57 protein-coding genes and 1 tRNA gene (1 of these 58 only partly in view) are annotated in these 55,493 nt (G+C 70.6%); 39 read left to right on the forward strand and 19 right to left on the reverse strand.

Going from position 1 to position 55,493, the window contains the following annotated elements; genetic code table 11:
• Positions 1–16: 16 nt before the first annotated feature.
• The 3 genes from glpK to ACTJJZ_RS05465 form a co-directional block, all read right to left on the reverse strand.
• Positions 17–1,531 (reverse strand): glycerol kinase GlpK, encoded by a 1,515-nt coding sequence (gene glpK / locus ACTJJZ_RS05455; RefSeq protein WP_440720167.1) that lies wholly within the window; start codon positions 1,529–1,531, stop codon positions 17–19.
• A gap of 30 nt (positions 1,532–1,561) precedes the next feature.
• A complete protein-coding gene (locus tag ACTJJZ_RS05460; RefSeq protein WP_440720168.1) occupies positions 1,562–2,317 on the reverse strand; it encodes an MIP/aquaporin family protein in 756 nt (251 codons plus the stop codon).
• A gap of 85 nt (positions 2,318–2,402) precedes the next feature.
• On the reverse strand, positions 2,403–4,112 hold the full coding sequence (locus tag ACTJJZ_RS05465; protein WP_440720169.1) for an FAD-dependent oxidoreductase: 1,710 nt from the start codon (positions 4,110–4,112) through the stop codon (positions 2,403–2,405).
• 109 nt (positions 4,113–4,221) lie between these two features.
• On the opposite strand from ACTJJZ_RS05465, the gene ACTJJZ_RS05470 reads away from it, so the two are divergent.
• Complete coding sequence (locus ACTJJZ_RS05470) at positions 4,222–5,184, forward strand: sugar-binding transcriptional regulator (protein WP_440720170.1); 963 nt, start codon at positions 4,222–4,224, stop codon at positions 5,182–5,184.
• A gap of 9 nt (positions 5,185–5,193) precedes the next feature.
• Here the strand turns inward: ACTJJZ_RS05470 and ACTJJZ_RS05475 are convergent, their stop codons facing one another.
• Positions 5,194–6,333: a glutamate--cysteine ligase gene (locus ACTJJZ_RS05475; protein ID WP_440720171.1), complete on the reverse strand. Its 1,140-nt coding sequence runs from the start codon at positions 6,331–6,333 to the stop codon at positions 5,194–5,196.
• A 288-nt stretch (positions 6,334–6,621) separates the two neighbouring features.
• On the opposite strand from ACTJJZ_RS05475, the gene rpsP reads away from it, so the two are divergent.
• The 4 genes from rpsP to trmD are packed head-to-tail and all read left to right on the forward strand — an operon-like array spanning position 6,622 to position 8,637.
• On the forward strand, positions 6,622–7,050 hold the full coding sequence (gene rpsP / locus ACTJJZ_RS05480; RefSeq protein WP_440720172.1) for a 30S ribosomal protein S16: 429 nt from the start codon (positions 6,622–6,624) through the stop codon (positions 7,048–7,050).
• A gap of 6 nt (positions 7,051–7,056) precedes the next feature.
• Positions 7,057–7,287 (forward strand): RNA-binding protein, encoded by a 231-nt coding sequence (locus ACTJJZ_RS05485; RefSeq protein ID WP_440720173.1) that lies wholly within the window; start codon positions 7,057–7,059, stop codon positions 7,285–7,287.
• Between the two features lie 2 nt (positions 7,288–7,289).
• On the forward strand, positions 7,290–7,928 hold the full coding sequence (gene rimM / locus ACTJJZ_RS05490) for a ribosome maturation factor RimM (RefSeq protein ID WP_440720174.1): 639 nt from the start codon (positions 7,290–7,292) through the stop codon (positions 7,926–7,928).
• A complete protein-coding gene (trmD, locus tag ACTJJZ_RS05495) occupies positions 7,918–8,637 on the forward strand; it encodes a tRNA (guanosine(37)-N1)-methyltransferase TrmD (RefSeq protein WP_440720175.1) in 720 nt (239 codons plus the stop codon). Before rimM ends, trmD begins: the two co-directional genes overlap by 11 nt.
• 35 nt (positions 8,638–8,672) lie before the next feature.
• Here the strand turns inward: trmD and map are convergent, their stop codons facing one another.
• Positions 8,673–9,455: a type I methionyl aminopeptidase gene (gene map / locus ACTJJZ_RS05500; RefSeq protein WP_440720176.1), complete on the reverse strand. Its 783-nt coding sequence runs from the start codon at positions 9,453–9,455 to the stop codon at positions 8,673–8,675.
• 102 nt (positions 9,456–9,557) lie between these two features.
• Here map and ACTJJZ_RS05505 point away from each other — a divergent pair, with 102 nt between their 5' ends.
• The 9 genes from ACTJJZ_RS05505 to ACTJJZ_RS05545 all read left to right on the forward strand — a co-directional run bounded on the left by ACTJJZ_RS05505 (position 9,558) and on the right by ACTJJZ_RS05545 (position 16,877).
• Positions 9,558–10,085, forward strand: coding sequence for an MFS transporter permease (locus tag ACTJJZ_RS05505; protein WP_440720177.1), 528 nt, complete (start codon positions 9,558–9,560; stop codon positions 10,083–10,085).
• A 187-nt stretch (positions 10,086–10,272) separates the two neighbouring features.
• Positions 10,273–10,623 (forward strand): 50S ribosomal protein L19, encoded by a 351-nt coding sequence (gene rplS, locus ACTJJZ_RS05510; protein ID WP_440720178.1) that lies wholly within the window; start codon positions 10,273–10,275, stop codon positions 10,621–10,623.
• A 119-nt stretch (positions 10,624–10,742) separates the two neighbouring features.
• On the forward strand, positions 10,743–11,528 hold the full coding sequence (gene lepB / locus ACTJJZ_RS05515) for a signal peptidase I (protein WP_440720179.1): 786 nt from the start codon (positions 10,743–10,745) through the stop codon (positions 11,526–11,528).
• Positions 11,509–12,168 (forward strand): ribonuclease HII, encoded by a 660-nt coding sequence (locus ACTJJZ_RS05520; RefSeq protein ID WP_440720180.1) that lies wholly within the window; start codon positions 11,509–11,511, stop codon positions 12,166–12,168. Before lepB ends, ACTJJZ_RS05520 begins: the two co-directional genes overlap by 20 nt.
• A 66-nt stretch (positions 12,169–12,234) precedes the next feature.
• The gene (locus ACTJJZ_RS05525; RefSeq protein WP_440720181.1) at positions 12,235–12,561 is read left to right on the forward strand and encodes a DUF2469 family protein; all 327 of its coding nucleotides are present in this window, start codon (positions 12,235–12,237) and stop codon (positions 12,559–12,561) included.
• Between the two features lie 172 nt (positions 12,562–12,733).
• Positions 12,734–13,096: a YraN family protein gene (locus ACTJJZ_RS05530; RefSeq protein WP_440720182.1), complete on the forward strand. Its 363-nt coding sequence runs from the start codon at positions 12,734–12,736 to the stop codon at positions 13,094–13,096.
• The gene (locus ACTJJZ_RS05535) at positions 13,093–14,622 is read left to right on the forward strand and encodes a YifB family Mg chelatase-like AAA ATPase (protein ID WP_440720183.1); all 1,530 of its coding nucleotides are present in this window, start codon (positions 13,093–13,095) and stop codon (positions 14,620–14,622) included. Before ACTJJZ_RS05530 ends, ACTJJZ_RS05535 begins: the two co-directional genes overlap by 4 nt.
• The gene (gene dprA / locus ACTJJZ_RS05540; protein ID WP_440720184.1) at positions 14,619–15,854 is read left to right on the forward strand and encodes a DNA-processing protein DprA; all 1,236 of its coding nucleotides are present in this window, start codon (positions 14,619–14,621) and stop codon (positions 15,852–15,854) included. The genes ACTJJZ_RS05535 and dprA overlap by 4 nt, the downstream gene beginning before the upstream one ends.
• 120 nt (positions 15,855–15,974) lie before the next feature.
• On the forward strand, positions 15,975–16,877 hold the full coding sequence (locus ACTJJZ_RS05545; protein ID WP_440720185.1) for a tyrosine recombinase XerC: 903 nt from the start codon (positions 15,975–15,977) through the stop codon (positions 16,875–16,877).
• Positions 16,878–17,015: 138 nt separating this feature from the next.
• On the opposite strand, the gene ACTJJZ_RS05550 is transcribed toward ACTJJZ_RS05545, so the two are convergent.
• On the reverse strand, positions 17,016–17,591 hold the full coding sequence (locus ACTJJZ_RS05550; RefSeq protein ID WP_440720186.1) for a murein hydrolase activator EnvC family protein: 576 nt from the start codon (positions 17,589–17,591) through the stop codon (positions 17,016–17,018).
• Positions 17,592–17,871: 280 nt separating this feature from the next.
• On the opposite strand from ACTJJZ_RS05550, the gene rpsB reads away from it, so the two are divergent.
• From rpsB to ACTJJZ_RS05595, 9 genes are all read left to right on the forward strand, one after another.
• Positions 17,872–18,792, forward strand: a complete 921-nt coding sequence (gene rpsB, locus ACTJJZ_RS05555; RefSeq protein ID WP_440720187.1) for a 30S ribosomal protein S2 — start codon at positions 17,872–17,874, stop codon at positions 18,790–18,792.
• A 39-nt stretch (positions 18,793–18,831) separates the two neighbouring features.
• Positions 18,832–19,659, forward strand: a complete 828-nt coding sequence (gene tsf / locus ACTJJZ_RS05560; RefSeq protein ID WP_440720188.1) for a translation elongation factor Ts — start codon at positions 18,832–18,834, stop codon at positions 19,657–19,659.
• A 109-nt stretch (positions 19,660–19,768) separates the two neighbouring features.
• The gene (pyrH, locus tag ACTJJZ_RS05565) at positions 19,769–20,485 is read left to right on the forward strand and encodes a UMP kinase (RefSeq protein ID WP_440720189.1); all 717 of its coding nucleotides are present in this window, start codon (positions 19,769–19,771) and stop codon (positions 20,483–20,485) included.
• An 87-nt stretch (positions 20,486–20,572) separates the two neighbouring features.
• Positions 20,573–21,127, forward strand: a complete 555-nt coding sequence (frr, locus tag ACTJJZ_RS05570) for a ribosome recycling factor (RefSeq protein ID WP_440720190.1) — start codon at positions 20,573–20,575, stop codon at positions 21,125–21,127.
• A gap of 8 nt (positions 21,128–21,135) precedes the next feature.
• Positions 21,136–22,203, forward strand: coding sequence for a phosphatidate cytidylyltransferase (locus tag ACTJJZ_RS05575; RefSeq protein WP_440720191.1), 1,068 nt, complete (start codon positions 21,136–21,138; stop codon positions 22,201–22,203).
• The gene (locus tag ACTJJZ_RS05580) at positions 22,200–22,775 is read left to right on the forward strand and encodes a DivIVA domain-containing protein (RefSeq protein WP_440720192.1); all 576 of its coding nucleotides are present in this window, start codon (positions 22,200–22,202) and stop codon (positions 22,773–22,775) included. The genes ACTJJZ_RS05575 and ACTJJZ_RS05580 overlap by 4 nt, the downstream gene beginning before the upstream one ends.
• A gap of 70 nt (positions 22,776–22,845) precedes the next feature.
• On the forward strand, positions 22,846–23,529 hold the full coding sequence (locus tag ACTJJZ_RS05585; RefSeq protein WP_440720193.1) for a transglycosylase SLT domain-containing protein: 684 nt from the start codon (positions 22,846–22,848) through the stop codon (positions 23,527–23,529).
• Positions 23,530–23,543: 14 nt separating this feature from the next.
• Positions 23,544–23,828: a hypothetical protein gene (locus tag ACTJJZ_RS05590; protein WP_440720194.1), complete on the forward strand. Its 285-nt coding sequence runs from the start codon at positions 23,544–23,546 to the stop codon at positions 23,826–23,828.
• Position 23,829: 1 nt separating this feature from the next.
• Positions 23,830–24,543 carry an alpha/beta hydrolase gene (locus ACTJJZ_RS05595; protein ID WP_440720195.1) on the forward strand — a complete coding sequence of 238 codons (714 nt, stop codon included), beginning with the start codon at positions 23,830–23,832 and terminating at the stop codon, positions 24,541–24,543.
• Between the two features lie 18 nt (positions 24,544–24,561).
• On the opposite strand, the gene ACTJJZ_RS05600 is transcribed toward ACTJJZ_RS05595, so the two are convergent.
• Positions 24,562–25,626: an AI-2E family transporter gene (locus ACTJJZ_RS05600; RefSeq protein WP_440720196.1), complete on the reverse strand. Its 1,065-nt coding sequence runs from the start codon at positions 25,624–25,626 to the stop codon at positions 24,562–24,564.
• A 186-nt stretch (positions 25,627–25,812) separates the two neighbouring features.
• Here ACTJJZ_RS05600 and ACTJJZ_RS05605 point away from each other — a divergent pair, with 186 nt between their 5' ends.
• Genes ACTJJZ_RS05605 through ACTJJZ_RS05615 form a run of 3 tightly spaced genes read left to right on the forward strand, consistent with a single transcriptional unit; the run spans position 25,813 to position 29,348 of the window.
• Positions 25,813–27,693, forward strand: coding sequence for a glycosyl transferase (locus tag ACTJJZ_RS05605; protein ID WP_440720197.1), 1,881 nt, complete (start codon positions 25,813–25,815; stop codon positions 27,691–27,693).
• Positions 27,694–27,698: 5 nt separating this feature from the next.
• Complete coding sequence (locus ACTJJZ_RS05610; RefSeq protein ID WP_440720384.1) at positions 27,699–28,619, forward strand: tetratricopeptide repeat protein; 921 nt, start codon at positions 27,699–27,701, stop codon at positions 28,617–28,619.
• Between the two features lie 45 nt (positions 28,620–28,664).
• Positions 28,665–29,348 carry a DsbA family oxidoreductase gene (locus tag ACTJJZ_RS05615; RefSeq protein ID WP_440720198.1) on the forward strand — a complete coding sequence of 228 codons (684 nt, stop codon included), beginning with the start codon at positions 28,665–28,667 and terminating at the stop codon, positions 29,346–29,348.
• A gap of 27 nt (positions 29,349–29,375) precedes the next feature.
• Here ACTJJZ_RS05615 and ACTJJZ_RS05620 read toward each other — a convergent pair whose 3' ends face one another.
• On the reverse strand, positions 29,376–29,867 hold the full coding sequence (locus ACTJJZ_RS05620; RefSeq protein WP_440720199.1) for a glutathione peroxidase: 492 nt from the start codon (positions 29,865–29,867) through the stop codon (positions 29,376–29,378).
• Between the two features lie 58 nt (positions 29,868–29,925).
• Here ACTJJZ_RS05620 and dusB point away from each other — a divergent pair, with 58 nt between their 5' ends.
• Genes dusB through ACTJJZ_RS05640 form a run of 4 tightly spaced genes read left to right on the forward strand, consistent with a single transcriptional unit; the run spans position 29,926 to position 35,159 of the window.
• Positions 29,926–31,080, forward strand: a complete 1,155-nt coding sequence (gene dusB / locus ACTJJZ_RS05625) for a tRNA dihydrouridine synthase DusB (protein WP_440720200.1) — start codon at positions 29,926–29,928, stop codon at positions 31,078–31,080.
• A gap of 25 nt (positions 31,081–31,105) precedes the next feature.
• On the forward strand, positions 31,106–32,482 hold the full coding sequence (locus ACTJJZ_RS05630; RefSeq protein WP_440720385.1) for a deoxyguanosinetriphosphate triphosphohydrolase: 1,377 nt from the start codon (positions 31,106–31,108) through the stop codon (positions 32,480–32,482).
• On the forward strand, positions 32,482–34,353 hold the full coding sequence (gene dnaG, locus ACTJJZ_RS05635; RefSeq protein ID WP_440720201.1) for a DNA primase: 1,872 nt from the start codon (positions 32,482–32,484) through the stop codon (positions 34,351–34,353). The genes ACTJJZ_RS05630 and dnaG overlap by 1 nt, the downstream gene beginning before the upstream one ends.
• A gap of 35 nt (positions 34,354–34,388) precedes the next feature.
• On the forward strand, positions 34,389–35,159 hold the full coding sequence (locus tag ACTJJZ_RS05640; protein ID WP_440720202.1) for an ATP-binding cassette domain-containing protein: 771 nt from the start codon (positions 34,389–34,391) through the stop codon (positions 35,157–35,159).
• 79 nt (positions 35,160–35,238) lie between these two features.
• Here the strand turns inward: ACTJJZ_RS05640 and ACTJJZ_RS05645 are convergent.
• The 3 genes from ACTJJZ_RS05645 to def form a co-directional block, all read right to left on the reverse strand.
• Positions 35,239–35,311: transfer RNA gene (locus ACTJJZ_RS05645), tRNA-Asn, on the reverse strand.
• 145 nt (positions 35,312–35,456) lie between these two features.
• On the reverse strand, positions 35,457–35,969 hold the full coding sequence (locus ACTJJZ_RS05650) for a septum formation family protein (RefSeq protein ID WP_440720203.1): 513 nt from the start codon (positions 35,967–35,969) through the stop codon (positions 35,457–35,459).
• A 142-nt stretch (positions 35,970–36,111) separates the two neighbouring features.
• The gene (def, locus tag ACTJJZ_RS05655) at positions 36,112–36,678 is read right to left on the reverse strand and encodes a peptide deformylase (RefSeq protein WP_440720204.1); all 567 of its coding nucleotides are present in this window, start codon (positions 36,676–36,678) and stop codon (positions 36,112–36,114) included.
• Between the two features lie 67 nt (positions 36,679–36,745).
• On the opposite strand from def, the gene ACTJJZ_RS05660 reads away from it, so the two are divergent.
• A complete protein-coding gene (locus ACTJJZ_RS05660) occupies positions 36,746–37,936 on the forward strand; it encodes a DMT family transporter (protein WP_440720205.1) in 1,191 nt (396 codons plus the stop codon).
• Positions 37,937–37,979: 43 nt separating this feature from the next.
• Here ACTJJZ_RS05660 and pgl read toward each other — a convergent pair whose 3' ends face one another.
• The 6 genes from pgl to tkt are packed head-to-tail and all read right to left on the reverse strand — an operon-like array spanning position 37,980 to position 46,099.
• Positions 37,980–38,756 carry a 6-phosphogluconolactonase gene (gene pgl / locus ACTJJZ_RS05665; RefSeq protein ID WP_440720206.1) on the reverse strand — a complete coding sequence of 259 codons (777 nt, stop codon included), beginning with the start codon at positions 38,754–38,756 and terminating at the stop codon, positions 37,980–37,982.
• 1 nt (position 38,757) lies between these two features.
• Positions 38,758–39,693 (reverse strand): glucose-6-phosphate dehydrogenase assembly protein OpcA, encoded by a 936-nt coding sequence (locus ACTJJZ_RS05670; RefSeq protein WP_440720207.1) that lies wholly within the window; start codon positions 39,691–39,693, stop codon positions 38,758–38,760.
• On the reverse strand, positions 39,690–41,237 hold the full coding sequence (gene zwf / locus ACTJJZ_RS05675; RefSeq protein ID WP_440720208.1) for a glucose-6-phosphate dehydrogenase: 1,548 nt from the start codon (positions 41,235–41,237) through the stop codon (positions 39,690–39,692). Before zwf ends, ACTJJZ_RS05670 begins: the two co-directional genes overlap by 4 nt.
• A 40-nt stretch (positions 41,238–41,277) precedes the next feature.
• Positions 41,278–42,897 (reverse strand): glucose-6-phosphate isomerase, encoded by a 1,620-nt coding sequence (locus tag ACTJJZ_RS05680; RefSeq protein WP_440720209.1) that lies wholly within the window; start codon positions 42,895–42,897, stop codon positions 41,278–41,280.
• Positions 42,894–44,006, reverse strand: a complete 1,113-nt coding sequence (tal, locus tag ACTJJZ_RS05685) for a transaldolase (protein WP_440720210.1) — start codon at positions 44,004–44,006, stop codon at positions 42,894–42,896. Before tal ends, ACTJJZ_RS05680 begins: the two co-directional genes overlap by 4 nt.
• On the reverse strand, positions 44,003–46,099 hold the full coding sequence (gene tkt / locus ACTJJZ_RS05690) for a transketolase (protein ID WP_440720211.1): 2,097 nt from the start codon (positions 46,097–46,099) through the stop codon (positions 44,003–44,005). Before tkt ends, tal begins: the two co-directional genes overlap by 4 nt.
• 244 nt (positions 46,100–46,343) lie before the next feature.
• On the opposite strand from tkt, the gene ACTJJZ_RS05695 reads away from it, so the two are divergent.
• Positions 46,344–47,276, forward strand: a complete 933-nt coding sequence (locus ACTJJZ_RS05695; RefSeq protein ID WP_440720212.1) for a heme o synthase — start codon at positions 46,344–46,346, stop codon at positions 47,274–47,276.
• 63 nt (positions 47,277–47,339) lie between these two features.
• On the opposite strand, the gene ACTJJZ_RS05700 is transcribed toward ACTJJZ_RS05695, so the two are convergent.
• A complete protein-coding gene (locus ACTJJZ_RS05700; protein WP_440720213.1) occupies positions 47,340–47,801 on the reverse strand; it encodes a hypothetical protein in 462 nt (153 codons plus the stop codon).
• Positions 47,802–47,930: 129 nt separating this feature from the next.
• Positions 47,931–48,827, reverse strand: a complete 897-nt coding sequence (locus tag ACTJJZ_RS05705; RefSeq protein ID WP_440720214.1) for a COX15/CtaA family protein — start codon at positions 48,825–48,827, stop codon at positions 47,931–47,933.
• 325 nt (positions 48,828–49,152) lie between these two features.
• Between ACTJJZ_RS05705 and sufB the strand changes: the two genes are divergently transcribed.
• From sufB to ACTJJZ_RS05740, 7 genes are all read left to right on the forward strand, one after another.
• The gene (gene sufB / locus ACTJJZ_RS05710; RefSeq protein WP_440720215.1) at positions 49,153–50,571 is read left to right on the forward strand and encodes a Fe-S cluster assembly protein SufB; all 1,419 of its coding nucleotides are present in this window, start codon (positions 49,153–49,155) and stop codon (positions 50,569–50,571) included.
• Position 50,572: 1 nt separating this feature from the next.
• On the forward strand, positions 50,573–51,772 hold the full coding sequence (gene sufD / locus ACTJJZ_RS05715; RefSeq protein WP_440720216.1) for a Fe-S cluster assembly protein SufD: 1,200 nt from the start codon (positions 50,573–50,575) through the stop codon (positions 51,770–51,772).
• Positions 51,769–52,104 (forward strand): non-heme iron oxygenase ferredoxin subunit, encoded by a 336-nt coding sequence (locus ACTJJZ_RS05720; RefSeq protein WP_440720217.1) that lies wholly within the window; start codon positions 51,769–51,771, stop codon positions 52,102–52,104. The genes sufD and ACTJJZ_RS05720 overlap by 4 nt, the downstream gene beginning before the upstream one ends.
• Positions 52,105–52,151: 47 nt before the next feature.
• The gene (sufC, locus tag ACTJJZ_RS05725) at positions 52,152–52,922 is read left to right on the forward strand and encodes a Fe-S cluster assembly ATPase SufC (RefSeq protein WP_440720218.1); all 771 of its coding nucleotides are present in this window, start codon (positions 52,152–52,154) and stop codon (positions 52,920–52,922) included.
• A gap of 9 nt (positions 52,923–52,931) precedes the next feature.
• The gene (locus tag ACTJJZ_RS05730) at positions 52,932–53,261 is read left to right on the forward strand and encodes a metal-sulfur cluster assembly factor (RefSeq protein WP_159575921.1); all 330 of its coding nucleotides are present in this window, start codon (positions 52,932–52,934) and stop codon (positions 53,259–53,261) included.
• Between the two features lie 109 nt (positions 53,262–53,370).
• Entirely contained in the window at positions 53,371–54,531 is a 1,161-nt protein-coding gene (locus tag ACTJJZ_RS05735) for a MalY/PatB family protein (protein ID WP_440720219.1), read from the forward strand.
• Positions 54,528–55,493 carry the 5' portion of an MFS transporter gene (locus tag ACTJJZ_RS05740; protein WP_440720220.1) on the forward strand. The gene runs 468 nt beyond the window's last position, so only the first 966 of its 1,434 coding nucleotides appear in the window; the start codon lies at positions 54,528–54,530; its stop codon lies beyond the right edge, outside the window. Before ACTJJZ_RS05735 ends, ACTJJZ_RS05740 begins: the two co-directional genes overlap by 4 nt.

The raw sequence follows: 55,493 nt of genomic DNA on the forward strand, positions 1-55,493 counted from the left end.
CCTCTTCCGCATCAGGTCACTTCACGTCGTCGTCGACCCAGTCCATCGACTTGGTCACGGCCTTGCGCCACAGCCGCAGCTGGCGGTCGCGCTCGGCGTCGTCCATCGACGGCTCCCAGCGGCGATCCTCCTGCCAGTTGGCGGAGAGGTCGTCCAGGCCCGACCAGAAGCCGACCGCGAGACCGGCCGCGTAGGCCGCGCCGAGGGCGGTCGTCTCGGCCACGACGGGACGCACCACCGGCACGCCCAGCACGTCTGCCTGGAACTGCATGAGCGCGTCGTTCGCGACCATGCCGCCGTCCACCTTGAGTTCGGTGAGGTCGACGCCGGCGTCGGCGTTGACCGCGTCGAGCACGTCGCGGGTCTGGAACGCCACCGCCTCGAGCGCCGCACGGGCGATGTGGTTCTTGTTCGCGTACCGGGTGAGGCCGACGATCGCGCCGCGCGCATCCGGGCGCCAGTACGGGGCGAACAGCCCGGAGAACGCCGGGACGATGTACACGCCGCCGTTGTCCTCGACCTGACGGGCCAGCTCCTCGACCTGCGGGGCCGAGTCGATGATCCCGAGCTGGTCGCGCAGCCACTGGATGAGGGATCCGGTGACCGCGATCGAGCCCTCCAGTGCGTAGTGGGTCGGTCCGTCGCCGAGCTTGTAGCCGACGGTGGTGAGCAGCCCGTTCTTCGAGTGGACGATCTCCTCGCCGGTGTTGAAGATCAGGAAGCATCCGGTGCCGTAGGTGTTCTTGCTCTCGCCGGTGTTGAATGCCGCCTGGCCGAACGTCGCGGCCTGCTGGTCGCCCAGGATGCCCGCGATGGGCGTCTCGCGCAGCAGGGACGAGTCCTCCGCGGCGCCGTAGACCTCGGAGGAGGAGCGGATCGACGGCATCATCGACTTCGGCACGCCGAAGGCGTCGAGGATGTCATCGCGCCACTGCAGCGTCTCCAGGTCCATGAACATGGTCCGGGACGCGTTGGTGACGTCGGTCGCGTGCACGCCGCCGTCGACGCCGCCGGTGAGGTTCCAGAGCACCCAGCTGTCGGTGGTGCCGAAGAGCAGGTCCCCGGCCTCCGCCTTGGCCCGCGCGCCCTCGACGTTCTCCAGGATCCAGGCGATCTTGGTGCCGGAGAAGTAGGTCGCCAGCGGGAGGCCGACGATCTGCTTGAAGCGCTCGACCCCGCCGTCCGCCGCGAGACGGTCGACGATGGCCTGGGTGCGGGTGTCCTGCCACACGATCGCGTTGTAGACGGGCTTGCCGGTGGTCTTGTCCCAGACCACGGCGGTCTCGCGCTGGTTGGTGATGCCGACCGCGGCGATGTCGTGACGGGTCAGGTCGGCGCGGCTCAGCGCCAGCCCGATCACCTCCTGGACGTTGGCCCAGATCTCCGAGGCGTCGTGCTCGACCCAGCCGGCTTGCGGCAGGATCTGCTCGTGCTCCTTCTGACCGGTGGCGATGATGCTGCCCTTGCGGTCGAAGATGATGGCGCGGCTCGAGGTCGTGCCCTGGTCGATGGCGATGACGTAATCAGCCATGTGCTGTTCTCCTTTGAATCGCGGTTCGGGTCAGTGGCCGAGGTGCAGCAGCACGTTGGCGGCGAGGGCGGCGATGGCGCCGCCGAGGAGGGGGCCGAGGACCGGCACCCAGGAGTAGGACCAGTCGCTGGATCCCTTGCCCTTGATCGGAAGGATGGCGTGCGCGATGCGCGGTCCGAGGTCGCGGGCCGGGTTGATCGCGTAGCCGGTCGGTCCACCGAGCGACGCGCCGATCGCGACGACCAGCAGGGCGACGGGGAGCGCGGTCAGCGCGCCGAGGCCCCCTGGCGTGCCGATCTTGGCGACGCCCGAGTCGGCGAACGCGAGGACCACGAACACCAGGACGAACGTGCCGACGATCTCCGTCACCAGGTTCCAGCCGTAGGACCGGATCGCGGGACCGGTGGAGAAGACGCCGAGCTTGTTGGCCGGGTCGGGCTCCTCGTCGAAGTGCTGCTTGTAGGCGAGCCAGCACAGCACCGCGCCGATGATGGCGCCGAGCAGCTCGGCCCCCGTGGCGACCAGGTACTGGGTGAAGCTGATCTTGTCGGCGATCAGCAGCCCGAGTCCCACGGCCGGGTTGAGGATGGCGCCGGAGTACGCCGAGACGAGGACACCGGCGAAGACCGCCAGACCCCATCCCCAGTTCACCATCAGGAAGCCGCCGTTGAAGCCTTTGTTCTTCGCCAGGGCGACGTTGGCGACCACACCGCAGCCGAGCAGGAGCAGCATCGCGGTGCCGACCAGTTCGGAGAGGAAGTAGAGCCCGAGGTTGACCTCAGTCATGTCTCCATTGACCTTTCGCAGGGCATCGGCCCCTCTGCCGATGCGATGTTGGGGTGAACGCCGATGAGGGCGGCGGGGGAGCTCGTCAGCCGCGGGTGCGGGCGACGAGGGAAAGTCCGTGCCGGAAGTTCAGCAGCTCGCGCGTCCGATCGATCTCGGCGGTGACGCGGGCGCGGTCCCAGCCCAGCAGCGGGGCCAGGGCCTCGGCGAGCTCTTCGAGGATCTCCTCGGTGACGTCGCCGGTGAAGGCCAGGCTGGTGCGGCGCAGCACGACATCCTCGAGGCGCACGATCAGCTCGTGCGCGACCATCCACTCCAGCTCGCGGGTCGACAGCGCGCCGGCGGCGAGGGGCGCGTCGGCGCCCTGCTCGACATGCCGCCAGACGTCGGCGGCGCGGGTGCCGTAGCGGACGAGCAGCGTCTCGGCGCGGTCTCCTGCGCCCGGCAGGTTCTGCGAGATCCACGCCGCGCGCGCGGCGTCCCCCTGCGGGTAGCCCTTGCCGCCGCCGATCGCACGGCCGAGCGTCGACACGACGCGGGTGCGGCCGAGGAGCTCCAGGATCCGGTCGGAGAGCGACTCCCCGAGGGCGCGGAACGTCGTCCACTTGCCGCCGACCAGGCTGAGGTGCGGCACGCCGCGGCTGTCGTCGACCTCGACGCGGTAGTCGCGGGAGACGAAGCCCGGCGCGGTGTCCTCGTGCCGGGGGAGCGGCCGGATCCCGCTGAAGCGGTACACGATCTGGTCGCGGTTCACGTCGATCGCCGGGAAGACGTGGTGCACGAGATCGAAGAAGTAGTCGACCTCGTCCTCGGTGCACAGCGGCACCTCGCGGGGATCGGCGTCGATGTCGGTGGTGCCGACCATGACCTTCCCCTTGAGCGGGTAGATCAGCACTATGCGGCCGTCGGAGTGCTCGAAGAAGATCTCGCGCCCCTGGGTCGCGGCCTCGAGCTCCGGGTTGTCCAGGACGATGTGCGAGCCCTTGGTGCCGCCCATGAAACGGGTCAGCTCGCCCAGGGCCTCGTTCGTGAGGTCGGTCCACGGGCCGGACGTGTTCACCACGACGTCGGCGGCGATCGCGAACTCGGTGCCGGTCTCGCGGTCGCGCACCAGCACGGCGTCGCCCTCGTGGCCGATCGCCTCGACGTAGTTGAGCGCGCGTGCACCCGGGTGCGCGGCACGCCCGTCCTGCAGCACGTCGAGGGCGAGCCGCTCCGGATCGTGCATCGACGCGTCGTAATAGGTGGCCGTGTACTTGATCTTCGGATCCATCGCCGGCAGCTCCGCGAGCGACTTCTTGCGCCCGAGGAACTTGTGGCGCGGCACCATCCCGCCGTCGCGCGAGAAGGTGTCGTAGATGGTCAGTCCCATCTTGATCAGGAACGCGCCGCGCTCCTGCGGCTTGCCGGACTTGTGCGTGAGGAAGCGCAGCGGGGCGGACAGGATCCCGGAGAACGTGGAGTAGATCGGGATCGTGGTCTCGAGAGGCTTGACGTAGTGCGGCGCGATCCGGATGAGGCCGTTGCGCTCGGTGACGGACTCCCGCACGAGGCGGAACTCGCCGTTCTCGAGGTAGCGGATGCCGCCGTGGATCATGTGGCTGGAGGCGGAGGAGGCGCCGGAGGCGAAGTCGCCGCGTTCCACGAGGACGACGTCGACGCCCTGCAGCGCCAGTTCGCGGAAGGTGGAGATGCCGTTGATCCCGCCGCCGATCACGAGAACCGTGGTGCGGCCCGCTTCGCGGACCTCGGTCACCTCGGGGCGTTCTGCGGCCTTCTGGGGCTGGTCTGTCATCGTCGTCTCCTTCCCGGATTTCTCACAGCATTCCCCCAGGCGCCCTTATGCGCAAGCAAGCTGCACGGATGTGCAAGAATCGGCGGGATCGATCCGGGGAGGCCGCGAAATGGATGAACGGAAGCGCCAGAGCAAGGTCGTGGCCGCGCTGACGGCCGCTCGGCTGTACTACCTGCAGGACAAGACGATGGACGTCATCGCCGAGGAGTTCGGCACGTCCCGCTCCTCGGTGTCGCGGCTGCTGACCTACGCGCGGGAGGTCGGCCTCGTCGACATCCGCATCAACTCGCCCATCGAGCACGCGGGCGCGCTCGAGCAGGAGCTGCACGACCGGCTGCACGTGTCGGCGCACGTGGTCCCGATGCCGGAGAGCGTCACCGAGGTGGAACGGCTGGAGCGGGTGGCGCTCACCGCGGGGAGGCTGCTCACGCAGATCATCGACTCCAACATGGTGGTCGGCCTCGCCTGGGGTTCGACCATCAGCGCCGTGAGCCGGGAACTGGGACAGAAGGAGACCCGCGGCACCACGATCGTGCAGCTGAACGGCGCCGGCAACACGCTCACCAGCGGCGTGGAGTACTCCAGCGACATCCTGCAGCGGTTCGGCACGGCCTTCGGCGCACAGGTGCAGCAGTTCCCCGTCCCCGCGTTCTTCGACGACCCGCGCACCCGCGAGGCCATGTGGCGCGAGCGCAGCACGCTGCGCGTGCTCGATCTGCAGGCGAAGATGGACCTCGCCGTGTTCAGCGTGGGCTCGCCCAGCGCGGAGGTCCCCAGCCGGGTGTACGTCGGCGGGTACCTGGGCCGCGACGACTACCGCAGCCTGCGCGAGGACCGCGCGATCGGCGACGTGGCCACGGTCTTCTTCCGTGCCGACGGCACCTGGAAGGACATCGCCCTGAACGCGCGAGCGACCGGGCCAGGCCTGGATCGCCTGCGCCGCGTGGCGCGGCGGTTCTGCATCGTGGCGGGGGCGCAGAAGCTGCCCTCGCTGCGGGCGGCGATCGGGGCCCGTCTGGTCACGGACGTGGTGCTCGACGAGGGGCTCGCGCGTCAGCTCGTGGAGGGATGACCGGGACTCTCAGAGCGTCTCGGGACCCGAACGGAACTCCCGGATCAGATGATCCACGACCTCGTGCAGGTCGCCGCCGTGCGCGTCGGCCACGGCCACCTGCCGCTCGTAGCTCGCCCCGCTGCGGAGGATGTCCGTGATCCCGCCGAACTCGGCCGCGCAGCGCAGATCCGCCGCCACCGGCGCGAGCGTCTCCTGCAGCTCTGCGAGATGGTCGCGGATGGAGCGCTGCGCGCCGTCCGCACCGACGATCGCCTCCGCGTCGAGTCCGTAGCGCGCCGCACGCCACTTGTTCTCGCGGTGGAACCAGGGCGGGAGCACCTGCAGCGGCCGGCCCTCGTCGAGATCACGGGAGAACGACTCGACCAGCACCTGCGCGAGCGCGGCGACGGCCGCGAGCTCGGGCAGGCTGGACATGCCGTCGCACGCGCGCACCTCGATCGTGCCCCAGCGGGGCGCCGGCCGGATGTCCCAGCGCACCTCGGTGGCGTCCGCCATGACCCCGGTGCGCACCATGTCGTCGAGGTACGACTCGTACGCCGCCCAGTCCGGCAGCGCCCAGGGCAGCCCCGCGGTGGGGAGCTGCTGGAACACGAGCGCGCGGTTGGACGCGTAGCCCGTGCGCTCCCCGGCCCAGAACGGGCTGGACGCGGCGAGGGCCTGCAGATGGGGCAGATAGGAGGTGAGCGCGCCGATGATCGGCAGCACCTTGTCGCGATCCTCCACGCCGACGTGCACGTGGATCCCCCAGATCATCATGTTCCGACCCCACCACTGCGTCTTCTCGATCAGCGAGTGGTAGCGCGTCTTGTCCGTCACCCGCTGGTCGTACCACTGCGCGAAAGGGTGGCTGCCGGCGGAGAGCAGTTCGATTCCCGCGGGGTCGGTGGCGCGGCGGACCGCGGCGATCGCCGTCGCGATGTCTTCCACGGCGTCGGCGACGGACGATCCGATGCCGCTCGTGACCTCGATCGTGTTCGTGAGGAGCTCGCCCGTGACGGTGTGCCGTTCGTGGGCGCTCGCCTGCTCCAGCTCCTGCAGCAGGTCGGGGGCGCGACCGACGAGATCCCCGGTCTGCGGGTCGGCGAGCATCAGCTCCCACTCCAGTCCCACGGTGGAACGGGGCGACGTCGCGAACTCGATCGGCATGGGACCTCGATTCGGTGCGGAAACCGGATGGCCAATGATGGCACGCACCGGCGGATCCGCCCATGCCCGGTGACGTCGCGAGTCGACCCCTGGCTGCCCCGGGGACGGCTCGGCCGGACGCGCCGGTCGTGCCGTTTCGCGGCGGCGCTCCTGATCTGGCAGAATGGAGAGCTGGATCGCCGCTCGACCCTCTATCCGGCCGCGGTCCGCCCTCAGAGCTTCCACCGGGTGTGCACCCCACGCTTCTGGTGATCAGTTCGTCTTCCTTCCACACCATTCAGGAGAATCGTGGCTGTCAAGATCCGTCTCAAGCGCCTGGGCAAGATCCGTGCGCCCTACTACCGCATCGTCGTCGCCGACTCGCGCACCAAGCGCGATGGTCGCGTGATCGAGGAGATCGGCAAGTACCACCCCACCGAGGAGCCCTCGTTCATCGAGGTCGACTCCGAGCGGGCGCAGTACTGGCTCTCCGTCGGCGCTCAGCCGACCGAGCAGGTCACCGCCATCCTCAAGATCACGGGCGACTGGGGTCGCTTCAAGGGCGACAAGGACGCGAAGTCCACCCTCAAGGTCGCCGAGCCGAAGGCCGCGTTCGAGATCGACGCCGCCAAGAAGTCGGTCGTCAAGCCCAAGGCCGAGAAGAAGGCCGAGTCGGTTGCTGAGCCTGTCGAAGCACCCGCCGCCGACGCAGCGGACGCTGCGACCGACGCGGAGTAATCCGTCGTGCTGGCTGCCGCGCTCGAGCACATCGTCTCGGGGATCGTCGATCACCCGGACGATGTCACCGTCACCGCTTCCTCGTCACCCCGTGGCGACGTGCTCGAGGTGCGCGTGCACCCCGATGACCGGGGACGCGTGATCGGGCGCGGCGGCCGCACCGCCAAGGCCCTGCGCACGCTGATCACGGCGCTCGCGGACGGACGTCGCGTGCGCGTCGACGTCGCGGACGACTGAGCGTGGCAGCCAGCGAACGCGCAGGAGGCCGCAACCAGCTCCGCGTGGGGCGCCTCGTCAAGGCGCACGGACTCAAGGGCGGGCTGAAGGTCGAGCTGTACACCGACGACCCGGCCGGCCGGTTCTTCGTCGGCGCCGAGTTCACGTTGCAGGTGCCGGAGGCATCTCCGTGGCACGGCAAGACCATCACCGTCCGCGAGTACCGGGTGATGAACGGCAGCTCCGTCGTCTTCTTCGACGACGTCGAGGACCGCACCGCCGCCGAGGGTCTCGTCAAGGCGATCCTGTGGATCGACCAGGACGACGACATCGACGAACCCGAGGACGACGCCTGGTACGACCACCAGCTCACCGGCCTGGACGTGGTGCGCGACGGCGTCGTGGTGGGCCGCGTGATCCGCGTCGAGCACCTTCCCGCTCAGGATCTGCTGATCGTGCGCCCGACGAGCGGATCCGGCGAGGTCATGGTGCCGTTCGTCTCGGCGATCGTCCCCACCGTCGAGGTCGCCGCCGGCCGCATCGTGGTGACCCCGCCCGCCGGGCTCTTCGAGGACCTCGAGGAGGAAGCCCCGGAGGCCGCGGCCGAGGCGAGCGAGACGGCGCCAGAGGCCGCCGATCAGGACGCGCCCGGTGCGGATTGACGTCGTCTCGATCTTCCCGTCGTACTTCGACGGTCTGACGCTCTCGCTGCTCGGCAAAGCCAGGGACAGCGGCATCCTGGACGTGAACGTCCACGACCTGCGCGACTGGACCAGCGACCGGCACCGCACGGTCGACGACACGCCGTACGGCGGCGGCGCCGGCATGGTCATGAAGCCCGAGCCCTGGGGGCTCGCGCTCGACGCGCTCGCCTCACGCGTCGCGGCGCCGGCGGATGAGCCGGGCCGTGCCGAGCAGCGCCCCACCATCGTCTTCCCGTCCCCTGCGGGCGAGGTGTTCCGCCAGGCGACCGCGCGTGAGCTGGCCACCAGGGACCACCTGATCTTCGGCTGCGGCCGGTACGAGGGCATCGACGAGCGCGTGTTCGAGGAGGCCGCGGGCCTCGGCGAGGTGCGCCTGATCAGCCTCGGTGACTACGTGCTGAACGGGGGAGAGGTCGCCGTCATGGCGATGATCGAGGCGATCGGCCGCCTGATCCCCGGCGTCGTCGGCAATCCGGACAGTCTCGTCGAGGAGTCCCACGAGGACGGCCTGCTCGAGTACCCGTCGTACACCAAGCCGTCGCTCTGGCGCGGCCGCGAGGTGCCGCCGATCCTGCTCAGCGGCAACCACGGCGCGATCGCGGCCTGGCGCAGGGAGCAGCAGCTCGAGCGCACCCGTCGCCGACGCCCCGACCTGCTCGCGGACTGACCGCCCTCGAGAGCGGGCAGGGACCGGCGCGGGGCTCAGTCGACGCCGAGGAACGAGCGATCGGTGAGCACGATGGGGCCCTCGTCCGTGATCGCGACGGTGTGCTCGGAGTGGGAGCCGCGGGATCCGTCGGCGCTGCGCAGCGTCCACCCGTCAGGGTCGGTGACGAGCTCGTCGGTGGTGGCCAGGAACCACGGCTCGAGCGCCATCACCAGGCCGGCGCGCAGCGGGAAGCCGCGTCCGGCGCGGCCGTCGTTCGGGACATGGGGGTCGCCGTGCATGACCCGGCCGACGCCGTGCCCGCCGAAGTCCGTGTTGATCGAGTAGCCCTCGCCGTGCGCGACCGCGGCGATCGCGGCCGAGATGTCGCCGATGCGATTGCCCACGACGGCGGCGGCGATCGCCGCGTCCAGGGCGCGTTCGGTCGTGTCGATGAGGCGCAGATCCTCATCCCGGGGGGTGCCGACGACGAACGAGACCGCCGAGTCCGCGACCCAGCCGTTCACCGAGACCGCGAAGTCGAGCGACACGAGGTCCCCGTCGCGCAGCGCGTAGTCGTGCGGCAGACCGTGCAGCACCGCGTCGTTGACCGAGGTGCAGATGACCTTGCCGAACGGGCTCGCGCCGAAGGACGGGTGATAGTCGATGTAGCAGGACTCCGCTCCCGCCTTGCGGATCAGGTCGTGCGCGCGTCGGTCGATCGAGAGCAGGTTCGTGCCGACCTTGGTGTCCTCCCGCAGGGTCGCCAGCGTCTCGGCCACGAACCGGCCGGCCGCGCGCATCTCGTCGATCTCGGCAGGGGTGCGCAGTTCGATCATCGGAAGTCCTCTCGTCGGATCCATTCTCCCGTACGGCGCACGCCCCGGATGCTCACAGCGAACGCCGGGGCGGACGGCGCGATGCGGACGTAGCATCGCGGTATGTGGATCCGGCGCGCGTTCTTCTCCTGGCTGTTCCCGGCGGCACTGGTGCTGCCGCTGTGGCTGTTCGTGGGGTGGGCGGTGTTCCAGGGCGGGTGGGCGATCCTCTGGGTGCTGTTCATCGCGATGCCGTCCGTGCTGGTCGGCGAGCTGCTGATCGCGTTCCTGGTGCGGGCGCGGGCGAGCGTGCGGGCGGCGAGGGCGGTGTCATGGCAGGACGTCGCAGGGGTAGCGCTCTGGCACGCGCTGACGATCGCCGTGGGCGTCTTCCCGAGCGCATTCGGCTGGGTCCTGACCGCAGCGGTCGTCGGTTTCCTCGCCGTGTTCTGGTCGACGCTGTGGCAGCTCTGGCGGGAATCCGCGTCCGCGCTGCAGCGCGCCATGGATCCCGGCCTCCTCGGCGGAGAGCCGGCGGCACCCCCGAGGAAGGCCGCGCCGTCGGCCCCGGCGGCCTCCGGCTCGTCGATGCGCGGCCGGGTCATCGTCGTGTCGGAGAGCCCGGGTGCCGCAGAGGGCTCGCAGCGCTGACAGCCGAGCGGGGCGCCGATCCCTGTTTTGGTGCGGGTCCGGATCCGTGGCAGAATGGTTCTTTGTGCCGTGACCCCGGTTCTGCCTCAGGGGAACCCGCGGACGCCTCGCGCGCCGTTCGGCACACACCACACTTCCATCCTTCCCACGTGCATGCGACCTGAGGCGAGTGCAGAGAGAGACGATCATGCAGATCCTCGACGCCGTCGATGCGGCTTCGCTCCGTTCCGACATCCCCGACTTCTTCCCCGGCGACACCGTCAAGGTGCACGTCAACATCGTCGAGGGCAGCCGCTCCCGTATCCAGGTCTTCCAGGGCGTCGTCCTCGGCCGTTCGGGTGATGGCGTGCGCGAGACCTTCACCGTCCGCAAGATCAGCTTCCAGGTGGGCGTCGAGCGGACCTTCCCGGTGCACTCCCCGGTGATCGACCACATCGAGGTCGTCACCCGCGGTGACGTGCGTCGCGCGAAGCTCTACTACCTCCGCAACCTGCGCGGCAAGAAGGCCAAGATCAAGGAGAAGCGCGAAGCGCGCTGACCCGCGGTTTCCAAGAAGCGCCCCGAGACACGTGGTCCCGGGGCGCATTTTCCTGCCCGGGACGTGAGAACCTAGATGGTGCCGTCGCTCCGACGGCGATCGGCTGTGAAGGATGGCGCATGACGGACGAGATCGCGGCCGAGCAGGTCGGCGCGCGCCGGGAACGGCCGGAAGAGCCGAGACGTCGCGGCTGGGTGGTCTTCCTCCGCGACGTGCTGGTGATCCTGCTCATCGCGGTGCTGGTCTCCTTCCTCGTGAAGACGTTCGTGGTGCGCAGCTTCTTCATCCCGTCCGGGTCGATGGAGAACACGCTCCTGATCAAGGACAGGATCCTCGTCGACGAGCTGACCCCGCACTGGAACGGCTATCACCACGGGGACGTGATCGTGTTCAAGGATCCGGGCGGCTGGCTGCCCCCCGCGGCGCCGCAGCCGCAGCGGTCCCCGCTGCTGGACGCCGGGGAGTGGTTCCTCACCCTGATCGGGATCGCGGCCCCCGACTCGGACGACCACCTCGTGAAGCGGCTGATCGGCCTTCCGGGCGACCACGTGGTGTGCTGCAACTCCCTCGGCCAGATCACCGTCAACGGCGCGCCGATCGACGAGTCGGCGTACCTGAAGCCGAATGTCGGCGACAGCCGCGCCTCGAGCATTCCGTTCGACGTGACCGTGCCGAAGCGGACCGTCTGGGTGCTCGGCGACAACCGCACCCGCTCCGAGGACTCTCGCTACCACCAGAACCAGCCCGGTCAGGGATTCGTGCCGATGGACAACATCGTCGGCCGCGCGTTCCTGATCACCTGGCCGTTCAACCGGTTCGGCATGATCGACGGGCACTACGCCGTGTTCAACGGCGTCCCCGAACCCCAGCCCCGAGGGCGTCGTCGTGACGGTCGTCGAGCCTAGCCTCACGCTCGAGCGTCGGCTGCTGCGTGAGCATCCGATCCTGATCTGCCTCGACGAGGTCGGTCGCGGCGCGCTGGCGGGACCGGTGGCCGTGGGCGCCACGGTCGTCGACGCGGCGGCCGCGCGCCGTCGCGTGCCCCAGGGGCTCCGCGACTCCAAGCTGGTGCCGGAGAAGCGCCGCCCGGAGGTCGCCGAACGCGCAGCCGCGTGGGCCCCGGCCAGCGCGATCGGGTGGGCGGAGAGCACCGAGATCGACGAGGTCGGGATCATCCGCGCCCTCGGGCTCGCGGCCTCCCGCGCGATCGCGGCGGCGTGCGGCGACCGATTCGATGCGAGCGCGGCGCTCGTGATCCTCGACGGCAACCACGATTACGTCTCCGCGGTGCACCCGGCGCCGCTGACCGTGCGCTCGATCATCAAGGCCGACCGGGACTGCGCCTCCGTCGCGGCCGCCTCCGTGCTCGCCAAGGTCGCCCGGGACGCGCTCATGGTCGACCTCGCGCCCTCGTTCCCGATGTACCAGTGGGAACGGAACAAGGGCTATGCGAGCCTCGAGCACCGTGACGCCATCCGTGCGCGGGGTCTGACGCGGCATCACCGCTCGTCCTGGGCGATCGCCGGCGCGCCCACGCTGTTCTGACGACCGGGCGCGCCCGCCGGCTCCGGTGCGACAGCGCGGATCCCGTCCTCGTAGGATGGAGGGACCATGGATGACGACGCCTTCGACGACTACGACCGCGAACTCGAGCTCGCCCTGTACCGCGAGTACCGCGACGTGGTCTCCCAGTTCCAGTTCGTGGTGGAGACCGAGCGCCGCTTCTACCTCGCCAATGAGGTGAACGTGGTGCGCCGCGACACCGAGCACGACTTCTACTTCGAGGTGTCGATGAACGACGTCTGGGTGTGGGACATCTACCGCGCCGACCGCTTCGTGAAGGCGGTCCGCGTGCTCACCTTCAAGGACGTCAACGTCGAGGAGCTCTCCCGGCGGGAGTTCGAGCTGCCGCAGGAGCTGTCGCTCGACGGCGAGTGAGGCGGGGGAGTCCGTTCGCCTCGACGGCCCGGCTCTCCGGGGCATTCTCATCGTCGCGCCTTCTGCGTCCTCGCTGATCGCTCCGTCCTCCCCAATTGCGCGGCGGGGGTGATTCCGCACCGGTTGCGTCCGCCGGGCGATGCGGGCCGGGTGAGCCCGTCAGGCTGTCCGCATGGCAGCGAAGGACGACCTCGGACGCGCAGGTGAGGACCGTGCGGCGGCGCATCTGACCCGACTCGGATACCGGGTGATCGACCGCAACTGGCGATGCGACCAGGGCGAGCTCGACATCGTCGCGGTGGGCGGCGGGGTCCTGGCCTTCGTCGAGGTGAAGACCCGGCGGAGCCTGGACTTCGGGCACCCCTTCGAGGCGATCGACGAGCGCAAGCGTCAGCGGCTGTGGCGGCTCGTGCATGCCTGGGTTCGTGCGCATCCGCAGTCCAGCCGAGGCCTGCCGCTGCGTCTCGAGGCGATCGGGATCGTCGGCGAGGACCCGGCGGTCGGGTCGCTGGAGCATCTGCAGGATCTGCGATGACCGCCCGCACCTGGGCCGTGGCCCTCACCGGCCTGAACGGACACATGGTCGACGTGGAAGCGGACCTGTCCCAGCAGACGCCGGGGTTCGATCTCATCGGGCTGGCGGACCGCGCTCTCGGCGAGGCTGTGCGCCGCGTGCACAACGCCTGCAAGAACAGCGGCCTCGACCTGCCGCGGCGCAAGCTCACCGTGAACCTGTCGCCGGCGAGCCTGCCCAAGCACGGCTCCGCCTTCGACCTGGCCATCGCGATCGCCGCGCTCGGCACGGAAGGGGCGCTCGACCCGGCGTCGCTCGCACGCACCGTGCACCTCGGCGAGCTCGGCCTCGACGGCCGTCTGCGTCCGATCCCGGGCGTGCTTCCCGCCCTGCACGCTGCGAGAGCGGCCGGGTTCGAGCGTGCGGTGGTGCCGGTGGCGAACGAGGCCGAGGCGCGGCTCGTGCCCGGAATGGAGGTGCACGCCGCGGCCAGCCTCGCGCAGGTCGCGATCCGGCACGGCGCCGAGCTCGAGGATCCGGGCGATCCGGATCCGATCCTCATGCCGGACGTCGTGGAGCAGACGCCGTCGAGCGATGACCTGGCCGACGTCATCGGCCAGGAGGAGGCGGTCGAGGCGCTCATCGTCGCGGCCGCCGGCGGGCATCATCTGCTGCTGACCGGGCCGCCGGGCGCGGGCAAGACCATGCTGGCGCGCCGGCTGGCCGGTATTCTGCCGGACCTGGACGAGGGCGCCGCGCTGGAGGCGGCGTCGATCCGCTCGCTGATGGGCGAACCGCTCACCCGGCTGGAGCGGCGTCCGCCGTTCGTCGCCCCGCATCACAGCGCGTCGATCGCGGCCCTCATCGGCGGCGGGTCGCGTGCGGTGCGACCGGGTGCGATCGCGCGGGCGCACGGCGGGCTGCTCTTCCTGGACGAGGCGGCGGAGGCGCCGCGCACCGTGCTCGACTCGCTGCGGCAGCCGCTCGAGGCCGGCACGATCGAGATCCACCGGGCCGAGTTCACCGCGCGGTTCCCCGCCCGGTTCCAGCTGGTGCTCGCGACGAACCCGTGCCCGTGCGGGGCGTTCGGCGTCGTCGGCGAGGAGTGCGTCTGCCCGCCGTCCGCGATCCGCCGGTACGCCTCACGGCTGTCCGGTCCGATCCGCGATCGCCTCGACATCGAGGTGAAGGTCGCGCGAGTGTCAGCGGTGCAGGCGACCGCGCAGGAGCGGGGGTCGGTGAGCACGGAACAGGCGAGGGCGCGCGTCGCCCTGGCGCGCGAACGGGCCGCGCGTCGCTGGCAGGGGATGCCATGGCGGGTCAACGCGCACGTCCCGGGCACCTGGCTGCGCCAGGGGGAGCATCGGCTTCCCGCTGCGGCGAGGGCGCCGTTGGACCGGGCCCTGCAACGCGGCGCGCTGACCCTGCGCGGCTATGACCGGGTCCTGCGGATCGCGTGGTCGGTCGCGGATCTCGCCGGGGCCGAGACTCCCGCGCTCGAGCATGTCGGGCGCGCTCTGTACTTGAAGAAGGGGATGACGCTATGAGCACGACCACGGACCGGGGCCGAGCCGCGAGCCCCGCGGAACGGCGGCGACGGCTGGATCTGCTGCGCGCAGACGCACGGATCCTGGCTGACGCCCTGCGCATCCGGGAGGACGCCGACGAACCGGGGATCCTCGCAGGCCTGCTCTGGAACCTCGTCACCGAACCCGGCGACGGGGTCGCGGGTGCACTGGTGCGGGCGATGGGGCCAGAAGACGCACTGGAGTGCGCCTTCGGCGGCGGAGCGGCCGCCGAATCAGGGCTCGGTTCCGTGGAGGACCGGCCCGCAGCGCGAGCCCTCCGTGACGGGCGCGCCCGCTGGGCCTCCCGGCTCGATCCGGAGTTCGTGCGCGGTGCGCTGCAATCCGCCGTGCGCGCCGGGATCCGGCTGCTGCTGCCCGGGGATCCCGAGTGGCCCTCGCTGCTCGGTGACCTGGGAGACCATGCGCCGCTCGCGCTGTGGCTGCGCGGCGACGCGGCCGCGCTCTCGAACGCAGGTGTGGCGATCGTCGGCGCCCGGGCCTCGTCCAGCTATGGCGAGCACGTCGCCGGGGAGCTGGCCGGTGAGCTCGCCGGAGCGGGCTGGACCGTCTTCTCCGGTGGTGCGTACGGGATCGACGGCACCGCGCATCGGGCGGCGCTGCGCGCCGGCGGGATCACCGTCGCCGTGCTCGCCGGTGGCCTCGACCGGGCGTATCCCGCCGGGCACGCGCAGCTCTTCGAGCGGATCGCGGGGGCCGGGGCGGTCGTGAGCGAGGTCCCCTGCGGAGGTGCGCCCACCCGATGGCGGTTCCTGGAGCGGAACAGGGTGATCGGCGCGCTGGCCGGTGCGACCGTGGTCGTCGAGGCCGGCTGGCGCAGCGGATCCCTGAACACGGCGGGACATGCTGCGGCGATCGGCAGGCCGCTCGGGGCGGTCCCCGGACCGGTCACCTCCGCCGCCTCCGCGGGATGCCATCGGCTGCTGCAGGAGTACGACGCGCGATGCGTGACATCCGCGGCCGACGTGCGCGAGCTGCTCGGTGTGGCGGTCCCACCGGTCGAGATGGCGGGGGAGGAGCCGGACATGATCCGTCTCGCCGACGCGCTGACCACGCGTGCCGCCCGCACCGGCGAGGAGCTCGCGCGACGCAGCGGGCTCTGTCTCGACCGGGTGGAAGCGCTCCTCGGCATCCTGGAACTGGACGGCAGCGCGGTCCGGACCGACGCGGGCTGGCGGAGCGTCGAGCGGTGAGGACGTCTGCACGCGCGCGCTCCCGTCGACCCCGCGCGTGCTCCCGTCGACCCCGCGCGTGCTCCCGTCGACCCCGCGCGTGCTCCCGTCGAAGGGGAGTCGGGAGCGCATGCTGAAGATATGCGCGTATCCGAGGCCGCTGCGGCGTTCACGGCGCACCTGTCCCAGGTGCGCCGCCTGTCGCCCGCCACCGTCCGCGCCTACCGGTCGGATCTGGCCGATCTCGCCGCCGCGAGCGGCGATCCGGAGATTGCCGAGATCGATCTCGAGGCGCTCCGCGACTGGCTCTGGCGGGCCACGCAACGCGGTGACGAGCGTTCCACGCTCGCGCGGAGAACGGCCGCCGTACGGTCGTTCTTCGCATGGGCGACCGAGACGGCGGCCGTGGCGGCCGATCCCAGCCTGCGCCTCATCGCGCCGAAGCGGGGCAGGACCCTTCCGGCGGTGGCGTCGGCGGACGCCATGCGCGTGCTGCTGGACGAGGCGCGCGACGCCGCGCTCGACGGCGATCCGGTGCGGCTGCGCGACAGCGCGATCCTCGAACTGCTGTACGGATCCGGCATGCGCGTCTCCGAGCTGTGCGGACTCGCCGTCGACGACGTCGACCTGGAACGAGGCACGGCGCGCGTGCTCGGCAAGGGCGGCAAGGAGCGCGTCGTGCCGTTCGGCGCCCCGGCCAGGGACGCGATCGCCGCATATCTGAGAAAGGCCCGCCCCGTCCTCCTTGCCCGCGCGGACCGCCCCGGGCCCGCTCTGTTCCGCGGCGCGCGGGGCGGAGCGCTGGGTCCTCGAACGGTCTACGAACTCGTCGCGCGGGTGCTCGCGCCGGTGATCGGCGCGGAGACCGTCGGCCCGCACGCTCTGCGGCACTCTGCCGCCACCCACCTCCTCGACGGCGGGGCCGACCTGCGCGCCGTGCAGGAGATCCTCGGTCACGCGAGCCTCGGCACGACCCAGATCTACACGCACGTCTCCGCCGAGAGGCTCACCGCCACGTACCGTCTCGCGCACCCGCGAGCGTGACTCCGCGCCTGGTGGGCGCTCGCACGACCCGCGTCCCGCCGCGCGCCCTGGCGGAGGGTGAAGAACCCGACCGCATCCGTCGCACCCCCGCCGCGCCACGCCCGGCCCGAAAGCGCCCACCCCGTCTGCAGCGGACGGTCAGCACCCGCCCGATCCGCACGGGAGCAGCACGGCCCGCGGCGCTCCGCCGAACAGCAGCATGGGGTTGATGTAGACGCCGTTCCAGCGCACGCCGACGTGCATGGTTCCGGCCGGGGCGTGGCCTCCGGAGGCGGATGCGCCGACCACCTCGCCGCGACGAACCACGGTCCCCGGTGCGAGGCTCGTCTGCACGGGCTCCAGCGTCGTGACCAGGCCGTTGCCGTGGTCGATGGTCAGCAGCGGGCGGTCCACGACTGTCCCGGCGAACGCGATGGCGCCGTCGGCGGGGGCGCGCACCTCGCCGGACGCGGCGATGTCGATCCCGCGGTGCCCTGGACCGTACTCGTGCGCGGGTGCGCGGAACGGCACGATCACCGAGCGGGCTCCCGCCACGGGCCACAGCCACCCGGCGTCCGGGAGCGCCGGCGATTCCGCGGCAGCGTGCGGGCTGCCGCCCAGGATCGCCGAGGAGCCGAGGAACAGGACGAGCCAGAGGCACAGCAGACGGCCGGGAAGAGCGAGCCCTGCCCCTTGCGCACGGCGAGCGGGTGCGCGGGATCCGATCGAGGTCATCGTCCGAGCCTTGCGGAGCATGCCCGCTGCGCGGCGGTCTTCCACGCAGTCGGTGCAGGATCAGGCCCGGCACGGGACTGTGCGGGAGGAAGACGGATCAGGTCCCCCGCCCTGATATGCTTGCAGGGCATCCCGTATGACGGGGTGACTACGCGTGCCCACAGCGTTCAACGTGGCGAACACTCCACAGGTCCCTCGGAAGAGGGCGGAGTGCGCGCCGGGCACCAGGATCGCCGGTCGACCGACCGGGAGAACAACCTCAACAACAAGGAGTACGACCATGGCCGTCGTCACCATCCGCCAGCTGCTCGACAGCGGCGTTCACTTCGGACACCAGACCCGCCGGTGGAACCCGAAGGTGAAGCGCTTCATCCTCACGGAGCGCAGCGGGATCCACATCATCGACCTGCAGCAGTCGCTCGGCTACATCGACAAGGCCTACGACTTCGTCAAGGAGACCGTCGCGCACGGCGGCACCATCCTCTTCGTGGGCACCAAGAAGCAGGCGCAGGAGATCCTCGCCGAGCAGGCCACCCGCGTCGGCCAGCCCTACGTCAACCAGCGCTGGCTCGGCGGCCTCCTCACCAACTTCTCCACCATCGCGAAGCGCCTCGCCCGCATGAAGGAGCTCGAGGAGCTCGACTACGAGACCCCGTCCGTCTCGGGCTTCACCAAGAAGGAGCTGCTGCTCAAGAAGCGCGAGCTCGACAAGCTGCACAAGTCGCTGGGCGGCATCCGCAACCTCACCAAGACCCCGTCGGCCCTGTGGGTCGTCGACGCCAAGCGTGAGCACCTCGCCATCGACGAGGCCAAGAAGCTCGGCATCCCGGTGATCGGCATCCTCGACACCAACGCCGACCCGGACGACTTCCAGTACCCGATCCCCGGCAACGACGACGCGATCCGCTCGGTCTCCCTGCTGACCCGCATCATCGCGGACGCCGCGGCCGAGGGCCTGCAGCTCAAGCACAACCCCGACGCCGGCGACGCCGAGCCGCTCGCGGAGTGGGAGCAGGAGCTGCTCGAGGCTCCTGCCGCGGACGAGGCGCCCGCTGCGGCCGCCGAGGAGACCGCTGAGGTCGTCGCGACCGAGTCGGCCGATGACGCCGCCGCGGCCGTCGCGCACGACGAGGCGATCGCCGCCGAGTCCGGCGAGGAGACCGCCGAGGTCGCCGCCACCGAGACTGCCGACTCCAAGTAAGCAACCACGCACACACACGAAGCAAGGAGCCACCACAACATGGCCAACTTCACCATCGCCGACATCAAGGCGCTGCGTGAGCAGCTCGGCACGGGAATGGTCGACACCAAGAAGGCGCTCGAGGAGGCTGACGGCAACGTCGAGAAGGCCGTCGAGATCCTGCGCCTGAAGGGTGCCAAGGGCAACGCCAAGCGCGCGGACCGTTCCACCAGCGAGGGCCTGGTCGTCGCCCGCGAGCAGGACGGCGGCGTGACGCTCGTCGAGCTCGCCTGCGAGACCGACTTCGTCGCGAAGAACGAGCGCTTCATCGCGCTGGCCGACAAGGTCGCCGACGCGGCCGCCGCGGCCAAGGCGAACTCGGTCGAGGAGGCCCTCGCGGCCGATGCCGGCGGCCAGACCGTCGAGCAGCTGATCTCGGACGAGGCGGCCATCATCGGCGAGAAGGTCGAGCTGCGTCGCGTGGCCACCATCGCGGGCGACAGCACCGAGGTGTACCTGCACCGCACCAGCAAGGACCTGCCGCCGCAGATCGGCGTGGTCGTCGCCTACACGGGCGGCGACGCGGAGACCGCGCGCAGCATCGCCCAGCACATCTCGTTCGCGAACCCGTCGTACCTGTCCCGCGAGGACGTGCCGGCGGCGGACGTCGAGAAGGAGCGCGAGATCGTCACCGAGATCTCTCGCAACGAGGGCAAGCCGGAGGCGGCGCTGCCGAAGATCGTCGAGGGGCGCGTGACCGCGTTCTTCAAGCAGGTCGCCCTGCTCGAGCAGGACTACGCCAAGGACAACAAGCTGTCCGTGGGCCAGGTCGCGAAGGACGCCGGTCTCACCGTGACCGGCTTCGCGCGCTTCAAGGTCGGCGCGTAACAGCATTGAAGGGGTTCGGATCCGTCAGGGTCCGGACCCCTTCGTCATGCCCCGAAGGATCTGACGTGCCTGGCACGGTAACTTGTTCACGGATGAGAGGAAGCACTCCATGACCGAACGACAGGGTCGACGTCGCGTCGTCCTCAAGCTCTCCGGAGAGGCCTTCGGCGGCGGCCAGCTCGGGGTCAACCCCGACATCGTCAGTCAGATCGCCCGGGAGATCGCCGCAGCGACCGACCGGGTGGAGATCGCCGTCGTCGTCGGCGGCGGCAACTTCTTCCGCGGCGCGGAGCTCAGCCAGCGCGGTATGGACCGCGCCCGCGCGGACTACATGGGCATGCTCGGCACGGTCATGAACGCCCTCGCCCTGCAGGACTTCCTGGAGCAGGCGGGCGCGTCGCCGCGGGTGCAGTCCGCGATCGCGATGACCCAGGTAGCCGAGCCGTACCTGCCGCTGCGCGCGGAGCGGCACATGGAGAAGAGCCGGGTCGTGATCTTCGGCGCCGGCGCCGGTCTGCCGTACTTCTCCACCGACACGGTCGCGGCGCAGCGCGCGCTGGAGATCGGCGCCGACGAGGTGCTGGTCGCGAAGAACGGCGTCGACGCGATCTACACGGCCGACCCGAAGAAGGACTCCTCGGCCGAGCGGATCGAGGAGATCACCTTCCAGGACGCCCTGGTGCGCGGACTGAAGGTCGTCGACTCGACCGCGTTCAGCCTCTGCATGGACAACGGCATGGACATGCGGGTGTTCGGCATGGAGCCGGCGGGCAACATCACGCGCGCGCTGCTCGGCGAGCCGATCGGCACCCGCGTCATCGCCTGATGCCGCACGGATCATCCGGTTCCGCGCGGATCCTCGGCCNCGCACCCCCGATAGACTGAGTCGAACCCCCTGACGATAGGAGTCACCGTGATCGCGGATGTCCTCGCCGACACCACCTCCCGCATGCAGCGCGCCGTCGAGGCCGCCAAGGAGGACTTCAGCACGGTGCGCACCGGCCGTGCCAACCCGCAGATGTTCCAGAAGGTGCTGGTCGAGTACTACGGCACGCCCACTCCGCTCGCGCAGCTCGCCTCCCTGGCGAACCCCGAGGCGCGCACCCTCAACGTCACGCCCTACGACAAGTCCGCGCTGAAGGCCATCGAGCAGGCCATCCGCGACATGCCGAACCTCGGTGCGAACCCCACCAACGACGGCAACCTGATCCGCGTCACCATGCCTGAGCTCACTGCCGACCGCCGCAAGGAGTACGTCAAGCTGGTGAAGTCGAAGGGCGAGGACGCCAAGGTGCACGTCCGCGGGATCCGTCGCAAGGCGAAGGACGAGCTGGACGCTCTGAAGAGCGAACTCGGCGAGGACGAGATCGCCCGCGCCGAGAAGGAACTGGATTCCCTCACGCGCCAGCACGTCGATCTGATCGACGAGGCTGTCAAGCGCAAAGAGGCCGAGCTCCTCGAGGTCTGAGGCCCGGCATGAGCACGCCATCCGGGGACGACGACGCCTCGCGGATCCCCCCGCGCCCGCCCCTGCCGCCGCGCACGGGGGATGACCTGCCCCCGCGCAGCGGCGAGAACGCGCCGCCGCGGACCGGTGACAACCTGCACGCACAGTGGCAGGCGAAGAAGGCGGAGATCGAGACGCATGTCTCGCACGCCCGTGGACAGATCGACCAGGCGAACGAGCGGATCAAGGAGCGCACGGGTCGCGACCTCGTGCTCGCGACCCTCGTGGGGGTGCTGATCGGCGCGGTGATGCTTGCGTCGCTGCTGCTCGCGAAGTGGTCCTTCGTGATCGTCGGTCTCGCAATCGTGCTGCTGGCGATCTGGGAGCTCGTCCTGGCGCTGCGCGCCGGAGGGCGCAAGGTCGATCTCTGGCCGCACCTCGTCGTGGGCGCAGCCCTGGCCGCGGCCGGCTACTTCGCCGAGCCGTGGCTGTGCTGGGTGATGCTGTTCGTCGCCGTCTTCGCGGTCGTCGTGTGGCGGCTGGTCGGACAGATGGTCGCGCGCGACGGCCGCACCTACGGCGACGTCCTGACGGACGTGCTCGCGGCCGGCTTCATCCAGGTCTACGTGCCGTTCCTCGGCGCGATCACCCTCATGCTGCTGCACCAGCCGCGCGGCGAGTGGTGGGTCCTCGCCTTCATCATCGTGGTCGTGGTGGCCGACACCGCCGCCTACGCGTCCGGTCTCCTCTTCGGGCGCGGCGGACGCCACCCGATGGCCCCGCGGGTGAGCCCGAAGAAGACCTGGGAGGGCTTCGCCGGGGCGGTGCTGGGGTCGCTCGTGGCCGGCGCGCTGATCGGCTACTTCATGCTCGGCATCCCGTGGTGGGCCGGCGTCGTGTTCGGCGCGGCCCTGGTCGCCTCGGCGACGCTCGGCGACCTGGGGGAATCGCTCCTGAAGCGCGACCTCGGCATCAAGGACATGAGCTCCTGGCTGCCCGGCCACGGCGGACTGCTGGACCGGCTGGACAGCATCCTGCCCTCGGCCGTCGTCGCCCTCGCCCTGTTCCACCTCCTCACACCCTTGGCGGCCGCATGACGAATTCCGCAGACGAGCCGAGCACCGGCTCGTCGTCCAGCTTCCCCGTGGTCGGCCGGCGCGAGAAGGGCTACCAGCGCGCCGCGGTGGACGCCTTCCTGGGGCGCGCGCGTCGCGCGTTCGAGGAGGAGGCGGAGGGGATCAGCGCCGCCGACATCCGGGCGGCCTCGTTCCCGCTGGTGCGCGGCGGCTATCAGATCGTCGCGGTCGACGCCGCCCTCGCCCGCGTCGAGGAGGCGTTCGCGCAGCGCGAGCGGGCGATGGCGGTCGCGGCGCGCGGCGCGTCCGCCTGGGTGGGGCAGGCGCGCTCGGAGGCTCAGGTGATCCTCGAGCATCTCAGCCGGCCGCAGGGGCACCGCTTCGCCCGTACCGGGCTGCTCACCTTCGGATACCGGATCGACGAGGTCGATCACGTCGCGAAGCGGATCGTGCGCTTCCTCCGCGACGGCGACGAGCTCTCCGCCGAGCAGGTGCGCCAGACGGCGTTCCGGATGCAGCGCCGCGGATACCGGGAAGAGCAGGTCGACGCCCTCCTGGACGCGACGATCGACGTGCTGCTTGCGATCCGCTGAGCGATTCCCATCGCGAATTCAGGTTCGGCTGGCTAAACTCGGAGCCATTGTGACTCCCGATAACGATTTGATGTCGGCGCCCGCCCGAAACGCCGCGCAGAAGGACTCCGTATCCCGTGCTGCCCGCGGCACCGCCGCGTCCCCGCGTCGCCGCACGACGTCGGCGATTCTCGCGGGCCTCGCGGTCGTCGGGTTCTCGGTCGCGATCGTGGCGCCAGCCGGCTTCGCGATGTCCAGCGCCGTGCCTTCCGCAGCCGCCGCGACGACGGCGTACTCGCTCGCCGCGCACGACGCGCAGAACATCACGGTGTCCGTGCACGGCGCCGCACCGACCGCACAGGCCAGGGACGTCTTCGGGGTGTACGTGAAGCCCAAGCCGACCCCCACGCCGACTCCCACCCCGGAGGTCGCGTCGTCGGATTCGTCTTCCGACTCGAGCAGCGACTCGGGTCCTGCGCCGCTGTTCTACAGCGGCGGCGGTGCGCCGGCGGAGTGGATGGCGGCCGCCGGCATCGCCTCGAGCGACTGGGGCTACGTCGACTACATCGTCAGCCGCGAGAGCGGCTGGAACCCGAACGCCACGAACAGCAGCTCGGGCGCGTGCGGGCTGGCCCAGGCCTACCCTTGCGACAAGGTGCCGGGCAACGGCTACAACCCCGTCGACAATCTCCGCTGGGCCAACGGCTACGCGGTGGGACGCTACGGCAGCTGGGCGGCAGCGCAGTCGTTCTGGGCCGCCAACAACTGGTGGTGAGAGTCCGCTAGCCCATGCCACGCTCGCATCGACGACGTCCGGAGCGCCCGCGCGAGGACTCCCTGGACCGTCTCATCGCGGGATGGAAGCGCACCGAGGTGAGGGGCGCCGCGGAGTGGTACGTGCAGCCGCTGACGGCCGCGCAGGCGCAGAAGGAGTACCTGTGCCCCGGCTGCTCGGGCATGATCACGGCCGGCACGGCGCACCTGGTGGTGTGGCGTGCGGACGGCGTCCTCGGTGACGCCGCGGACCTGGCCGCACGCCGGCACTGGCACGGCGGCTGCTGGACGAGGAGCTGACGTGGAGATCCGCGGACCCCGCGCCCTGCCGGCGCGGCGCGAGGACATCGAGCTGCGCACCGGCGACGGGCTGCGCCTGGTGGGCGAGCTCGCCCTGCCTGCGGATGCGGATCCGGTCGCCACGCTGGTCACCCTGCATCCGCTTCCCACGGCGGGCGGCTTCATGGATTCGCACATCCTGCGCAAGGCAGCCGCCAGGCTCCCCGCCTTGGCGGACCTGGCCGTGCTGCGGTTCAACACGCGCGGCACGAGCTCGCCCCGCGGCACCAGCGACGGCGAGTTCGACGGTGGCGGCGCGGAGCGGCTCGACGTGGCCGCGGCGATGGACCTCGTGCGCGAACGAGGGCTGCCGCGCCCCTGGCTGGTCGGCTGGTCCTTCGGGACCGAGCTCGCGCTCAAGTACGGACGCGAGCACGACATCGAGGGCGTGATCCTGCTCTCTCCTCCGCTGCACCGCGCGACGCCGGAGGAGGTGGCCGCCTGGGCGCACGACCACCGTCACGTGGTCGTGCTCGTGCCCGAACTCGACGACTACCTGCGCCCGCCCGAGGCGGCCGCCCGGTTCGCGGCGATCCCGGACGCGAAAGTCATCGCGGTCGCCGGCGGCAGGCACCTGTGGGTGGGGGAGAGCCAGACCCGGCGGGTGCTCGACGAGATCGTCGCCGCGGTCAACCCCGCCGCGCTCCCGCTGGCGCGGGAGTGGCCGGCGGGCTGAGGCCGGCAGGTCCCCGCGTCAGCGCTCGTTCATGCGGGGGATCAGCACCTGACGGTAGATGATCAGGATGCTGGCGGCGACCGGGATCGCGATGAGCGCCCCGAGCAGGCCCAGCAGCGCGCCCCCGGAGAGGGCCGCGATGACGACGACGGCGCCGGGAACGGACACGGCGCGGTTCATCACCCGCGGCGAGATCACGTATGCCTCGATCTGCATGTAGATGAGGTAGTAGATCGCGGCGATCAGCCACGCCAGCGGCGGCGATCCCAGCCCCGGGATCAGGCACAGCAGCACGATGATCGTGGATCCGGTGAGGGTGCCGACGAGCGGGATCAGGGAGAAGAAGAACGCGATCACCGCGAGCACGATCGGGAACGGCGCCTGGATGATCGAGAGGAAGATGAAGCTCAGCAGCCCGTTGATCACGCCCATCGTGACCTGGCCCATGACGTAGTGGCCGACCGAGGCCGTGATCTGCTCGGCGAGGTCGATGAAGCGGTCGCGCTTGGACGCCGGCACGACCTGGTAGACGGCGCCCTTCAGCGACGGGATCGCCGCGGTGAAGTAGATCGTCAGGATCAGGACGATGAAGGTGCCGCTGATGCCGGCGAAGAGCGCCCCGCCCAGGACGATCACACCCTGCCCGATCGAGTTGCTGATGTCGCCCAGGTTCTTGGTCAGCCAGCCGTTGATGTACGTGAACACGGTGTCCACGTCGAGGTTGGGGAAGAGCTCGGTGAGCCGCTGCCGGAAGTCCGCGAGCGCCGTGCCGCGGGTCACCAGCGCCGAGATCTGGGTGACCAGCTGGGAGATCTGGTTCACCAGGATCGGGATCACCATGAGCACGATGCCGGCGAAGACCCCGAGCACCACGAGGATCGTGACGAGCACGGCCGCCCAGCGCGGCAGCCGGTGCCTCGTCAGCCAGCTCACCATGGGATCGAGGCCGAGACTCAGGAACAGGGCCGTGCCGACGTAGAGCAGGATCGTGGAGAGCGACTGCAGGCTCTCGATGAGCATGATGCCGAGACCCACGCCGAGCGTCGCCACCAGGGCGGTGCGGAACGGGTTGTGCAGCTTCATGGAACCTCCGTGTCGGTCCCTCAGCGTAACCGGGAGAGCACGGCCCTGCCTCCGCGCATCGCCGCGCGGCGGCCAGTGCAGACGGGACACCGGTCCCTCGTGGCATCCTTACAGGTCGTTTCGCTAGTCTGAAACGTCGAGCGGAGATCGCGGGCGCCGGCCCGAGGATCGCGGAGGAGACATTTCGTGCGTTTTGTATGGGCCGTCGTGGCCTTCGTGCTTGCGGCCGTGCTGATCGGGGCGGGCATCGCGCAGCGAACCGTCTTCCTCGGCCCGAAGGACGTCTCCGCAGAACTGACGGTCAAGGCGCCGCAGCACTACACCGTGATCGACTCTGCGGTGCTGCGTGCCCACCCCGGCGAGCAGAAGCTGGTCGCGCACGGCGACGGCACGATCTTCGTGGCACAGGCCCGCGACGCGGACCTGGACGCCTGGCTCTCCGACACCAGCTACAACCGCATCACGCTCGCGAAGGACGGGTCGACCCGGTCCGAGGTCGTCGAGCCGAAGACCACGGCGGACGGCGCGAAGGCGCAGAACCGGAACCCGGCGGGATCCGACCTGTGGCTGGACAGCGTCACCGACAAGAACACCCTGATCGACCAGATGCAGGTTCCGGAGGGCGTCAGCGTGCTGGTCGCCTCGGACGGCAAGACGGACGCGCCGAGCGACGTGGTCGTCTCCTGGCCGCTGGACAACGCCACGCCGTGGGCGGGCCCGCTCATGGTCGCCGGCGGCGTGTTCCTGCTGCTCGGACTGGTCCTGTACGTGCTCGCGATCCGGCACTCCCGTCGCGGACGCGGTCCGCGCCGCAAGGCGCCGCCGCCCCTGCCGGAGACCTCGCCGATCGACGTGCCCGAGCACGCCGAGATCGAGGGCACCAGGACGGAGGCGTCGCGGGGCGCCGCACCGGCGAGCGGCCCGAAGCGCACCTACGGCAACCGGCCAGGGGACGCCGCGGCCGAGCGCCGCGCAGTCCCGACACAGAGGCGCCGCGCCCTCCTGATCGTGCCGGCGGTGGGCGTCGCAGCGGCCCTGCTGAGCGGCTGCACCCCTGACGCCTGGCCGCATCCGGCCGTCACGGCCACGCCGACGCCGACGACCACCGAGGCGGCGGAGCACGGGCAGCAGGCGCCTGCCGTCACGCAGGCGCAGGCCTCCCGGATCCTGGAGAGCATCTCCGGCACGCTCGCCGACGCGGACAAGAAGCTCGACGTGGATCTCGCCGCCAGCCGACTGGACGGACCGGCCCTCGAAGCGCGCAAGACGGCGTACAAGGTGCGCGCCAGCGTCACCGATTTCGCGCTGCCCCCCGCGATCCCCGCCGACAAGATCCGGATCCTCGTGCCGCAGGCGTACGACTCCTGGCCGCGCACGGTCCTGATGCTCGTCGAGCACGGCACCGACCAGAAGGTGGCGCCGCTGATCATGACGATGACGCAGTCGGATCCGTGGTCGAACTACAAGATCTCCTACGTCGCCGAGATGCAGGCGGCCGCGAAGCTGCCGAACATGGCTCCGGCCTGGCTGGGCGCGAAGCTCACCCCGCCGGACTCGCCCTTCCTCGCCGTCGAGCCGAAGGACGTCGGCCGCGACTTCGCCGACGTGATCGACAAGGGCGACAAGAGCCCGTCGTACGCGACGTTCGACAAGACGGCGCTCGTCTTCGTGAAGTCCTTCCAGGACAGCCGAGCGGCACTCCTGAAGAAGCTCAAGGACGAGGGGACCGATCAGACCTCGACCCTCACATTCGCCGCGAGTGCGGGCACCGCGGCGCCGGTCTCGATGTCCGCGATCGACAGCGGCGCGGTCGTCGCGGTGACCATCCAGGACACGCAGACGTCGAAGCCGTCGGTTCCCGACGCGTCGATCATCAACGTGAAGCCGGACGGCACCGTCGTCTTCCCGGCGGGCAAGGCGCTCACCGGTGTCGACTCGTCGACCAAGGGCTTCGACACGGTGTACGGCGTCCAGTTGTTCTTCTCGGTCCCCGCCCAGGGATCGACCGACAAGGTGACACTGCTGGCAGTGTCTCAGCAGTTGCAGAGCGTTACGGAGATCAAGTGACCGAGATGTCCGCCGCCGCCCTCCGCGGCGCCGTCGACCTGTCCTCATTGCGCAACCGTCCGGCCGGTCCGGCTGCGGAAGCGCCTCGTCCCGACGGGCAGGTGACGCCGCTCGTCGTGGACGTCACCGACGCCACGTTCGGGCAGATCCTGGAGCTGTCCCGGACGGTCCCCGTCGTGGTGGACCTCTGGGCCGAGTGGTGCGGTCCGTGCAAGCAGCTCAGCCCGGTGCTGGAGAAGGTCGTCACGGAGCTCGCCGGGCGCATCGTGCTGGCGAAGGTCGATGTCGATGCGAATCCGCAGCTCGCCCAGGGGTTCCGCGCGCAGTCGATCCCGATGGTGGTGGCGCTCGTGGCCGGCCAGCCGGTGCCGCTGTTCACCGGCGCCGTGCCGGAGGAGGAGGTCCGCCAGGTGTTCGCGCAGCTGCTCGAGCTCGCCGCGCAGCACGGAGTGACGGGCACGGTCCCCGTGGGCGACGCCGATGGGGAGCCGGAGTCGCCGGCCGAGAAGCCGCTTCCGCCGCTGCATCAGGCCGCGTTCGACGCGATCGAGGCGGGCGACTACGCCGCGGCGATCGCGGCCTACGAGAAGGCGCTCGCGGAGAACCCGCGCGACGAGGACGCCAGGGCCGGCCTGGGCCAGGTGCGTCTGCTGCACCGCACGCAGGGCCTCGATCTGAACGAGGCGCGTGCGGCGGCCGCGGCGGCCCCCACGGACGTGCCGGCGCAGTTCGCGGTCGCGGATCTGGACATCGCCGGGGGTCATGTCGGCGACGCCTTCGACCGCCTCCTCGATCTGTTCTCCGCGGTCGAGCCGGACGAGCGGAGCGCTGTCAGGGAGCGCCTGGTCGAGCTTTTCGGGCTGGTCGGCGACGCGGACCCCCGCGTGATCGCGGCGCGCAAGCGGCTGGCGACGCTGCTGTTCTGACGCAGCACCGGAATAGGGCTTCGGAACATGCGGTTGAATCGAGGTGTGAGCCAACCCATCTCGATCGACATCTGGTCCGACATCGCCTGCCCGTGGTGCTACATCGGCAAGCGCAATCTCGAGGCGGGTCTCGCGGCCACCGCGGAGGACGAGGACGCCCCGCAGGTGACGATCACGTTCCACTCGTTCGAACTGTCGCCGGACACCCCCGTCGACTTCGAGGGCGACGAGGCCGACTTCCTGATGAACCACAAGGGCATGTCCCGCGCGCAGGTCGAGCAGATGCTGGAGCGCGTCACCGGCATCGCCAGGGGAGCGGGGCTCGAGTACCGCTTCGATCTGCTCCAGCACACCAACACCGTGAAGGCGCATGAGCTGCTGCATCACGCGAAGGCGCAGGGACGTCAGCACGAGATGGAGGAGCGGCTCATGTCCGCGTACTTCATCGAGGGTCGTCACGTCGGCCGGATCGACGACCTCGCAGACCTGGCGGAGGAGATCGGCCTGGACCGGGCCGGCGCGCACCAGGCCCTGAGCAGCGGGCGGCACCTGAACGACGTTCGTCAGGATCAGGCGCAGGCGCAGGCCTACGGCATCCAGGGCGTGCCGTTCTTCGTGATCGACGGGCAGTACGGCGTCAGCGGCGCCCAGCCTCCGGAGGCGTTCGCGAACGTGCTCCGCGAGCTGTGGGCGAAGCGCGGCGAGAGCGCGGAGATCGTCGAAGGCTGAGCACTCCGGGAGCCGCGCCGGAGCGTCTCAGCCGAGTGCGTCCTCGATCGCCGCGACGATCTCGGGATCGTCCGGCACCTGCTTCGGGCGGAAGCGGCGCACGGAGCCGTCCGGGCCGACCAGGAACTTCTCGAAGTTCCACTCCACCCTCCCGGCCTTGCCCCGGCCGTCCTCGGTCTGCGTGAGCGCCTTGTAGAGCTCGGCGGCGTTGCGGCCGTTGACCTTGACCTTGTCGGTGATCGGGAACGAGACGCCGTACGTCGTGGAGCAGAACTCGAGGATCTCGTCCATCGATCCGGGTTCCTGACCGAAGAACTGGTTGCACGGGAAACCGACCACGGTGAACCCCCGGTCGCCGAACTGGCGCTGCAGCTCCTCGAGCTGCGCGTATTGCGGGGTGAGGCCGCACTTCGAGGCGACGTTGACGACGAGCACCGGCCCGGTGCCGTAATCGTCGAGGGTGCGGGCGGTGCCTTCGGCGTCGAGGAACGGGATCTGGCGCAGCGCAGTGTCCGACATGTGCACAAGCCTAGGCGCGACGGGGATCCGGGGCTCGGGATCTGGGACAATGGAGACGATGACTCTCGCCCCCGCCTCCGTCCGCCCGCTGCAGATCGGCCCGCTGCGCATCGACGTCCCCGTCGTCCTCGCACCGATGGCCGGGATCACCAACACCGCGTTCCGGCGCCTCTGCCGCGAATACGGTGCCGGGCTGTACGTCAGCGAGATGATCACCTCGCGCGCCCTCGTCGAGCGCAACGCGATCACCATGCGGCTGATCCAGCATCACGAGAGCGAGACGCCGCGCTCGATCCAGCTCTACGGGGTGGATCCGGCCACGATCGCCGAGGCCGTGCGCATCATCGTCGCCGAGGATCGCGCCGACCACATCGACCTGAACTTCGGCTGCCCGGTGCCCAAGGTCACCCGCAAGGGCGGGGGAGCGGCGCTGCCCTGGAAGATCGGGCTGTTCGCCGAGATCGTGGACCGCGCCGTGAAGGCCGCCGGCGACGTGCCGCTCACGGTGAAGATGCGCAAGGGCATCAATCGCGACCACCTCACGTTCCTCGACGCCGGCCGCGCCGCGGAGGACGCAGGGGCCGCCGCCGTGGCGCTGCACGCCCGCACGGCCTCGGAGTACTACTCCGGCCACGCGGACTGGTCCGCGATCGGCGAGCTCAAGCAGGCCGTCACCTCGATCCCGGTGCTCGGCAACGGCGACATCTGGTCGGCAGACGACGCCGTGCGGATGATGGCGGAGACCGGCTGCGACGGCGTGGTGGTCGGGCGCGGCTGCCTCGGGCGGCCATGGCTGTTCGGCGAGCTGGCCGGGGCGTTCGGCGACGAGCGCTCCACGAAGGTCGACGCGACGCTCGGGTTCGTCAAGGAGGCCTTCCGGCGGCACGCCGAGCTGCTCGTCGAGTTCTTCGAGGACGAGGACCGCGGCTGCAAGGACATCCGCAAGCACGTCGCCTGGTATTTCAAGGGCTACCCGGTCGGCGGGGAGACCCGTGCGGCCCTCGCCCGGGTGTCCACCCTGCAGGAGATCGACGACCTCCTCGGCACGCTCGGCGACGCCCCGTACCCCGGCGCGCCGGCTGAGGGGCAGCGGGGCCGGGCCGGCACTCCCAAGCGGACCGCGCTTCCGGAGGGCTGGCTGAGCTCCCGCGAGGTCGCCGCGGACACCACCGACATGATGCGCGGCGCCGAGGTCGACAACAGTGGCGGCTGACCCTTCCCGGGCGGCCGGGCCGTCCGTGCCGGGCCGCCCCGGCGGCACCCCGCTCGCCGACGGCTACGGCGCTCACGACGCGGCCCGCTTCTTCGCCGAGACGCACCGCTCCGAGCGCGACGACTTCGCCCGCGATCGCGCGCGCGTGCTGCACTCCGCGGGACTGCGGCGCCTCGCCGCCAAGACGCAGGTGCTCAGCCCGGCGAGCACGGCCGACTTCGCCCGCAACCGGCTCACGCACTCCCTCGAGGTCGCCCAGGTCGGGCGCGAGCTCGCGGTCGCGCTCGGCGTCTCCGCCGACGTGGTCGACACGGCGTGCCTCAGCCACGACCTCGGTCACCCGCCGTTCGGACACAACGGCGAGCGGGCGCTCAACGAGTGGGCCGAGGACATCGGCGGCTTCGAGGGGAACGCGCAGTCGCTGCGGATCCTGACCCGGCTGGAGGCGAAGGTCCTCGACGACCAGGAGCGCTCGGTCGGGCTCAACCTCACCCGCGCGAGCCTGGACGCGACCTGCAAGTATCCGTGGACCTCGGACAGCCCGCTGCCCGACCCGGGCGGGCGGCTGAAGTTCGGCGTCTACCCCGATGACGAGGATGTGTTCCGCTGGATGCGCGAGGGCGCCCCTGGCCGGCTGCGCTGCATCGAGGCGGAGATCATGGACCTCTCCGACGACATCGCGTACTCGGTGCACGACTTCGAGGACGCGGTCGTGAACGGCTACCTCGACGTCGCCCAGCTGGCGGATCCGGCCGAGCACCACGCGCTCGTCGGCCGGGTCCAGCAGTGGGTGGGCTACGACTTCACCCGTGAGGACCTCGCCGACGCGCTGTACCGGCTCACCCGCCAGCCCATGTGGCTGAGCTCGTTCGACCGCTCCCGACGCGACCTCGCACGCCTGAAGAACCTCACCAGCGACATGATCGGCCGGTTCGCGCGGGCCGCGGTCTCCGCGACCCGCGAGGCCTATCCCGGCCCCACGCTCGCCCGGTACAGCGCCCACGTGGTCGTGCCGAAGGTCATCGAGGCCGAGATCGCGGTGCTGAAGGGCATCATGGGGCAGGCGATCGTCACGATCGACGCCCGCCGTGGCGTGTACAAGGAGCAGCGCCGGGTGCTGAAGCGCCTCGCGGACGCGCTGTGGTCGACCGACGCGCTGTGGACCGCCGGCGCCGACGTCTTGGAGCCGGCGTTCGCGGCCGACTTCCACGCGGCCGGATCCGATGCCGAGCGTGCCAGGGTGGTGGTGGACCAGGTGGCGAGCCTCACGGACCAGACCGCGGTCGACTGGCACAACCGACTGGTCGGCGACATCGACCCGGCCGAGGTCGGGATCTGGTCGCCGCGGCACGCCCGCCCCGGGGCCAGGACGCACGCGCCGCGGGCCGCAGAGGTGCGCTGATGCCGCGGATCCTGCAGGCCGACGTCGACGAGGTCAAATCGCGCACCAACATCGCGGACATCGTCGGCGAGCGCGTCTCGCTGAAGTCGGCCGGCGTGGGATCGATGAAGGGCCTGTGCCCGTTCCACGACGAGAAGAGCCCGAGCTTCCACGTCCGCCCGCAGGTCGGCTACTACCACTGCTTCGGCTGCGGCGCCTCGGGCGACGTGTACTCGTTCCTGCGCGAGATGGACCATGTCAGCTTCACCGAGGCGGTGGAGCGGCTCGCGGGGCGTGTCGGCTACACCCTGCACTACGAGGACGGCGGCCCTGCCCCGGAGACCAGCGGCCGCAGCCGGCTGTACGCCGCGAACACGGCGGCCGCGGAGTTCTTCCGAAGCCGGCTGCTCAGCCCCGAGGCCGAGTCCGCGCGCGCCTTCCTCGGCCAGCGCGGATTCGACGCCGGTGCCGCCGCGCACTTCGGCGTCGGCTACGCGCCGCGCGGCTGGGACGGCATGCTCAAGGCGCTCAGCGCGCAGGGCTTCAGCCGGGACGAGCTCACCGCCGCCGGGCTCGTCTCCACGGGCCAGCGCGGTGTGTACGACCGCTTCCGCGGCCGTGTCGTCTGGCCGATCCGCGATGTGACGGGGCAGACGATCGGTTTCGGTGCACGCAAGCTCTACGACGACGATCAGGGTCCGAAGTACCTGAACACGCCCGAGACGCCGATCTACAAGAAGGCGCAGGTGCTCTACGGCCTCGACCTCGCCAAGCGCGACATCTCGCGCGGCGATCCCAAGCGCGTGGTCGTGGTCGAGGGGTACACCGACGTGATGGCCTGCCACCTGGCGGGGGTCACCACGGCGATCGCCACCTGCGGGACGGCCTTCGGCGCCGAGCACATCAAGCTGCTGCGCCGGGTGATGGGTGACGACTCCGCGGCCGGCGAGGTCGTGTTCACGTTCGACGGCGACGAGGCGGGGCAGAAGGCGGCCCTGCGCGCGTTCACGGAGGACGACCGGTTCAACGCGCAGACCTTCGTCGCGGTCGCGCCGGACGGACTGGATCCCTGCGATCTGCGCCTGCAGCGCGGCGATGCGGCGGTGCGCGGGCTGATGACCACCAAGGTGCCGATGTTCGAGTTCGTGATCGACCGGAAGATCGGATCCTTCGACCTGGGCACGGCGGAGGGCCGGGTCGGCGCTCTGCGCGCCGCCGCGCCGATCGTCGCGGAGATCCGCGACGCCCTGCTGCGTCCGGAGTACGAGCGCATCCTCGCGCGCCGGCTGGGCATGGATCCGACCGACGTGCACTCCGAGGTGCGTCGTAATGAGCGACGCGAACGCCAGGGTGCGCCGGCGCCCGCCGCGCGCGCGACCGGCGTGGCCCAGGCCCCGCCGGGGGGAGAGGCGTCCCCGCTCGCCCTGGTCACGATCGGCGCACTGCCGCGCACGGGCGACGCGCATCTCGAGCGCGACGCGCTGATGGGCGCCCTGCAGTACGGGCACCAGCTGGACGCCGAGCTGCTGCAGCGCGCGGTCGGCATGCCGTTCACGGTGCCGGGGCTGGACGCGGTGCGCGAGGCGATCGCGCAGGTCACGGACCGGCAGCGGCCCGGCTGGGCGCTGCAGGCGGTGGACGCGGTGCGCGAACCGTACCGCTCGCTCGCGGGGGAGCTGCTGATGGCGGCGTTCCCGGCCAAGGACGAGGAGAGCGCCAAGCAGTCCTCCACGGGCCTGTGCCGGCGGCTCATCCTGCGGGGGCTCGATCGGGAGAAGAACGAGCTGCTGGGCGCGATCCAGCGTCTCCCCCCGGACTCCGACGGCGGGCGCGCCCTGCGCGTGCGTCTTCGGGACATCGACGTCGAGCGGCAGAAGTTCCTCGAGTCCTGACCTCGGCTGCGCCGGTTCAGGGCAGGATGGTCGTCATGGCGCGTGCAACGGAGGACGGATCGGCGGCGATCGTCTGCGAGGACATCGTGATCGACCGGATCGGGCATTCCGGTCCCACCAGGGCGATCGACGGCGTGACGTTCACCCTGCCCGCCGGTGAGCTGATGTGCATCGCAGGGGCGACCGGATCAGGCAAGTCGACGCTGGTGGGCGCGCTGGCCGGCGCCTCGGATCCGACGATCCGCGTCGTCGGGGGCTCTGCGACCGTCACCGGCGTCTCGGTGCGGCATCCGGGGCGCCGCCTGCGTGAGCTCACCTATCGCGCCGGCTACCTGCCGCAGAACGCGGGGGCGCTGCTCACGCCGCAGCTGACCGTCCAGGAGATCATCGCGGAGCCGATCCTGCAGCGCGAGCGGCGGGTGAACATGAAGGCGCTCGCCGTCCGCGTGGCGACGCTGCTCGACGAACTGCACCTCCCGCTGGGCCTCGCGGCGTCGTTCCCCTACGAGCTGAGCGCCGGCATGCGTCAGCGCGTCGCGATCGCCCGCTCACTCGTGCTGGATCCGAAGGTTCTCATCGCCGACGAGCCGCTCGCGAACCTCGACCTGGAGGTCCGCCCGGTCGTGTTCGACGCGATCACCCGGCGACGCAAGGGGAGCGGCATGGCGGCGCTGCTGGTGAGCAACGACGCCGCATTCGCCCGCGAGCTCGGGGCCGAGACCCTGATGATCCGCGACGGCAACGTCGTGGCCCGCGGGGCCGGCGCCGACCTGCTCTGGACTCCGGGGACGCAACCGGCGCACTGAGTCGCAGCCTGCCGGCCCGCCGCTCGCCTGCGCCGGGGACGACGAAGGCCCCGTCGATGACGGGGCCTTCGGGGGATCGCTCCCCGGCTTGGACTCGAACCAAGAACCTGCCGGTTAACAGCCGGCTGCTCTGCCAATTGAGCTACCGAGGAATGCTTCCCGCTGCGCGGGCAACTCGACAACTATAGCAAAGGTGGACCGCTCCGCTCACCACGGGCCGCCGCCCGGGCGCGTCGCCGGAAGGGTCCCGGAACGCCGAAGGGGCCCGCCGTGGCGAGCCCCTTCGAGGTGATCGGATCAGCGTGCGGCGCCCTTGAGGGAGCCGATGGTCTGCCCGGCCGGGTCGCTGACGATGCACTGTACGAGGCGGTCGTTCATCTTCTCCCAGGTGTCCTTCGTCGGCGTCATGTAGGACACGTCGAGGCTGGAGGCGTCGTAGGCGACGCCGATGAAGCTCGTGAACGCGTCCTCGGCGCACTTGTTCACCTCGGTGTCGATGACGCTGCTGTCGTACTCACCGTCCGCCAGCTTGAACTCGTAGTAGACCTCCTCGTCGTGCGGCTTGTCGCACGGCACGACGTCGGTCTCGCTGATCTGGGTTCCCGAGTCCTTGAGCTTGCAGTCGCCGACCTTCAGGTTGAAGATGTCGACGTTCGAACTCTGCGTGACCTTCCCGCTCTTGTCGTCACGCGGGGCGTCGCCGCCTCCGCCGAGTGCGCTGCTCAGCAGGCTGCACCCGCTGAGCCCGACGGCGAGGACGGCAGCGGAGCCGAGCACCGCCAGGCGGCGCAGGACCGTGCGCTCGTTCATGAGAATTCCCCCTCTGAAAGCTATGAATCCCCGCAGAATGCGGGACCGACTATGACCGTAGCGGGGTCGCCGGGGGATTCCAAACCGCCGGAAAATGCGCGCTCCACCGGGCCTGTTTCTGGCCCGAGTGGAACTTTTCGGGTCAGCCCTCGAGGTGATCGACGCCCGGCAGCCAGCTGACGCCGGGACGTCCCCAGCCGCGCTTGCGGGCGATCTTCTGCACCGTCTTCCAGTCGCCGTCGTCGAGGCGGTCGACGTACAGGATCCCGTCCAGGTGATCGAACTCGTGCTGCATGATGCGCGCACGCCAGCCGTCCACCTCGATGCGCACCTGGCGTCCCTCGAGGTCCGTGCCGAGCACGAGCACGCGCTCGGAGCGGCGCAGCGGGAACCGCTCCCCGGGGAAGGAGAGGCAGCCCTCCGATTCGAGATCGGGATCCGGAGCGCCCGGTTCGAGCGGCGCCATCCAGAGGACCGGGTTGATGATCTCGCCGCGCCACGGGTTCTCGTCGTCGTCCACGTAGGAGTAGACGTAGATCCGCAGGCCCACGCCGACCTGAGGAGCGGCGAGCCCGACGCCGGGAGCGACGTCCATGGTCTCGTGCATGTCCGCCACCAGGGTGCGGATCTCGTCGGTGATCTCATCGACCGGGTCGGCGGGGGAATGCAGGACGGGGTCGCCCATGATGCGAATCGGAAGCACTGCCACGCGTCAACCCTATCCGGGCGCAGAGGCCGGGTATGGTCGAAGAGTGCACGGGGACTTGACACGGATCATGGCGGGGAGCGTCGGCGAGCATCTCGCCGGCGTGTTCGGCAATCCCGGCCTGCTGCTGGGGATCCCGCTGGCACTCGCCGGCGCCGTGTTCATGTCGCTCGGTGCCCAGTACCAGCACCGCGGGGTGGAGAAGGTCGAGCGGCTGAGCGGGTCCGACGCCGACACCGGGCTGAGCTGGGCGCAGGTCAAGGGGCTGCTCACCCGTCCCTCCTGGATCGTCGGCACCCTCATGCTGGCCCTCGCCGTCGTCTGCCAGCTGGCCGCGCTCACCAAGGCTCCTCTGATCGTGGTGCAGCCGCTCGGAGCGATCGCGCTGGTCATCACGACCCTGCTGAACGCGCGGGTCAGCGGCGTCTCGCCGACCAAGCGATCGGTGGTGTCGATCGTCGCCTGCGTCGGCGGCATCTTCATCTTCGTGCTGTTCGCCGCGCTGTTCGCGGCCGAGCATCCGATCACCGAGATCCAGCTGTTCACGATCCTCACGATCCTGCTGCTCGTGATCATCCTGCTCGGCACCTGCTGGCTCATCCTGCGCCGGCGCATGCGTGCGCTGTTCTACGTGACCGGCGCGGGCATCCTGTACGGCTTCGTGGCGACGCTGGCTAAGGTCGTCATCACGCGCATCCAGTACAGCCAGTTCGACTGGCTCACCCTGGTCTGCGTGATCGCACTGGTCGCCGCCGCCGCGGCGGGCGCCTACTTCGTGCAGACGGCGTACGGCTCCGGCCCGCCCGACCTGGTCATCGCCGGGCTCACCGTCGTCGACCCCATGGTCGCGGTGCTGATCGGCCTGCTGGTGCTCGAGGAGGGATCCGCCGCGCCGACCTGGGTCTTCTTCGCGTTCGGGGTCTCCGGCGTCATCGCCGGCTGGGGCGTGGTGTCGCTGGCTCGCTACCACCCGCAGGTGATGAGCGAGAGCCAGGAGCTGCCGATCACCCGGGGCGGCTCCGGAGGGGCCGCGCATCCCGCTCAGTCCGGCGGAACGGCCCGGTCCGGGCAACCGCCGGCGCGCGACGAACCGCGCGAGGAAAACGAACCGCCGGCAGAGGAAGGTCCGTCCGCGCCCGGCGACGCGCACTGGCCGGAATGGCCGTCGAACGTCGCGCCCTTCCGCCGTGACGATCCGGCCGGCCCGGCAGCACGCCGGGACGCGGACGGACACGGCGGAGCGGCCGGACGCGCCCGCTGACGACCGCTCCGGGCGTGGAGCGCGGATTCAGCGCGCGCAGCGCTCAGTAGTCGATGTCGATGAGGTCCGGAGCGACCTCGGCGGCTGCGGCCTCGTCCACGAAGAACACGGTGCGCTTGCGCCCCTTCGCGCCCGCGGCGGGCACGTTCTCGTAGTTCGCGCCCGCGAGGGCCAGCCCCAGAGCAGAGGCCTTCTCGGCACCGGTGAGCACCATCCAGACGCGCTTGGACCCGTTGATCACCGGCCGGGTCAGGGTGATCCGCTCCGGGGGCGGCTTGGGGGAGTTGCGCACCGGGAGCACCGCCGCATCCGTCACGGTGATCTCCGGACGGTCCGGGAACAGTGACGCGATGTGGCCGTCCGGTCCCACGCCCAGGAAGCACACCGCGAACGACGGCCAGGCGAGACCACGCTCGCCGTAGCGGGCCAGCTCGGCCGCATAGGCGCGAGCGCCGTCGTCCAGGCTCAGTCCCTCGTCGCTCGCCGCCATCTCATGGATGTTCTCCGCGGGCACCGGGATCCGGTCCAGCAGGGCCGCCCGCGCCTGTCCGGCGTTGCGGTCCGGATCTCCGGCGGGCACGAACCGCTCGTCGCCCCACCAGAAGTGCACCAGCGACCAGTCGACGTCGGCCGTGCGGGGATCCTCGGCGACGGCGCGCAGGACCGCCGACCCCATGCTGCCGCCGGTGAGGGCGATGTGCGCGAGTCTGCCGTCGCGGATCCGGGCCTGCACGCGCACCAGGAAACGGTCCGCGACCGTGCTGGCGAGGGCTGCCGGATCCGCGCCGACGACGACGCGCTTCAGGGGGTCGGCGGCCATGTCAGGCGACCGGTTCCGGGGCGGAGAGCTGCTGGAAGCCCTCGGTGATGACGCGTCCGTAGAGCAGGTCCGGGTCGAGCCGGCGGAGCTCCTCGGCGAGGCACTCGCGCAGCGTGCGGCGCGGCAGGTGCAGCTCGTGGTCGGGCTGCCCGGGCTGCGTGAGGACGGCGGACCCGGGGACCGGCCGCTCCAGCAGGATGTCGCCGTCCGCCCTGGTCAGGCGCACGGACTTGATGCCGTGCTCCCAGTTCGCCGGCGCCTCGTACGCCCAGCGGACAGGCACGTCGAGCGCGAGCCCCAGCCAGCTGGCCAGCAGCGCGGTGGACGGCGACGCCGCGGCTCCGCGCACCTCGACGGCGGTGACCTCGTCGAACGGCGGCTGGTCGAGCACGGCGGCGAGCTGCTCGCGCCAGTGCGTGAGACGGGTCCAGGCGAGGTCGGTGTCGCCGGGCACGTGCGTGCGGCCGAGCACCTCGAGCTGGGCGCGCACGTCGACCGCGGTCGCGGCGTCGGTGATCCGGCGCTGCGCGATGCGGCCGAGCGGCGACTCCGCCGGCGCCTCGGGAGCCTCGCTCGGCCACCAGACCACGACGGGCGCGTCGGGCAGGAGCAGGCCGGTGACCAGGCTCTCCTCGTTGCTCGCGGCGTCGCCGTAGGCGTGCAGCACGACGACCTCGCTCGCGCCGGCGTCACCGCCGACGCGGATCTGCGCGTCGAGCCTCGGCTCGCCCTCGCTCGTCGTCAGCACGATGACGCGCATCGGATGCTCGCGAGAGGCGTCGTTGGCGGCGTCGATCGCCGCCTCGACGGAGTCGTCGGGGGACGCGATGATCAGGGTCAGCACGCGGCCGAGGGCGACGACGCCGCCCTCCTCGCGCGCCTTGACGAGGTTCTTCGCGACCTGACTGGTCGTGGTGTCGGGCAGGTCGATGATCACGGGCGCCTCCAGACACGTCCGTCGCGGGCGAGCAGGGCGTCGGCCGATGCCGGGCCCCAGGATCCGGGGGCGTACTGCTCCAACGGCGCGTCCTGCGCCGCCCAGTACTGCTCCACGGGGTCGAGGATCTTCCAGGAGAGCTCGACCTCCTCGTGGCGCGGGAACAGCGGCGGATCGCCGAGCAGCACGTCCAGGATGAGCCGCTCGTACGCCTCGGGGCTCGCCTCGGTGAAGGCGTGCCCGTAGCCGAAGTCCATGGTCACGTCGCGCACGTTGCTGCCGCTGCCGGGAACCTTGGAGCCGAACCGGATCGTGACGCCCTCGTCGGGCTGCACGCGGATCACGAGGGCGTTCTGGCCGAGCTCCGAGGTCTGTCCGCTGCCGAACAGGTGCTCCGGGGCGCGCTTGAAGACGACGGCGATCTCGGTGACACGACGGCCGAGCCGCTTGCCGGTGCGGAGGTAGAACGGCACATCCGCCCAGCGCCGGGTGTTGATCTCGAGCTTGACGGCGGCGTAGGTCTCCGTGGTCGAGGCGGGATCCATCCCCTCCTCGTCCAGGAAGCCGGTGACCTGCTCGCCGCCCTGCCACCCGCCCGCGTACTGGCCGCGTGCGGTCGCGAGGGAGAGATCGTCGGGCAGCGCGACCGCGGCGAGCACCTTCTCCTTCTCGGCGCGCAGATGCGCGGCGGAGAGGCTGATCGGCTCCTCCATCGCGGTCAGCGCGAGCAGTTGCAGCAGGTGGTTCTGGATGACATCCCTGGCTGCGCCGATGCCGTCGTAGTAGCCGGCGCGACCGCCCACGCCGATGTCCTCGGCCATGGTGATCTGCACGTGGTCGACGTAGTTGCGGTTCCAGATCGGCTCGTACAGCTCGTTCGCGAAGCGCAGCGCGAGGATGTTCTGCACCGTCTCCTTGCCGAGGTAGTGGTCGATCCGGAAGATCGAGTCGGCGGGGAACGTGCCCTCCAGCGCATCGTTGAGCGCGCGAGCCGACGCGAGGTCGTGACCGAACGGCTTCTCGATCACGACGCGGCGCCAGTGGTCGGAGTCCGCACGGCCGTCGACCAGGCCGGAGTCGCGCAGCTGCTGCGCGACGAGCGGGAACTGCTTCGGCGGGATCGAGAGGTAGTACGCGTGGTTGCCCATGGTGCCGCGTTCCACATCGAGCTTCTCGACGGTCTCCCGCAGGCGCCGGAACGCCTCGGGGTCGCCGAACTCTCCGGAGACGAACCGGATGCCCTGCAGCAGCTGCGCCCACGTCTCCTCGCGGAACGGGGTGCGCGCGTGCTGCTTGACGGCGTCGTAGACGACCTGGGCGAAGTCCTGGTCCTCCCAGTCGCGGCGAGCGAAGCCGACCAGGGCGAAGCCCGGGGGCAGCAGGCCGCGGTTGGCGAGGTCGTAGACGGCGGGCATGAGCTTCTTGCGCGACAGGTCGCCGGTGACGCCGAAGATCACCAGGGCGCTGGGCCCTGCGATCCGGTTCAGCCGACGGTCGTCGGGATCGCGCAGCGGATTGTGTCCGCGAGAGACGGGAACGGTCATCTGTGGGGGATTCTCCTGGATACGGGGGAGCAGGCCGCGGCTATTGCGCGGCCTCGAACAGTTCGAGCACGTCGTCCTGAGGCTCGGTGATCGTGAGCGTCACGACGGGGCGGCCGTGGTCGGCGAGCACACCGGCGTCGCCGGCCGCCTGCGCCTCGATGAGCTGACCGAAGGTGAACGGGCGTCCCGGGATCTCGAGGTCCACGTCGTCGCGTTCGGTGATCTGCAGGAACACGCCCTGCGCGGGACCGCCCTTGTGGTACTGACCGGTCGAGTGCAGGAAGCGGGGTCCCCAGCCGAACGTGGTGGGACGGCCGGAGTCCGCGGCGACGAGTTCGCGGAGGCCCTGCAGCTGCGGCATCTCGAGCCGGTTCACGTACGCCTGGATGGCGACGTAGCCGTCTTCCGGGAGCCGGGCCCAGAGCGCGTCCAGCACGCCGGCGATGCTGCCGGAGGCGACCAGCTCGGGGTCCGAGGCGCGCACCTCGACGCCGTCCTGCACGAACGCGGCAGGGGCGGCCTCGGGACGGGCGTCGAGCAGGCCGCGCGTCGCGACCTTCGCCGACTCCACGTCGGGCTGGTCGAACGGGTCGATGCCGAGCAGGTGCCCGGCGATCGCGGTCGCGTACTCCCAGACCAGGAACTGCGCGCCGAGCGTGCCGCTGACCAGGATCTCGCCGGGGTGGCGCTCGCGCAGATGGAACTCTTCCGCGTCGTCGACGAGCCGCACCAGCTGCAGGTCGGCGGGCACGTCCTCCACCTCCGGCGACACCGGCAGCAGGACCACGGGCAGGATCCCGGTGCCGCTCTTGCCGGTGGACTCCGCGATGAGCTGCTCGATCCAGTCCGGCAGCCCCACGATGTGGGTCCCGTCGGTGATGAGTCCGAGCTTGTCGCGCCGCGGGCCGTCGAAGCTCTGCCGGGTCGCGGCGATGGCCGCGCCGAGGCGCAGGGCGGGGTTCTCGGCGGAGTCGATCGCGACCTCCAGGAGCGAGGCCTCCGCCTCGTCCAGCAGCTCGGAGATGTCGACCCCCGCGAGGCCAGAGGGCACCAGGCCGAACGCGGTGAGGGCGGAGTAGCGTCCGCCCACGTTCGGATCGGCGTTGAACACCCGGTAGCCGGCGGCGCGCGCCGACTCGTCGAGCGGTGAGCCGGGGTCGGTCACCACGACGATGCGGGTGACCGGGTCGATCCCCACGTCGCGGAACGCGGCCTCGAAGGTGCGCCGCTGCGAGTCGGTCTCGACGGTCGATCCGGACTTCGACGACACCACGAGGACCGTGTCGGCCAGCCCGGCGTCGATCGCCGCGAGGACCTGGCCCGGCGCGGTGGAGTCGAGGATCGTGACGTCGATCCCGGCCGTCTGCGCGATGACCTCGGGCGCGAGCGAGGATCCGCCCATGCCCGCCAGCACCACGCGCGTGACGCCCTGGGCGCGGAGCTCGTCGCGCAGCGCCAGGATCTCCGGCACCAGAGGGCGCGACACCGAGACGGCGTCGACCCAGCCGAGGCGCCGGGAGGCCTCGGCCTCCGCGGCGTCGCCCCAGACGGTCGGGTCGGCGTTGGTGATCCGGGAGGCGATCAGGTCGCCGACGAGGCCGGGGACGACCTCGTCGATCGCGGCCTTCGGCGCCCCCGACGTGTGGATCCGGAAGCTCATCGCTGGGCGTCCAGGCCCGCCCGAACCTTCGTGAGCAGCTCGTGCCAGGAGTCGATGAACTTGGCGACGCCCTCGTCCTCGAGCACCTGGGTGACATCGGCGAAGTCGACGCCCACGGACTCGAGGTCCGCGAACACGGCGCGGGACTCCTCGTACGCACCCGTGACCGTGTCGCCGGCGATGACGCCGTGGTCGAACGTGGCCTCGAGGGTCTTCTCCGGCATCGTGTTCACGACGTCCGCGGCGACGAGCTCGGTCACGTAGAGGGTGTCGGGCAGAGCGGGGTCCTTGACGCCCGTGGAGGCCCAGAGCGGACGCTGGCGGTTCGCGCCGGCGTCGAGGAGCGCCTTCGCGCGGTCCCCGCTGAAGGTCTGCTCGTAGAGCTCGTAGGCGAGACGCGCGTTCGCGAGGCCGGCCTTGCTCTTGAGGGCCGCGGCCTCGTCGGTGCCGATCGCCGCGAGGCGCTTGTCGGTCTCGGTGTCGACCCGCGACACGAAGAACGAGGCGACCGAGCGGATCGTGGACAGGTCGATGCCGGCAGCCTTGGCCTGCTCGAGGCCGGAGAGGTAGGCGTCGATGACCTCGGCGTAGCGCTCGAGGCTGAAGATCAGCGTCACGTTCACGCTGATCCCCTCCGCGATCGCTGCGGTGATCGCGGGCAGGCCCGCCTTGGTGGCGGGGATCTTCACGAGCAGGTTGGGACGGTCGACCTTGGCCCACAGCTCCTTGGCCTGGGCGATGGTGCCGTCGGTGTCGTGGGCGAGGTCGGGGGAGACCTCGATCGACACGCGGCCGTCCACGTGGCCGGTCTCCTCCCACACGGGGCGGAACACGTCCAGGGCGTCCCGGACGTCCTGGGTGGTGGCCTCGAAGATGGCCTCCTCGGCAGAGGCCCCGCGGGCGGCGAGCTCGGCGACCTGTCCGTCGTAGGACGTGTCGTCCGGGTTCGTGATCGCGTTCGCGAAGATCGTCGGGTTGGTGGTCACGCCGACGACGTTGCGGTTCGCGATGAGGTCAGCGAGGTTGCCCGAGGTGATCCGGGTGCGGGAGAGGTCGTCCAACCAGATGCTGACTCCGGCGGCGGCGAGGGCTTCGGTGGGGGTGGTCATGAGTTCTCCTTCAGAGTCTCGTGGGCCGCCTGCACGACGGCCTCGGCGGTGATGCCGAACTTCTGGAACAGCGTCTTGTAGTCGGCGGAGGCGCCGAAGTGGTCGATCGCGACCGTCCGGCCGGTGGAGCCGACGATCCCCTCCCAGGTAAGCCGGGATCCGGCCTCGACCGAGACGCGGGCGCGGATCGCGGACGGCAGCACCTGCTCGCGGTACTCCGCGCTCTGCTCGGCGAACCATTCCAGGGACGGCGCGGAAACGACGCGCGCGTTCACCCCTTCGGCGGCGAGGGTCTCGCGCGCGGCGACCGCGAGCTGGACCTCGGAGCCGGTCGCGATGAGGATCACGTCCGGGGTGCCGTTCGGCGCCTCGGCGAGGATGTAGGCGCCCTTGACCGCGTTCTCGGCGGAGGCGAGCGTCTCACCCGATGCCTCGCCGTCGCCCCGCTCGAACACCGGGATGTTCTGGCGGGTCAGGGCGATGCCGGTCGGGCCGGCGTGCCGGCGGAGGATCTCCAGCCACGCGACCGAGGTCTCGTTCGCGTCGGCCGGGCGCACGATCGTGAAGTTCGGGATCGCGCGGAGCGTCGCGAGCTGCTCGATCGGCTGGTGGGTGGGGCCGTCCTCGCCGAGGGCGACCGAGTCGTGCGTCCACACGAACACGCTCGGGATGTTCATCAGGGCCGAGAGGCGCACTGCGGGCCGCATGTAGTCGCTGAAGATCAGGAACGTGCCGCCGAACGGGCGGGTCGGGCCGTGCAGCACGATGCCGTTGACGATCGCACCCATGGCGTGCTCGCGGATCCCGAAGTGGAGCACCCGTCCGTACGGGTTGCCGCTCCACTCGTGGGTCGACCACTGCTCGGGGATGAACGAGGCCGCGTCCTTGATCGTGGTCAGGTTGGACTCGGCGAGGTCGGCCGATCCGCCCCACAGCTCGGGAAGCTCGGCGGCGAGGGCGTTGATGACCTGGCCGGACGCGGCGCGGGTGGAGACGTCCTTGCCCGGCTCGAACACGGGGAGTGCGTCGGCGATGCCGTCGGGCAGCTGCTGCGCCTCGAGGCGGTCCAGCAGCGCCTTGCGCTCGGGGTTGGCGGTCGCCCAGGCGTCGAAGGACTCCTGCCACGCGGCGCGGGCCTCGGCGGCCCGCTCGCCCAGGGCGCGGGTGTGCGCGAGGATGTCGTCGGCCACGACGAAGTGCTGCTCCGGGTCGAACCCGAGCACGCGCTTGGTGGCGGCGAGCTCGTCGGCGCCGAGAGCAGAGCCGTGGATCTTGCCGCTGTTCTGCTTGCCGGGGGACGGCCAGCCGATGATCGTGCGGAGGATGATCAGCGACGGCTTGTCCGTCACGCCCTTCGCGGCCTCGATCGCGGCGTACAGCTCGGCGACGTCCTCGACGTATTCGCCGGTCTTCTTCCAGTCGACGACCTGCACGTCCCAGTCGTACGCGCGATAGCGCGCCGCGACGTCTTCGGTGAAGGCGACGTTGGTGTCGTCCTCGATGGAGATCTGGTTCGAGTCGTAGATCGCGATGAGGTTGCCGAGCTGCTGGTGGCCGGCGAGCGATCCCGCCTCGCTGGTGATGCCCTCCTGCAGGTCGCCGTCTCCGGCGATCACATAGACGAAGTGGTCGAACGGGCTCGTGCCCGCGGCGGCGTCCGGATCGAACAGGCCGCGCTCGTAGCGCGAGGCGTACGCGAAGCCGACCGCGGAGGCCAGTCCCTGTCCGAGCGGGCCGGTGGTGATCTCCACGCCCTTGGTGTGGCCGTACTCCGGGTGGCCGGGGGTGAGCGAGCCCCAGGTGCGCAGCGACTCGAGGTCCTCGAGCTCGAGCCCGAAGCCGCCGAGATAGAGCTGCACGTACTGCGTGAGGGACGAGTGCCCGGCGGACAGGATGAAGCGGTCGCGCCCCAGCCAGTGCGTGTCGGCCGGATCGTGCCGCAGCACCCGCTGGTACAGCAGATACGCGGCCGGCGCCAGGCTCATCGCGGTGCCGGGGTGGCCGTTACCGACCTTCTCCACAGCATCCGCCGCCAGGATCCTGGCGGTGTCCACCGCACGTCGATCGATCTCATCCCACTGCAGTTCCGACACTCCAGAGCCCTTTCCAAGACGGTGAGCGCCCCGTGACTGCGCGTCAACCGCGACTTCACGGAAGGCGTAGCACGAACGGGCGCGCGAGTGGTTTCAGCATAGTGCGGTCGGCAACGGGCGTGTCCGGTCACGAGCAAGTGTTTCACTCCGTTCCGCCCCGTGTTTCCGGGGTGTTTCGGGGGACGATCCCCTGGCCGGATCTGGCGCGCCGTGTGACGTAGGATGAAGGTGTTCCCGTGTGCGCATGAAGGAGGCGGTCAGCATCGCGACCACCATCGAGTCCCCGGCGGCGGAGCGCTCCCTGAAGCGGACCATCAAGGCCTACGTCGAGCTGACCAAGCCGCGTGTGCTGGAGCTCCTGCTCGTCTCCACCGTCCCCGTGATGTTCCTCGCGCAGCACGGCCTGCCGAACCTGTGGCTGGTCGCCGCGACCGTCATCGGCGGTGCGATGAGCGCGGGATCCGCCGCGTCGTTCAACATGTACATCGATCGCGACATCGATGCGCACATGCACCGCACCGAGAACAGGCCGCTGGTCACCGGCGAGGTCACGCCGCGCGGCGCGCTGATCTTCTCCTGGACCCTCGCCGTGCTCTCGACCGTGTGGCTGTGGCTGACCACGAACTGGCTCGCGGCGACGCTCTCGGCCGGCGCCATCTTCTTCTACGTGGTGATCTACACGCTGATCCTGAAGCGCCGCACCGAGCAGAACATCATCTGGGGCGGGATCGCCGGATGCTTCCCGGTGCTGATCGGCTGGGCCGCGGTCACCGGATCCCTGGACTGGCCGGCGTTCGTGCTCTTCGTGCTGGTGTTCCTGTGGACCCCGGCGCACTACTGGCCGCTGTCGATGAAGTACAAGGACGACTACGAGGACGTGGACGTGCCGATGCTCGGCGTGACGCGTTCCGCGTCCCAGGTGGGCCTGCAGGTGATCCTGTACGCGTGGGCGACCCTCGCCTGCTCGCTGCTGCTGATCCCGGTCGCCGGCATGGGGCTGGTCTACTCGGTGTCGGCGGCGGTGTTCGGCGGCTGGTTCGTGTACGAGTCGCACCGCCTGTACGCGCAGGCGGTGAAGGGAGCGCCGGCCAAGCCGATGCGCGTCTTCCACGCGTCCATCACCTATCTGACGCTGGTCTTCCTGGCGATCGCGGTCGATCCGCTGCTGCCGTTCTGAGTCGCTCCGCGATCGGACAGACGAAAGGCGCCCGCGATGCGGGCGCCTTTCGTCGATGCGGGCTCAGCGAGCGCTGACCGCGTCGGCGGGCTCGGCGGCGTCGTCCTGAGCCGCCTCGGAGTCGGCCTGAGCCGCCTCGGCGCCGTCCGGTGCGATCTCCTGCGCGGTCGCAGGCGCATCGAGCGCGCCCTCCGGATCGGAGAGGCCGAGGACCGCGGCACCGTCCGCCACCGCGGTGGCGGGGGCGGCGGCCGCGGCGCCCGCCGTGGTCGGGATCAGCGCGGACGCGGCGGCCAGGGCGAGCGTCAGCAGGACGCCGAGGGCGCCCGCGCCGACCAGGGCCGCGCCGACCACGATCCAGGACTGCCCGCCGTACACCTCCAGCCCGGTGGCGCTGCCGTCGCCGAGGGTCTTGGTCATCGTGCCGAGGTGCTGGCTGATCAGGATCGCTCCGGCGGCGGCGAGTCCGACCGAGGCGACGAGGAGGATCCAGAAGGGGATGCTGCGGGTCAGGGGGGATTTCATGGTTCCAGCGTTCCCGTCCCACCCGTGCGGAACCTCTGTGCCGGCTATGAGCCGCATATGTCCGAGCGGGCGGAGACGGCGAAGGCTTCTCCGGCGAGGACGCCGGAGGTCGTCATCGCGCCGCGACGCTCAGGCCGCGACGCCCGTCTTCGCGCCCGCGGGACGCTTCAGGTTCAGCACGAGCGCCGTGCAGATGGCGACGAGGATCGCCGCGAGCACCATGTGCACCCCCACGGCAAGCGGGGGGAGCGCATTGCGCGCCTGGTACAGGCCCACGCCGATCTGCACGAGCTCGGCCGCCAGCAGCGCGGTCGCCCAGCCGCGGATCGACGTCAGCCGGCGCACGATCGCGATCACCAGCACGGCGAGGGTCAGCGCGAACAGGGTGTAGGCGGGCCAGGAGTGCACATGCTCGAGCACGGTCGCGTCGAAGCCGTTGCGCAGGGTCACCGCCGGATCGCCCGAGTGCGGCCCCGCTCCGGTGGTCAGCACGCCGAACAGGACCGTGAGCGCCAGCGCGAACGAGGTGATGCGCGTGAGGATCGCGACGGCCTTGGGCACCGCGCGCTCGCGCGCCCCGCGAGGCCGGTCCATCCGCACCAGGAAGGCCGCGGAGACCGCCACCAGCACGAGCGAGACGAGGTAGTGGAACGCGACCATGTTCGGGTGCAGGCGGAAGATCACCAGGATCCCGCCCACCACGCCTTGCAGCAGCACGCCGCCGAACACGATCCAGGCCATGGTCCAGAGGTCCTTGCGCTGCGTGCGGAGCCGGATGAGCAGCACGAGGACGAGCACGGCGGCCAGGCCGACGAAGAAGCTCAGCCCGCGGTTGCCGAACTCGATCAGGGAGTGGTAGCTCTGCTGCCGGGTGGGGAACAGCGAGTCGGGGGTGCACAGCGGCCACTCGCAGCCCAGCCCCGAGTCGGTCAGCCGCACCGCGCCGCCGGTGCCGACGATCGCGACCTCGAGCACGAACGACACCCAGGCGAGGATGCGGACACGCCCGTCGATGCGATCCGGCAACCATTCATGGACTCGGCCCAGGAATCCGGGGCGAGTGCGGGGCGCTGGCGGGGTCGCGGTATCGGGCATGGCTCCTCCGGGACCCTCCCGTCGGGGCCTGGGCGGCCCGGATGTCGGAGGGAACCTGTAGAATCGTGGGTGTTGGCGATGGTCGCGAGAGCGCGGGAAGCCTCCCGCTCAGGGCTCTGCCATCGATGACACAGTTTAGGCGCGAAGGCTATGCGTCCATGATGAGGGCCCAGAGCGGCACACGTTCCCTGCAGACTCGGCGGGATCGACGGTGTGCCGGGGCGGATGAACCGTTACGGCCCAAGAGGAGAGTGTGATGTCGGATGTGCTGATCGACCGCCCGGAGCTGGATGGCCTGGGGGTGTACGAATTCGGCTGGCACGACACGGATGCCGCCGGTGCGACTGCGCGACGCGGTCTGTCCGAGGACGTGGTGCGCGGGATCTCCGCGCTCAAGAACGAGCCGGAATGGATGCTGAAGACCCGCCTCAAGGGGCTGCAGCTCTTCGGCCGCAAGCCGATGCCGACCTGGGGCGCCGACCTCAGCGAGATCGACTTCGACAACATCAAGTACTTCGTGCGCTCCACGGAGAAGCAGGCGCAGAGCTGGGAGGACCTCCCGGAGGACATCCGCGAGACGTACGAGCGCCTGGGCATCCCCGAGGCCGAGCGCCAGCGCCTGGTCGCCGGCGTCGCCGCGCAGTACGAGTCCGAGGTCGTCTACCACCAGATCCGCGAGGACCTGGAGCAGCAGGGCGTCATCTTCATGGACACCGACACCGCGCTGCGCGAGCACCCCGAGTTCTTCGAGGAGTACTTCGGCACCGTGATCCCGGCCGGCGACAACAAGTTCGCCGCCCTGAACACCGCGGTGTGGTCCGGCGGATCGTTCGTGTACGTGCCGAAGGGCGTGCACGTGGAGATCCCGCTGCAGGCCTACTTCCGGATCAACACCGAGAACATGGGCCAGTTCGAGCGCACGCTGATCATCGCCGATGAGGACAGCTACGTGCACTACATCGAGGGCTGCACCGCCCCGATCTACAAGAGCGACTCGCTGCACTCCGCAGTCGTCGAGATCATCGTCAAGAAGAACGCCCGCGTGCGCTACACGACGATCCAGAACTGGTCGAACAACGTCTACAACCTGGTCACCAAGCGGGCGGTCGCCCACGAGGGCGCGACCATGGAGTGGGTGGACGGCAACATCGGCTCCAAGGTCACGATGAAGTACCCGTCGATCTACCTGATGGGCGAGCACGCCAAGGGCGAGACGCTCTCGGTCGCCTTCGCCGGCCCCGGCCAGCACCAGGACGCGGGCGCGAAGATGATCCACATGGCGCCGTACACGCAGTCCTCGATCGTCTCGAAGTCGATCGCCCGCGGGGGCGGCCGCGCCGGCTACCGCGGCGAGGTGCGGGTGGACGCGAACGCGCACCACTCCGCCAACACCGTGCGCTGCGACGCCCTGCTGGTGGACACCAAGTCCCGCTCCGACACGTACCCCGCGATCGACATCCGGGTGGACGACGTGCAGCTCGGCCACGAGGCCACGGTCTCGAAGGTCAGCGAGGAGCAGCTGTTCTACCTGCAGTCCCGCGGGATGCCGGAGGACGAGGCGATGGCGATGATCGTGCGCGGCTTCATCGAGCCGATCGCGCGGGAGCTGCCGATGGAGTACGCGATGGAACTGAACAAGCTCATCGAGATGGGCATGGAAGGATCGGTCGGCTGAGATGACGGCCCCCACGACAGCGCCCGCGGTGGCGCAGGACACGCACGCCCATGTGGACCCCGCGGCACAGGTCGCGGACGCCGGGAAGACCGTTCCCGTGCAGACCCGCTCGGAGCGCCCGCACTCGTTCGATCCGGCCGACTTCGGCGCCCCCACCGGGCGCGAGGTCAACTGGAAGCACACCCCGGTCGCGCAGCTGAAGGGGCTGCTCGCCGACGAGCCCGGCGACGACTCCGCCCTGTCGATCGACCTGGACGCCGTCGAGGCGTACCTGGTGCCGGACGGCGACGGCCACGGCGAGTTCTTCCGTCCGGAGGATCTGCCCAGCGCCCTGGCCTGGAAGCACGCCCCGCGCGGCCTGCACCTCCGGATCGGACAGGGCGACGAGATCGACGGACCGATCGTGCTCCGCATCGACGGCAGGGACGCCGGCAAGCGCGCCTTCGGCCAGATCCTCATCGAGGCGATGCCGAACTCCCGGGCCACGGTGCTGCTCGACCACCACGGCTCGGCGCAGTATGCGCAGAACGTGGAGATCATCGCCCGCGACGGCGCCCGCCTCACCGTGGTGAGCGTGCAGCGCTGGGCCGACGACGCGATCCACGCGGCCGCGCACCAGGCCCGCGTCGACAAGGACGCCGCGCTCACGCACTTCGTGGTGAGCTTCGGCGGAGGCCTGGTCCGGGTGAACCCGAACGTCGAGCTCGCCGGCGCCGGCTCCGAGGCACGGCTGTACGGCCTGTCCTACGCGGACGCCGGACAGCACCTGGAGAGCCAGGTCTACCTGCACCACAAGGGCGCGCACACCACCGGCGACGTGCTCTACAAGGGCGCGCTGCAGGGCGAGGGCGCGCACAGCGTCTGGGTCGGCGACGTCCTGATCGGCCCCGACGCCACCGGCACGGACTCCTACGAGGCGAACCGCAACCTGGTGCTCACCGAGGGCGCCCGCGCCGACTCGATCCCGAACCTCGAGATCGAGACCGGGGACATCCTCGGCGCCGGTCACGCGAGCGCGACCGGGCGCTTCGACGACGAGCAGCTGTTCTACCTGCAGGCCCGCGGCATCGACGAGGAGGAGGCGCGACGCCTGGTCGTGCTCGGCTTCCTCAGCGACATCGTGCAGCGCCTGGGAGTGCCCTCGCTCGAGCAGGAGCTCCTCCAGGCGATCGAGGCCGAGCTGGCGGCGGTGAACGCGTGACCGCGCAGCGCGCCTGCGCGGTCAGCGAGCTGCAGGAGGACACCCCGCTGCGGGTCGAGCTGGACGGCGTGCCGATGGCCGTCGTGCTCGACTCGGACGGCGAGATCCACGCGATCGGGGACATCTGCACGCACGGCGACATCTCGCTGTCCGAGGGATTCGTCGAGGGCAAGACGCTGGAGTGCTGGGCGCACGGCTCGGCGTTCTCGCTGTGCTCGGGCAAGCCGCTCAACCTGCCGGCCTACGAGCCGGTCCCGGTCTACGTCGTCGAGATCGACGGAGACGACGTCCTCATCGACCCCACCGTCACGAAGGACGTGACGGGCCTCTGAGCCCCGCGTCCGCACGAAGCTTTCACGAGATCACGAAGGAATCATCCATGTCTGTCCTGGAGATCAAGGACCTTTACGTCACCGTCGAGACCGACGCCGGCACCACCCCGATCCTGAACGGGATCACCCTCACGATGCGCACGGGTGAGACCCACGCGATCATGGGCCCGAACGGATCCGGCAAGTCGACCCTCGCCTACACGATCGCCGGCCACCCGAAGTACACCGTCGCGAGCGGCTCGATCACGCTCGACGGCGAGGACGTCCTCGCGATGAGCGTGGACGAGCGCGCCCGCGCCGGGCTCTTCCTGGCCATGCAGTACCCGGTCGAGATCCCCGGCGTGACCGTCACCAACTTCCTGCGCACGGCCAAGACCGCGCTCGACGGCGAGGCGCCGTCGATCCGGCAGTGGACCAAGGACGTCAAGCACGCGATGTCGAACCTGCGCATGGACCCGAAGTTCGCGCAGCGCAACGTCAACGAGGGCTTCTCCGGCGGCGAGAAGAAGCGTCACGAGATCCTGCAGCTCGAGGTGCTCAAGCCGAAGATCGCCGTGCTCGACGAGACCGACTCCGGCCTCGACGTCGACGCGCTGAAGATCGTCTCGGAGGGCGTCAACCGCGCCAAGGAGAACACGAACCTCGGCGTGCTGCTGATCACGCACTACACCCGCATCCTGCGCTATATCCGTCCCGACTTCGTGCACGTGGTCGTCGCCGGACGGATCGTGGAGGAGGGCGGCGCCGAGCTCGCCGACCGGCTCGAGGACGAGGGCTACGACCGCTTCCTCGACCCCAGCGCCCCCATCGAAGCGTAGGCTGAAGCCATGACCGCAACGCTGACCGGAGAGAAGTACGACGAGGTCACCGAGGCGCTCAAGGACGTCGTCGACCCCGAGCTCGGGATCAACGTCGTCGACCTCGGCCTCATCTACGACCTCTCCTGGGACGAGGAGAACGACGCCCTCGTCATCCACATGACGCTCACGAGCGCCGGGTGCCCGCTGACCGACGTGCTCGAGGAGCAGACCGGTCAGGCGCTGGACAACGTCGTCGACCGCTTCCGCATCAACTGGGTGTGGATGCCGCCGTGGGGTCCGGAACGGATCACCGACGACGGCCGCGACCAGATGCGCGCCCTGGGCTTCGCGATCTGACCTGTCGAAGCCGTGAAGGCCCGACGCCGTATGACGGCGCCGGGCCTTCCGCGTCGGCGCGCTCCAGCGCTCTGCGCGGCAAGACCAGCACCGAGGTTAGGCTCGAACCGTGACGATCGCTCCGCTCCAGGCCCTGCCGCTCGACCAGCTCCGCCGCCGCTCCAGCACGAAGTGGCGCACCTACCCGGAGGACGTGCTGCCGCTCTTCGTCGCGGAGATGGACTTCTCGCTGGCGGATGCGATCACGGCCCGCCTGCGAGAGGCCGTCGAGCTGGGGGACACCGGCTACACCCCGCCGGACCCGGGGATCCGCGCCGCCTTCGTCGGCTATGCGCAGCGGCGCTTCGGCTGGACCGTGCAGCCGGACCGCGTCCGCTCCACCTGCGACGTGATGATGGGCGTCGTCGAGATCCTGCGCGCCGTGCTCGCGCCGGGCGACCGCGTGGTCGTCGCCCCGCCCGTCTATCCGCCGTTCTACGACTGCGTCGAGGAGGCCGGCGGCGTCGTGGAGCGGGTGCCGCTGATCGACGTCGACGGATCCTGGCGCCTCGACCTGGACGGGATCGAGGAGGCCCTGGCCGGGGGAGCCCGCGCGGTGCTGCTCTGCAACCCGCACAACCCGACCGGCACGGTGCACTCGAAGGCCGTGCTCGCGCGCCTCGCCGAGCTCGCCGCGGCACACGGGGCCGTGGTGGTCAGCGATGAGATCCACGCGCCGCTCGTGCAGCCGGGCGTGGCCTTCACGCCCTTCCTCACCGCGTCCCCGGCCGCCACCGAGGTCGGCTACACGGTCACCAGCGCAAGCAAGGCGTACAACCTCGCGGGGCTGAAGTGCGCGATCATGGTCACGGCGAGCGAGCAGACCGCCGCGGTCGTGCGCTCCCTGCCGCCCGAGGTGGAGTGGCGCACCGGCCTGTTCGGCGCCCTCGCCGCCGTCGCCGCCTGGGATCCCGCCAGCGACGCCTGGCTGGACGCGCTGCTGGCGGCGCTCGACGAGAACCGCCGCCTGCTGGCCCGGCTGCTCGCCGCCCACCTCCCGGAGGCGGACTACCGGATGCCCGAGGCCGGCTACCTGGCCTGGGTCGACCTGCGCGAGCTGGGCTGGGGCGACGACCCGGCAGGGCGGATCCTGCGCGAGGCGAGGGTCGCCCTGAACCGCGGCCCCACGTTCGGCGCGGAGGGCAAGGGACATGTGCGGTTCAACCTGGGCTGCTCTCCCGAGGTGCTGACCGAGGCGGTGCACCGGATCGCCGCGCTGGTAGGGCGGTGAGCACGGCACCCGACGCGACGATCTGGGACCGCGCCCGCCTCGGCATCACGATCGGGTCGGTGATCCTGATCTTCCTCGCCGCGATCGAGGCGCTCGCCGTGACCACGGTCATGCCGCTCGTCGCGGCGGATCTGCACGGCGAGGAGCTGTACGCGGTGGCGTTCGCCGGCACGCTCGCGACGGGCGTGATCGGCATGGTGGCGGCGGGAGCGTGGAGCGACCGCGCCGGACCCCGGGCTCCGCTCTACACCTCCATCGTCTTGTTCATCGCCGGACTGGTGATAGCCGGTGCCGCGACCGACATGGACGTCCTGATCCTCGGCCGGCTCGTGCAGGGGCTCGGCGGCGGAGGCGAGACCGTCGCCCTGTACGTCGTCGTGGCGCGGATCTACCCGCAGCACCTGCACGGCCGGATCTTCGCCGCGTTCGCCGCCGCCTGGGTCGTGCCGTCGATGATCGGCCCGTTCCTCGCGGGAGCGGTCGCCCAGTACCTGCACTGGCGGTGGACGTTCCTCGGCGTCGCCGTGCTGACCGCGATCGCGTTCGTGCTCGTGGCTGTGCGGCTGCGCGCCGTCGACCTGAACGCGCACTCCAGAGGACCCGCCGACCCCGTGCCGGACACCGCAGGGCGCTCGGGCGGGATCGGACTGCGGATCGTCCTCGCCGTCGTCGTCGCGGTCGCGGCCGTCGCCGTCGGATTGGCCGCCGAGGCGCCATCCACGATCGGATGGCCGCTCGCACTCGGCTCGATCGTCGTCATCGCGATCGCGATCCGACCGCTGCTCCCGGTCGGATCGCTGCACGCGGCGCCGCGCCTGCCGAGCGTCGTGCTCATGCGCGGCCTGCTCGCCGGCGCGTTCTTCGCGGCGGAGGCGTACGTGCCGCGGATGCTGATGGAGCGGTTCGAGTTCAGCCCGACGATCGCCGGCCTCGCGCTCACCGCGGCGGCCCTCGCGTGGTCG

The organism is Microbacterium sp. 22242, assembly GCF_052045495.1.
In the GTDB taxonomy this organism is placed as follows: domain Bacteria; phylum Actinomycetota; class Actinomycetes; order Actinomycetales; family Microbacteriaceae; genus Microbacterium.

Coding starts and splice junctions, on each gene's coding strand:
- ACTJJZ_RS05475 (WP_440720171.1), bottom strand. CDS start 6,333: ATGCCGATCGAGTTCGCGACGTCGCCCCGTTCCACCGTGGGACTGGAG.
- pyrH (WP_440720189.1), top strand. CDS start 19,769: ATGACCGAACGACAGGGTCGACGTCGCGTCGTCCTCAAGCTCTCCGGA.
- ACTJJZ_RS05610 (WP_440720384.1), top strand. CDS start 27,699: ATGTCCGCCGCCGCCCTCCGCGGCGCCGTCGACCTGTCCTCATTGCGC.
- zwf (WP_440720208.1), bottom strand. CDS start 41,237: ATGACCGTTCCCGTCTCTCGCGGACACAATCCGCTGCGCGATCCCGAC.
- ACTJJZ_RS05660 (WP_440720205.1), top strand. CDS start 36,746: ATGGCGGGGAGCGTCGGCGAGCATCTCGCCGGCGTGTTCGGCAATCCC.
- ACTJJZ_RS05535 (WP_440720183.1), top strand. CDS start 13,093: ATGACCGCCCGCACCTGGGCCGTGGCCCTCACCGGCCTGAACGGACAC.
- ACTJJZ_RS05730 (WP_159575921.1), top strand. CDS start 52,932: ATGACCGCAACGCTGACCGGAGAGAAGTACGACGAGGTCACCGAGGCG.
- dprA (WP_440720184.1), top strand. CDS start 14,619: ATGAGCACGACCACGGACCGGGGCCGAGCCGCGAGCCCCGCGGAACGG.
- ACTJJZ_RS05590 (WP_440720194.1), top strand. CDS start 23,544: ATGCCACGCTCGCATCGACGACGTCCGGAGCGCCCGCGCGAGGACTCC.
- tal (WP_440720210.1), bottom strand. CDS start 44,006: ATGACCACCCCCACCGAAGCCCTCGCCGCCGCCGGAGTCAGCATCTGG.
- dnaG (WP_440720201.1), top strand. CDS start 32,482: ATGCCGCGGATCCTGCAGGCCGACGTCGACGAGGTCAAATCGCGCACC.
- ACTJJZ_RS05505 (WP_440720177.1), top strand. CDS start 9,558: ATGTGGATCCGGCGCGCGTTCTTCTCCTGGCTGTTCCCGGCGGCACTG.
- lepB (WP_440720179.1), top strand. CDS start 10,743: ATGACGGACGAGATCGCGGCCGAGCAGGTCGGCGCGCGCCGGGAACGG.
- ACTJJZ_RS05525 (WP_440720181.1), top strand. CDS start 12,235: ATGGATGACGACGCCTTCGACGACTACGACCGCGAACTCGAGCTCGCC.
- ACTJJZ_RS05620 (WP_440720199.1), bottom strand. CDS start 29,867: ATGTCGGACACTGCGCTGCGCCAGATCCCGTTCCTCGACGCCGAAGGC.
- ACTJJZ_RS05695 (WP_440720212.1), top strand. CDS start 46,344: ATGAAGGAGGCGGTCAGCATCGCGACCACCATCGAGTCCCCGGCGGCG.
- ACTJJZ_RS05545 (WP_440720185.1), top strand. CDS start 15,975: ATGCGCGTATCCGAGGCCGCTGCGGCGTTCACGGCGCACCTGTCCCAG.
- ACTJJZ_RS05460 (WP_440720168.1), bottom strand. CDS start 2,317: ATGACTGAGGTCAACCTCGGGCTCTACTTCCTCTCCGAACTGGTCGGC.
- sufB (WP_440720215.1), top strand. CDS start 49,153: ATGTCGGATGTGCTGATCGACCGCCCGGAGCTGGATGGCCTGGGGGTG.
- ACTJJZ_RS05650 (WP_440720203.1), bottom strand. CDS start 35,969: ATGAACGAGCGCACGGTCCTGCGCCGCCTGGCGGTGCTCGGCTCCGCT.
- rplS (WP_440720178.1), top strand. CDS start 10,273: ATGCAGATCCTCGACGCCGTCGATGCGGCTTCGCTCCGTTCCGACATC.
- map (WP_440720176.1), bottom strand. CDS start 9,455: ATGATCGAACTGCGCACCCCTGCCGAGATCGACGAGATGCGCGCGGCC.
- ACTJJZ_RS05580 (WP_440720192.1), top strand. CDS start 22,200: ATGACGAATTCCGCAGACGAGCCGAGCACCGGCTCGTCGTCCAGCTTC.
- ACTJJZ_RS05600 (WP_440720196.1), bottom strand. CDS start 25,626: ATGAAGCTGCACAACCCGTTCCGCACCGCCCTGGTGGCGACGCTCGGC.
- glpK (WP_440720167.1), bottom strand. CDS start 1,531: ATGGCTGATTACGTCATCGCCATCGACCAGGGCACGACCTCGAGCCGC.
- ACTJJZ_RS05530 (WP_440720182.1), top strand. CDS start 12,734: ATGGCAGCGAAGGACGACCTCGGACGCGCAGGTGAGGACCGTGCGGCG.
- pgl (WP_440720206.1), bottom strand. CDS start 38,756: ATGGCCGCCGACCCCCTGAAGCGCGTCGTCGTCGGCGCGGATCCGGCA.
- ACTJJZ_RS05640 (WP_440720202.1), top strand. CDS start 34,389: ATGGCGCGTGCAACGGAGGACGGATCGGCGGCGATCGTCTGCGAGGAC.
- ACTJJZ_RS05465 (WP_440720169.1), bottom strand. CDS start 4,112: ATGACAGACCAGCCCCAGAAGGCCGCAGAACGCCCCGAGGTGACCGAG.
- sufD (WP_440720216.1), top strand. CDS start 50,573: ATGACGGCCCCCACGACAGCGCCCGCGGTGGCGCAGGACACGCACGCC.
- ACTJJZ_RS05470 (WP_440720170.1), top strand. CDS start 4,222: ATGGATGAACGGAAGCGCCAGAGCAAGGTCGTGGCCGCGCTGACGGCC.
- sufC (WP_440720218.1), top strand. CDS start 52,152: ATGTCTGTCCTGGAGATCAAGGACCTTTACGTCACCGTCGAGACCGAC.
- ACTJJZ_RS05550 (WP_440720186.1), bottom strand. CDS start 17,591: ATGACCTCGATCGGATCCCGCGCACCCGCTCGCCGTGCGCAAGGGGCA.
- ACTJJZ_RS05700 (WP_440720213.1), bottom strand. CDS start 47,801: ATGAAATCCCCCCTGACCCGCAGCATCCCCTTCTGGATCCTCCTCGTC.
- ACTJJZ_RS05575 (WP_440720191.1), top strand. CDS start 21,136: ATGAGCACGCCATCCGGGGACGACGACGCCTCGCGGATCCCCCCGCGC.
- tsf (WP_440720188.1), top strand. CDS start 18,832: ATGGCCAACTTCACCATCGCCGACATCAAGGCGCTGCGTGAGCAGCTC.
- ACTJJZ_RS05680 (WP_440720209.1), bottom strand. CDS start 42,897: ATGAGCTTCCGGATCCACACGTCGGGGGCGCCGAAGGCCGCGATCGAC.
- rpsB (WP_440720187.1), top strand. CDS start 17,872: ATGGCCGTCGTCACCATCCGCCAGCTGCTCGACAGCGGCGTTCACTTC.
- dusB (WP_440720200.1), top strand. CDS start 29,926: ATGACTCTCGCCCCCGCCTCCGTCCGCCCGCTGCAGATCGGCCCGCTG.
- ACTJJZ_RS05585 (WP_440720193.1), top strand. CDS start 22,846: ATGTCGGCGCCCGCCCGAAACGCCGCGCAGAAGGACTCCGTATCCCGT.